47 protein-coding genes (1 of these 47 running past the window's edge) are annotated in these 57,671 nt (G+C 46.1%); 33 read left to right on the forward strand and 14 right to left on the reverse strand.

The features are described 5' to 3' along the window. From cobN to ACJJI7_RS15305, 5 genes are all read left to right on the forward strand, one after another. Positions 1 to 3,816 carry the 3' portion of a cobaltochelatase subunit CobN gene (cobN, locus tag ACJJI7_RS15285; RefSeq protein ID WP_475717082.1) on the forward strand. It extends 117 nt beyond the left edge of the window, so 3,816 of the gene's 3,933 nt are visible here — the last part of the coding sequence; the start codon falls outside the window, past its left edge; its stop codon occupies positions 3,814 to 3,816. A gap of 390 nt (positions 3,817 to 4,206) precedes the next feature. Further along, the gene (locus ACJJI7_RS15290) at positions 4,207 to 4,821 is read left to right on the forward strand and encodes a protease inhibitor BamI-like protein (protein WP_444901798.1); all 615 of its coding nucleotides are present in this window, start codon (positions 4,207 to 4,209) and stop codon (positions 4,819 to 4,821) included. A 246-nt stretch (positions 4,822 to 5,067) separates the two neighbouring features. After that, positions 5,068 to 5,889: a reprolysin-like metallopeptidase gene (locus ACJJI7_RS15295; protein ID WP_444901797.1), complete on the forward strand. Its 822-nt coding sequence runs from the start codon at positions 5,068 to 5,070 to the stop codon at positions 5,887 to 5,889. 1,265 nt (positions 5,890 to 7,154) lie between these two features. Continuing rightward, the gene (locus tag ACJJI7_RS15300) at positions 7,155 to 7,832 is read left to right on the forward strand and encodes a protease inhibitor BamI-like protein (protein ID WP_444901796.1); all 678 of its coding nucleotides are present in this window, start codon (positions 7,155 to 7,157) and stop codon (positions 7,830 to 7,832) included. A gap of 225 nt (positions 7,833 to 8,057) precedes the next feature. After that, positions 8,058 to 8,807, forward strand: a complete 750-nt coding sequence (locus ACJJI7_RS15305) for a M12 family metallo-peptidase (protein WP_444901795.1) — start codon at positions 8,058 to 8,060, stop codon at positions 8,805 to 8,807. A 280-nt stretch (positions 8,808 to 9,087) separates the two neighbouring features. On the opposite strand, the gene ACJJI7_RS15310 is transcribed toward ACJJI7_RS15305, so the two are convergent. Continuing rightward, positions 9,088 to 9,444 (reverse strand): hypothetical protein, encoded by a 357-nt coding sequence (locus tag ACJJI7_RS15310; RefSeq protein WP_083922811.1) that lies wholly within the window; start codon positions 9,442 to 9,444, stop codon positions 9,088 to 9,090. A gap of 400 nt (positions 9,445 to 9,844) precedes the next feature. Between ACJJI7_RS15310 and ACJJI7_RS15315 the strand changes: the two genes are divergently transcribed. From ACJJI7_RS15315 to ACJJI7_RS15330, 4 genes are all read left to right on the forward strand, one after another. Further along, complete coding sequence (locus ACJJI7_RS15315) at positions 9,845 to 12,127, forward strand: TonB-dependent receptor (protein WP_020414959.1); 2,283 nt, start codon at positions 9,845 to 9,847, stop codon at positions 12,125 to 12,127. 1,145 nt (positions 12,128 to 13,272) lie between these two features. Further along, positions 13,273 to 13,548: a DMT family transporter gene (locus tag ACJJI7_RS15320; RefSeq protein ID WP_475717083.1), complete on the forward strand. Its 276-nt coding sequence runs from the start codon at positions 13,273 to 13,275 to the stop codon at positions 13,546 to 13,548. Positions 13,549 to 13,674: 126 nt separating this feature from the next. Then, on the forward strand, positions 13,675 to 14,283 hold the full coding sequence (locus ACJJI7_RS15325) for a macro domain-containing protein (RefSeq protein WP_282950962.1): 609 nt from the start codon (positions 13,675 to 13,677) through the stop codon (positions 14,281 to 14,283). A gap of 82 nt (positions 14,284 to 14,365) precedes the next feature. Continuing rightward, positions 14,366 to 14,848 carry a GNAT family N-acetyltransferase gene (locus ACJJI7_RS15330; protein ID WP_282950961.1) on the forward strand — a complete coding sequence of 161 codons (483 nt, stop codon included), beginning with the start codon at positions 14,366 to 14,368 and terminating at the stop codon, positions 14,846 to 14,848. 133 nt (positions 14,849 to 14,981) lie between these two features. Here the strand turns inward: ACJJI7_RS15330 and ACJJI7_RS15335 are convergent, their stop codons facing one another. Then, on the reverse strand, positions 14,982 to 15,533 hold the full coding sequence (locus tag ACJJI7_RS15335) for a peroxiredoxin-like family protein (protein WP_282950960.1): 552 nt from the start codon (positions 15,531 to 15,533) through the stop codon (positions 14,982 to 14,984). A 334-nt stretch (positions 15,534 to 15,867) separates the two neighbouring features. Here ACJJI7_RS15335 and ACJJI7_RS15340 point away from each other — a divergent pair, with 334 nt between their 5' ends. From ACJJI7_RS15340 to ACJJI7_RS15365, 6 genes are all read left to right on the forward strand, one after another. Further along, a complete protein-coding gene (locus ACJJI7_RS15340; protein WP_282950959.1) occupies positions 15,868 to 16,398 on the forward strand; it encodes a P-loop NTPase family protein in 531 nt (176 codons plus the stop codon). Between the two features lie 282 nt (positions 16,399 to 16,680). After that, positions 16,681 to 17,454, forward strand: a complete 774-nt coding sequence (locus ACJJI7_RS15345; RefSeq protein ID WP_353375158.1) for a thiaminase II/PqqC family protein — start codon at positions 16,681 to 16,683, stop codon at positions 17,452 to 17,454. Between the two features lie 88 nt (positions 17,455 to 17,542). Continuing rightward, on the forward strand, positions 17,543 to 17,950 hold the full coding sequence (locus tag ACJJI7_RS15350) for a PaaI family thioesterase (RefSeq protein ID WP_020414967.1): 408 nt from the start codon (positions 17,543 to 17,545) through the stop codon (positions 17,948 to 17,950). A 281-nt stretch (positions 17,951 to 18,231) separates the two neighbouring features. After that, entirely contained in the window at positions 18,232 to 19,269 is a 1,038-nt protein-coding gene (locus tag ACJJI7_RS15355; protein WP_444901794.1) for a hypothetical protein, read from the forward strand. Further along, positions 19,259 to 19,717 (forward strand): cupin domain-containing protein, encoded by a 459-nt coding sequence (locus ACJJI7_RS15360; protein WP_020414970.1) that lies wholly within the window; start codon positions 19,259 to 19,261, stop codon positions 19,715 to 19,717. Before ACJJI7_RS15355 ends, ACJJI7_RS15360 begins: the two co-directional genes overlap by 11 nt. 42 nt (positions 19,718 to 19,759) lie before the next feature. Then, the gene (locus tag ACJJI7_RS15365) at positions 19,760 to 20,044 is read left to right on the forward strand and encodes a hypothetical protein (protein ID WP_282950956.1); all 285 of its coding nucleotides are present in this window, start codon (positions 19,760 to 19,762) and stop codon (positions 20,042 to 20,044) included. Between the two features lie 160 nt (positions 20,045 to 20,204). Here the strand turns inward: ACJJI7_RS15365 and pgmB are convergent, their stop codons facing one another. Next, the gene (gene pgmB / locus ACJJI7_RS15370; RefSeq protein ID WP_444902644.1) at positions 20,205 to 20,876 is read right to left on the reverse strand and encodes a beta-phosphoglucomutase; all 672 of its coding nucleotides are present in this window, start codon (positions 20,874 to 20,876) and stop codon (positions 20,205 to 20,207) included. After that, on the reverse strand, positions 20,876 to 23,227 hold the full coding sequence (locus ACJJI7_RS15375) for a glycoside hydrolase family 65 protein (RefSeq protein ID WP_444901793.1): 2,352 nt from the start codon (positions 23,225 to 23,227) through the stop codon (positions 20,876 to 20,878). Before ACJJI7_RS15375 ends, pgmB begins: the two co-directional genes overlap by 1 nt. 431 nt (positions 23,228 to 23,658) lie before the next feature. Between ACJJI7_RS15375 and ACJJI7_RS15380 the strand changes: the two genes are divergently transcribed. The 3 genes from ACJJI7_RS15380 to ACJJI7_RS15390 all read left to right on the forward strand — a co-directional run bounded on the left by ACJJI7_RS15380 (position 23,659) and on the right by ACJJI7_RS15390 (position 27,928). After that, positions 23,659 to 24,921: an MFS transporter gene (locus ACJJI7_RS15380; RefSeq protein ID WP_444901792.1), complete on the forward strand. Its 1,263-nt coding sequence runs from the start codon at positions 23,659 to 23,661 to the stop codon at positions 24,919 to 24,921. Between the two features lie 79 nt (positions 24,922 to 25,000). Further along, positions 25,001 to 26,074: a LacI family DNA-binding transcriptional regulator gene (locus ACJJI7_RS15385; RefSeq protein ID WP_444901791.1), complete on the forward strand. Its 1,074-nt coding sequence runs from the start codon at positions 25,001 to 25,003 to the stop codon at positions 26,072 to 26,074. A 450-nt stretch (positions 26,075 to 26,524) separates the two neighbouring features. Then, a complete protein-coding gene (locus ACJJI7_RS15390; protein ID WP_020414977.1) occupies positions 26,525 to 27,928 on the forward strand; it encodes an MFS transporter in 1,404 nt (467 codons plus the stop codon). Positions 27,929 to 28,134: 206 nt separating this feature from the next. Here the strand turns inward: ACJJI7_RS15390 and ACJJI7_RS15395 are convergent, their stop codons facing one another. The 4 genes from ACJJI7_RS15395 to ACJJI7_RS15410 form a co-directional block, all read right to left on the reverse strand. Further along, the gene (locus ACJJI7_RS15395) at positions 28,135 to 29,046 is read right to left on the reverse strand and encodes a hypothetical protein (protein ID WP_444901790.1); all 912 of its coding nucleotides are present in this window, start codon (positions 29,044 to 29,046) and stop codon (positions 28,135 to 28,137) included. Between the two features lie 627 nt (positions 29,047 to 29,673). Next, positions 29,674 to 30,438, reverse strand: a complete 765-nt coding sequence (locus ACJJI7_RS15400; protein WP_020414979.1) for an amidohydrolase family protein — start codon at positions 30,436 to 30,438, stop codon at positions 29,674 to 29,676. A 152-nt stretch (positions 30,439 to 30,590) separates the two neighbouring features. Then, positions 30,591 to 31,514: a right-handed parallel beta-helix repeat-containing protein gene (locus ACJJI7_RS15405; protein WP_282950947.1), complete on the reverse strand. Its 924-nt coding sequence runs from the start codon at positions 31,512 to 31,514 to the stop codon at positions 30,591 to 30,593. 914 nt (positions 31,515 to 32,428) lie between these two features. Beyond that, positions 32,429 to 33,379 (reverse strand): alpha/beta hydrolase, encoded by a 951-nt coding sequence (locus ACJJI7_RS15410; RefSeq protein ID WP_020414981.1) that lies wholly within the window; start codon positions 33,377 to 33,379, stop codon positions 32,429 to 32,431. A gap of 478 nt (positions 33,380 to 33,857) precedes the next feature. Here ACJJI7_RS15410 and ACJJI7_RS15415 point away from each other — a divergent pair, with 478 nt between their 5' ends. The 4 genes from ACJJI7_RS15415 (at position 33,858) to ACJJI7_RS15430 (ending at position 40,273) form a co-directional block, all read left to right on the forward strand. Beyond that, a complete protein-coding gene (locus ACJJI7_RS15415; protein WP_444901789.1) occupies positions 33,858 to 34,631 on the forward strand; it encodes a hypothetical protein in 774 nt (257 codons plus the stop codon). A gap of 277 nt (positions 34,632 to 34,908) precedes the next feature. Then, positions 34,909 to 35,373: a GNAT family N-acetyltransferase gene (locus tag ACJJI7_RS15420; protein ID WP_020414983.1), complete on the forward strand. Its 465-nt coding sequence runs from the start codon at positions 34,909 to 34,911 to the stop codon at positions 35,371 to 35,373. Between the two features lie 1,327 nt (positions 35,374 to 36,700). After that, positions 36,701 to 38,569: a carotenoid oxygenase family protein gene (locus tag ACJJI7_RS15425; RefSeq protein WP_020414984.1), complete on the forward strand. Its 1,869-nt coding sequence runs from the start codon at positions 36,701 to 36,703 to the stop codon at positions 38,567 to 38,569. Positions 38,570 to 38,611: 42 nt separating this feature from the next. After that, a complete protein-coding gene (locus ACJJI7_RS15430) occupies positions 38,612 to 40,273 on the forward strand; it encodes a D-arabinono-1,4-lactone oxidase (protein ID WP_444901788.1) in 1,662 nt (553 codons plus the stop codon). 83 nt (positions 40,274 to 40,356) lie between these two features. Here ACJJI7_RS15430 and ACJJI7_RS15435 read toward each other — a convergent pair whose 3' ends face one another. From ACJJI7_RS15435 to ACJJI7_RS15445, 3 genes are all read right to left on the reverse strand, one after another. Continuing rightward, positions 40,357 to 41,142, reverse strand: coding sequence for an alpha/beta fold hydrolase (locus tag ACJJI7_RS15435; RefSeq protein ID WP_444901787.1), 786 nt, complete (start codon positions 41,140 to 41,142; stop codon positions 40,357 to 40,359). Positions 41,143 to 41,231: 89 nt separating this feature from the next. Continuing rightward, positions 41,232 to 41,666: a hypothetical protein gene (locus ACJJI7_RS15440; RefSeq protein ID WP_444901786.1), complete on the reverse strand. Its 435-nt coding sequence runs from the start codon at positions 41,664 to 41,666 to the stop codon at positions 41,232 to 41,234. Positions 41,667 to 41,924: 258 nt separating this feature from the next. Beyond that, the gene (locus tag ACJJI7_RS15445) at positions 41,925 to 42,416 is read right to left on the reverse strand and encodes an Lrp/AsnC family transcriptional regulator (protein WP_020414988.1); all 492 of its coding nucleotides are present in this window, start codon (positions 42,414 to 42,416) and stop codon (positions 41,925 to 41,927) included. A gap of 631 nt (positions 42,417 to 43,047) precedes the next feature. On the opposite strand from ACJJI7_RS15445, the gene ACJJI7_RS15450 reads away from it, so the two are divergent. Continuing rightward, positions 43,048 to 46,554: an indolepyruvate ferredoxin oxidoreductase family protein gene (locus tag ACJJI7_RS15450; protein ID WP_444901785.1), complete on the forward strand. Its 3,507-nt coding sequence runs from the start codon at positions 43,048 to 43,050 to the stop codon at positions 46,552 to 46,554. Positions 46,555 to 46,579: 25 nt separating this feature from the next. Here ACJJI7_RS15450 and ACJJI7_RS15455 read toward each other — a convergent pair whose 3' ends face one another. Next, on the reverse strand, positions 46,580 to 47,266 hold the full coding sequence (locus ACJJI7_RS15455; protein WP_282950941.1) for a ChrR family anti-sigma-E factor: 687 nt from the start codon (positions 47,264 to 47,266) through the stop codon (positions 46,580 to 46,582). Positions 47,267 to 47,273: 7 nt separating this feature from the next. After that, complete coding sequence (locus tag ACJJI7_RS15460) at positions 47,274 to 47,891, reverse strand: sigma-70 family RNA polymerase sigma factor (protein WP_020414991.1); 618 nt, start codon at positions 47,889 to 47,891, stop codon at positions 47,274 to 47,276. A 157-nt stretch (positions 47,892 to 48,048) separates the two neighbouring features. Here ACJJI7_RS15460 and ACJJI7_RS15465 point away from each other — a divergent pair, with 157 nt between their 5' ends. The 8 genes from ACJJI7_RS15465 (at position 48,049) to ACJJI7_RS15500 (ending at position 54,905) form a co-directional block, all read left to right on the forward strand. Further along, the gene (locus tag ACJJI7_RS15465; RefSeq protein WP_040629362.1) at positions 48,049 to 48,480 is read left to right on the forward strand and encodes a nuclear transport factor 2 family protein; all 432 of its coding nucleotides are present in this window, start codon (positions 48,049 to 48,051) and stop codon (positions 48,478 to 48,480) included. Between the two features lie 3 nt (positions 48,481 to 48,483). After that, positions 48,484 to 49,260 carry an SDR family NAD(P)-dependent oxidoreductase gene (locus tag ACJJI7_RS15470; RefSeq protein ID WP_020414993.1) on the forward strand — a complete coding sequence of 259 codons (777 nt, stop codon included), beginning with the start codon at positions 48,484 to 48,486 and terminating at the stop codon, positions 49,258 to 49,260. Continuing rightward, on the forward strand, positions 49,260 to 50,510 hold the full coding sequence (locus ACJJI7_RS15475; RefSeq protein WP_282950939.1) for an NAD(P)/FAD-dependent oxidoreductase: 1,251 nt from the start codon (positions 49,260 to 49,262) through the stop codon (positions 50,508 to 50,510). The genes ACJJI7_RS15470 and ACJJI7_RS15475 overlap by 1 nt, the downstream gene beginning before the upstream one ends. Next, complete coding sequence (locus ACJJI7_RS15480) at positions 50,470 to 51,315, forward strand: DUF1365 domain-containing protein (protein WP_245556726.1); 846 nt, start codon at positions 50,470 to 50,472, stop codon at positions 51,313 to 51,315. The genes ACJJI7_RS15475 and ACJJI7_RS15480 overlap by 41 nt, the downstream gene beginning before the upstream one ends. Continuing rightward, positions 51,312 to 52,580, forward strand: coding sequence for an SAM-dependent methyltransferase (locus ACJJI7_RS15485; protein WP_282950938.1), 1,269 nt, complete (start codon positions 51,312 to 51,314; stop codon positions 52,578 to 52,580). The genes ACJJI7_RS15480 and ACJJI7_RS15485 overlap by 4 nt, the downstream gene beginning before the upstream one ends. A gap of 1 nt (position 52,581) precedes the next feature. Then, complete coding sequence (locus ACJJI7_RS15490; RefSeq protein ID WP_353375170.1) at positions 52,582 to 53,088, forward strand: DUF2878 domain-containing protein; 507 nt, start codon at positions 52,582 to 52,584, stop codon at positions 53,086 to 53,088. 56 nt (positions 53,089 to 53,144) lie between these two features. Beyond that, on the forward strand, positions 53,145 to 53,864 hold the full coding sequence (locus tag ACJJI7_RS15495; protein WP_020414998.1) for a hypothetical protein: 720 nt from the start codon (positions 53,145 to 53,147) through the stop codon (positions 53,862 to 53,864). A 111-nt stretch (positions 53,865 to 53,975) separates the two neighbouring features. Next, a complete protein-coding gene (locus ACJJI7_RS15500; RefSeq protein WP_282950936.1) occupies positions 53,976 to 54,905 on the forward strand; it encodes a LysR family transcriptional regulator in 930 nt (309 codons plus the stop codon). On the opposite strand, the gene ACJJI7_RS15505 is transcribed toward ACJJI7_RS15500, so the two are convergent. Further along, complete coding sequence (locus ACJJI7_RS15505) at positions 54,898 to 55,548, reverse strand: cytochrome P460 family protein (RefSeq protein ID WP_282950935.1); 651 nt, start codon at positions 55,546 to 55,548, stop codon at positions 54,898 to 54,900. The genes ACJJI7_RS15500 and ACJJI7_RS15505 overlap by 8 nt on opposite strands. A 393-nt stretch (positions 55,549 to 55,941) precedes the next feature. On the opposite strand from ACJJI7_RS15505, the gene ACJJI7_RS15510 reads away from it, so the two are divergent. Next, on the forward strand, positions 55,942 to 56,337 hold the full coding sequence (locus ACJJI7_RS15510) for a hypothetical protein (RefSeq protein WP_020415001.1): 396 nt from the start codon (positions 55,942 to 55,944) through the stop codon (positions 56,335 to 56,337). A gap of 165 nt (positions 56,338 to 56,502) precedes the next feature. Continuing rightward, positions 56,503 to 57,522, forward strand: coding sequence for an NADPH-dependent aldehyde reductase Ahr (gene ahr, locus ACJJI7_RS15515; RefSeq protein ID WP_020415002.1), 1,020 nt, complete (start codon positions 56,503 to 56,505; stop codon positions 57,520 to 57,522). The last annotated feature ends 149 nt before the right edge of the window (positions 57,523 to 57,671 follow it).

The following is a 57,671-nucleotide window of genomic DNA, read 5'->3' on the forward strand; positions in this document are numbered from 1 at the left end:
TTATCTGATTTGGCTGCAGATCAGCCGTTTACCCTGGAGATTTTTAATAGCAAAGGTAAGAGCGAAGAGCAAATAGCGCAGGCTTGGGGTTCCTCCAATTTGGTGATGCTGGATGGTATCAATCCGGCACTCTCCCAATTTATGTTTGGAAAATACCAACCTCTGCTAACCCAGTACCCCAAAGTGCCAGTGGTTTCCCTGGGGGATGCCGATAACGCCTCCATGAACCAGGGGCTGACCTCTGAACAGCACCAATCCATCGCTGCGTATTTCAATAATGCTGGGCGTCAGAACTACCGGCATTTGATGCAGTTCCTCTCCGCGGGAGTCTTTGGCCTTACCGAGCTGCCTGTAGCCGATCCTATTATTGTGCCCAAGGTGGGTTTTTATCATCCGCGCCTGCCAAACCTGGTGACTGACAGCGAAGGGGATTTCTTTAAGTGGCTGCAGGTATCAGGAGAGCAGCCGGTTATAGGCCTGGCTATCCATCGCTCAGTAGTGGATTACGAGCAGCAGCAGGTTGTAGATGCAATTTTGGCTGGCCTGGAAGAAAAAGGTGCTAAGGCTTTTGCCTTTTTCTTTGAAGGTGAGGACCTGCCGCTTTCCTACCCTGATTTATTACAGGACGAAGCAGGGCAAACACGTATTGATCTGATGATCAATTACCGCTCTCTCCATTATGTGAGTAAACGTCGCGCAGAGTTCGAAAAGCTGGGCGTTCCAGTTATTCACGCTCTGAACTATACCGAGGGTAGTGAAACGGATTACCTTGCTGATAATAGTGGGGTTTCCCCTTCATTAACCCCATTCTTCCTGGTAATGCCTGAAGATACCGGCAGTATCGACCCGGTAATTGTTGCGGCAAGCGAAGATGGCAATAAGGTTGTGATGGCAGATCAGCTCAATGCGCTGGTGGAACGCGCGTGGAGCCATGCTTCTCTTGGCTATAAAAAAAATAGCCAGAAAAAGGTGGCTACCTTTATCTGGAACTACCCTCCCGGTGAGAAGAATATTGGCGCGGCCTTCCTCGATGTACCTTCCTCCATCGAGTCTATCGCCAAATCTATGGCGGAGCGTGGCTATCAAATAGAGCAGCAGGACTCCAAGATCCTGATCGACTGGGCCGGCCAATTGCTACGCCCCTATTATCGTCGTGAAGACAGCACTGCGCTGATTGATAAAGGTTTGGCTGACTGGATGCCACTTTCCACCTACGTCGATTGGTTTGATAGCTTGCCGGCCTCTGTGCGTGACCCCATTGTGGAGCGATGGGGTAAGCCGGAAGATAATGCCATGTTGGCAGACCATAATGGTGAGCGGGCGTTTGTGATCCCACGTATGACATTGGGTAACCTGATTGTCCTGCCGCAGGGGGTGCGCGCGGATAATGCAAAAGACCATGCATCCCTGTATCACGATATGAAAACCCCGGTAAACCATGCCTACCTGGCGGTTTATCTCTACGCGCGTAAAACTTTCGGGGCCGATGCCTATATTCACTTGGGGACACATGGTTCCCAGGAATGGTTAACCGGTAAGGAGCGCGGGCTCTCTGTGTTCGACGCCCCAAATTTGGCTCTGGGAAATATCCCGGTATTTTATCCCTACATTATTGATAATGTAGGCGAGGCTATGCAGGCCAAGCGTCGCGGACGTGCGACTATGATCAGCCACCTGACACCGGGCTTCGCTAAAGCGGGTCTTTATGCCGAAGTGGCCGAACTCTCTGAGTTGATTGGTAATTACCTGATTCTGGAAGAAGGGCAAACCCGGCAGAATACCCAGGAGCGCATTATCGCCCTGGCGGACAAGCTGAATATGCTCAAGGATCTGGAAATCAGCGCTGAAACCCTGCGGGCTGATTTCGGTGGCCAGCTCAGTCGTCTTCAGGACCACTTGGCCCAACTGGCTGAAATGAGCCAGCCACTGGGTATCCATCGTTTTGGTCAGCTGCCCAAGTCAGGGCATCTCACCAGCACCATGCTGCAAATGCTGGGTGAAAACTTTATCTCCGCCGCCGGCCAATATGAGAGCGACCAGGGCCTGAGTTTGCCGCAGGATCAGGTGCTGGATGAACGCAATGTAGTCGCCTTGGAAGCACAGCCGGGTTATCAGCTGTTAAATGCCTACCTGGCTGGCCGCAAGTTGCCAGAACTTTCTGAAGAACTGCAAAATTACCTGCAGCAGGGCCGGGAGTATGCCGATAACTTTGCCGGTATTGCTGAGCTACAAAACCTGATGCTGGCGCTCGACGGTGAGTACATTCCGGTGAGCTATGGGGGTGACCCTATTCGCAACCCGCAGGCAGTGCCTACCGGTCGCAACCTGATTGGATTCAACCCTGCCAAAGTGCCGTCCAGGGAGGCTTATGAGGCCGGCGTTCAACTGATGGAACAAACCATTGCCGACTATCGGGAAAGACACGGCCGTTTCCCGGATAAGCTGGCATTCTCCCTTTGGTCCCTGGAGACGATGCGCCACCAAGGTGCGTTGGAAGCGCAAATACTGCATGCGCTGGGTCTCAAGCCCAAATGGAATCAGCAGGGCAATGTTACTGGAACTGAGGTGATTCCCTATTCAGAGTTAAAGCGCCCTCGTATCGATGTGGTGATCTCTGCTACGGGCCTTTACCGCGATGCTTTCCCTAATGTGATGCTGTGGCTGGCGGAAGCCATCGATAAAGTGGCGCAGATGAAGGAGGAGAACAACTTTGTTTATCGCCACAGTCAGGCCTTACTGCAACAGCTAAAGGAAGAGGGCAGCTCCGAGGAGGATGCCCGCTATCTTTCCTCCGTGCGTATTTTCTCCAATGAAAGTGGCAATTACGGTACCGGCCTGAATGGTGCCAGCCTGGCTTCCGACAGCTGGGAGACAGACGACAAGCTGGCCGATCTGTATATGCGCCGCATGGGGTTTGCCTATGGCAAGGATGAGTCCCGTTGGAGCGAGGACCAGCGTAATGTTGCACTTTATGGCAAGGTGCTTTCCGGTACTGATGGGGTCATTTTCTCACGTTCCACCAACCTCTACGCGATGATGACCAATGACGATCCTTTCCAGTACTTTGGTGGTATGGGGCTAGCGGTGCGCAATCTCGACGGTAAGACGCCAGAGATGTACGTATCCAATCTGCGCCGTAAGGACAACATTAAAACCCAGACCCTGGGAGAGTTTGTCAATCAGGAAATGCGCAGCCGTTACTTCCATCCCCGCTGGATTGAGGCGATGCAGGAATCCGGCTATGCCGGCGCAACGGCAATTCTGGATCGTGTGAACAACATGTGGGGCTGGGAGGTGATGACCCCGGAAACCATTCGCGACGACCAATGGCAGGAGATGTTTGAAGTCTACGTGGATGATAAATACCAAATGGATATGCGTGAGTTCTTTGAGGAGCACAATGCGGAAGCCTTGGCGCAAATGCTGGAGCGCATGCTGGAAGCTGTGCGAAAGGGTTACTGGCCTGCCGATGCAGAAACGCTAAGGAAAATGGTTGAGACTTACACCGAACTCGCCAACCAGCACGACGTAGCAACAGACAATGAAAAATTTACTGATTTTGTGAATCAGCAGGCCCTTGGATTTGGTCTTGCCACGCTTGTAAGTGGCCAGACGGTAGATAATGTCGCTAACAGCGCTCCCGCGTCTCAGCAAGTTAGTGGGCAGAAACTAGAAGAAGTAAAAGAGCCCGCAGCTCAGGATAAGCCCCAGGACTTCTTGTGGTTATTACTGTTGGCAATTGTTATCACCGGATTTATTAGCGTATTTTTTGAGCGCTTTTTTGAGGGGGGAGGGCAGCGAGTGACCCATGCCTAGGCATTGGGCATTAGCCTAGGCAATAAAAGCCAATCCTAAAGTCACTTTTTGATCAGTTAAGGCCAGCAATTCTTACCAGCGTTGCTGGCTTTTTTCTTTTTCGGTAAAAAAATTTTTGAGCCAATGTTGTTGTCATTTTTCAGGAACCTGTCGATATTTTTTCCTATCCAGCAGGTAAAGTCAGAGAACGCTCACAGGCTATCTATACGGGGATGACATTTTTGTGAAATATTTCTGAAAAATTAATTGCGTGGAAATTAGCATTAAGCGTCTCAGCATAGTGGTCCATGTTAAGAAAGGTTAAGTCTCGATTTTGGTGTAGCTCATTAAGTAATCAGCACTATTGGGATTTTCTCTGAACTAACATAAATATTTTGCAGTGAGAAGCTAATGAGAAAAATAATTCCACTGATTGCTCTCCTTTGTGCGGGAGGGTATTTCTTCTGGGCAAAGAGTCAAACAGATAGCCCACAATCGATTACTGAAAAACCAGTCTCACCTCCCTCCAAGAAAATTGTTCCAACTGAAACTAAATCCATTGAAGAAGTGGTAGAAATGCCTTCCGTCAATGAGCAAGAGGCGAACCCTGATAGTGCCTTGATGTGGGCAGAATCGGATGTCGCAAGGCAGGTTTTACATGAGTCAGGACGCTTGCCGATCGATTTAAATGGAGAGACATATCTTGAGATCGATGTAGAAGCTCTAAAGAAGTTATCTATTGGAGACTATGTCGATATAGAAATGCCCGGAGTGAAGGGAAGCTTCGATGCCCAGGTGGATAAAGTCCAGGAGCATGCCAGTGGTAATAAAAGTGTGCAAATGAACTTGCCCGGTTATGGCAGCGTGTATTTTGTAAATTTCACAATTGGCAAAAACTCGGTTTATGGCAATTTAACATTGCCTTCAGGCTCATACTCCCTAGAGGCGCAGGGAAATTATGCCTGGGTGGCCTCGAAAAAAGATCTAACCAGGAGTCACTTGGAGGAAGAGGTAAAATTAAAGTGAGAATTTATCTAATGTTGGGGCAGGAGTTTTCTGACCTGGCTAACAGCAAAGGGAGTGCTGTTTGAGGTACCTGTTACTGCCAGAAGCAATTGCTTTTACAGGTGGAGAAGAGAGCAGGGAGTAATCTGTTTTCCAGTTAGGGCAAGTAAATTTTGTGATTCGATCAGTTTAACTGAAGATGTAACCGGTTTCATTGGTTGGATTGCAAAGATTGGGGTAAATAATTTAATAATAAAAGGAACTGCTATGAAGCTAAGAAATAGTTTGGCTGCCGCAATAACGGCTCTCACCATCTCTGGGGCGGCAAGTGCGGAGACGATAAAAATTGCGGTTTGGTATACCGATCCTGCGGCTCAGTATACCGGGGATATTTCCGTAATGGTCGATAATCTGATCAGTACCTCTAACCGTATCTACGAAAATAATGGTCTGGATATTCAGCTGGAATTGGTAGACTCTAGAGAATATTCCAAAGAAGATCTCCTCATTAATGGGGACAACCTCAATGAATTTTCTGGCTTAGCTGAGTACTTTGCCCAGGATAGTACGCCGACCTACGATGAAATTGCGCAAGTTGCTCCCGGCCCAGTTGGGGTGCAGCGTCAACTTTTTGAGGCCGATATGGTTGCTCTGTTAGGTAAGGGAGAACCAGTTTGGGAAGATGGGAATTTTCTTGGTACTCGTTGTGGGGTAGCCTGGGGCGGAATAGGTAGTCGCGGTGTTATGGACCCTAGTGCCAAGCGCTTGGCCTATAGTTTGACCGCAGTTGATTGTGGGGGTACTGATCTTACATTTATTCATGAGTTGGGTCACAACATGGGACTGACTCATTCTCGCCAACAGGGTGATACCAGTGGTTATGTTTACCGCTGGGGGCTTGGCTACGGTGTAAATAACAGCTTCTCCACTATTATGGCGTATCCGTCAGCATTTGGAAGCGCTGAAAGACTGGATACATTTTCTGATCCAGACAAACTCTGCAACGGGTTACCGTGTGGCGAGAGAAATCGAGCTGATGCTCACAGAGCATTGGAGCCGATTATTGATGATGTAGCTGGCTATTATTAATCTACTTTTACTTTCTTGATCTGTTAAGAAGTTATTGACCGTTAACTCCATTGTTTTGGGGAGGGCTTTGCCCTCCCTTTTTTTGTTCTCTTGCTTTTTGCGTGGCTTGTTTTACAGGTGTTTTTTATCTTTTGGCGCAATTGATTGGCTTTCTTTTTTGGTTATAACTTTATAACCATTTAAAGTCGTTAAGTGGATGAACTTCTCAATATTTTTAAGGGCGATATTTGTTGGTTGCGATAAAGTTTGCAGTTTTTTTTAAGGTTTTGTGGCCGGCTCCAATTTTGCTTATTTTTCTTATCTGTGAAGTGTTTTCAAAAAAATATTTTGAGGTCTTGATACCATTCTTCGTCTGAAGCTGTTCGGGTGCGTTGAACGTTAGGTGCCTTGAACGTGGGTGGTGAATTACCTGGGGCGGAATGAGTGGTCGCGGTGTTGCGGATCCAGCGCTAAGTGCCTGGTCTATAGTTTGACCTGAATTGATTGTGGGGCTACCTATCTTGCGTTTATTTATGAGTTGGGCTACAACATGGGGCTGACTTATTCTTGTTATCCAAGTGATGCAATTGGTTATGTTTACAGCTGGAGGCTAAGCTGCGGTGTAAATAACAGCTTCTCCACCATTGTGGTGTATCCACAATATACGGAAGCGCTGAACAACTGGATGCATTTTTAAACCCGGATAAAATCTTCAAAGGGTTGCCGTGTAGCGAAAAAATCGAACTGACTCTTACAGAACATTGAAGTCAATTATTGATGATGTAGGCGGCTGTTGTTGATCTAATTTTACTCTCTTGATTTGTTAAGAAAGTACTGACTGTTAATTCTATTATTCCAAGGAGGGCTTTGCCCTCCTTTTTTTGTTCTATTTTTTTGCCTGGTTTATTTTGCAAGTACCTTTTCTGTCTTTTGGTGTAATTAATTCGCTCTTTTTTTGGTTATAAATATATAACCATTTAAGGTTGCTAAGTGGATGAACTTCTCATTATTTTTATGAGCCCATGTTTGCTGGTTGCGATGCGGTTTGCAGTTTTTTAAGCTTGGTTTTTATGATTTTACTTTGATCATTTTTATTTTTTTCTTATCTGTGAATTATTTTCAAAAAAATTTTTGAGGTCTTGATACCATTCGTCGTCTGAATCTGGTCGGGTGCGTTGGATGTTGGGTAGTGAAATTTCCTGGCTGAAAATTACGGGAATTTATTACTTCTGGAAGGTGGGGTTTCAGAAGTTTTATTTTAATAAGTGAATTTTGGGGTGTGAGCCGTGAAAAAGTTGATATTTCTTATTTTGGTGGTCTTGCTGGGAGCTGGATATTATTTTTGGCCTAAAGGGCAGTCTAATACTGAAAGACAGGTCGCAAAAGTTTCAGAGCCTAAGATATCTATTGATAGAGCTCCTGTAGAGGACTCCTTAGATGAAGTTGTTGAAGGTGAGGCGCCTGCAATGGATGAGCCTCTAGAAGAAGTTGAAAGTATTCTTTGGGAAGAGTCAGAATTGGCCAAGCAGGTTCTTCATGAGAATGGTCGCCTGCCAAAAGATCTTAAGGGTGAAACCTATCTTGAGCTTAACGTGGATATGTTGAGGAGTTTAGAGATAGGTGAGTATGTCGATATGGATCTTCCCGGTGTGGAGGGTGACTACGATGCACAGGTGGGCAATATCCAACAGCATGCAAGCGGAAACAAAAGTTTGGAATTAAACTTTCCGGGGCATGCAGGTCTGTTTGGGGCCACAATAACGCTAGGAAAGGATGTGGTTTATGCTCAGCTGAACCTGCCGTCGGGCTCTTACACTATGGAGGCGCAAGATGGTTTTGCATGGATTGCGCCTAATGGTGCGTTAATACAAGGTCATGTAGAAAAAGGTGACCTACGTAGAAAGCCATCCTCTCGAGGAAAAAAGTTGGAAGGCGGAGATCTTTTAGTAGAGGATGAGCTGTAAAGAATCTAAAGGTGAGGGACATATAGTTTCGAATCTTTAGGTCGACAAGGGATATGTCTAGATGTAGCCCATAATTACCAAGAGTTTATTTTCTCGGTAGGTTAGGAAAAAAAGGATAATTTCTTTTTGGGTTAGGGTGCAAAAGCACGTTTTTTGGGCTGTTAATATATTTCTCTAACTGCCAAAAAAAGCACGTGCATTAATAATATAAAAAGGAAGACTATAATGAGTCTCAAAAAAAGTTTAGCTGCTGCTGTTGCAGTTGCTTCAGTTTCCGCCTATGTGAATGCTGAAACTGTAGATGTTGGTATCGTATATACAGATCAAGCGGCAGCTTATACTGGCGATATTTCTGCAAAAATTGATCAGTATATTGCTTATGCCAATAACTCTTTTAAAAATAACCTTGTTGATATCCAGTTAAACTTGGTAGGCACAGCGAGAACTTCTACAGATCGACGCCCTACAGAAAGTGACATTGATACTATCACCGCGAGTAGCAGCTACCAGAACTGGCGTGCCTCAAAAAATGCGGATATGATAATTTTGCTGGGTATGGCCGAAACTGATGGTCGTTATACCACTTGTGGTATCGCCTGGGTTGGTCAAGGTAGCAATGGCACAATGTATGCTTCTACCCGTGATGAAGCTTATAGCATTACTGCCGTAGACTGTGGCTACAATACTTTTGTCCATGAGCTTGGTCACAATATGGGCTTGAGTCACTCTACTGCTCAGCAAGGTACTCCTGGTGTGTACTCCTATGGCTATGGCCACGGTGTACAAAATAGGTTTACTACGATTATGGCTTATCCGCATGTATTCGGTACTACAACCCAGTTTGATATTTTCTCAGATCCGGATTGGGTAGCCTGTGATGGTTTACCTTGTGGTGAAAGAAGAAATGGTGTTGATATCTCAAACGCATACCGTGCAATTGGCCCGATCGTAGACGATATTGCTGGTTATTACTAATCGGTTAATTTATCTCGCTGGATCATTTCATGTAAGCGCCTGTTAACACTCAGGTGTCTATATGCATTTAGTCTCACAGGCTAAAAGAAAACCAGGAGATCTTCTCCTGGTTTTCTGCTGTAAAAAAAGTTATTTAAAAATGAAATACTGATTGGGTAGCACGATACTATTTCTTCATTGGCTCCAATAAAAATAATATTAATTAACGCAAATACAAACAGTACTAAAAATCCTATCCCAACAGAAATCAAGATGGTACTAACAATAAAAATCCCCTGACTTATTTGTCGTGCACAACATCTACTGGCCCGTGATCATCGCAGTGATCCCCGTGGACATGGTGTAATCTCCCTTCCACGAGGTAATCAAAGTGGTCGCCATGGGGGATACGTTCGTGCCCACAGTCCTCCCCATGCACGTGGGTTGCGTGAGTGGCGGTCTTAACTGGATTACAGGCATCTGGGTTTCTCTTGCTTATTTCCAGTACATGTTCATCGTAGTGACCCTGATGAGGGTGATGCAGATGCCCGTCATGTACATAACATACGTGGTCGCCATGCTGGATGGCGGCATGGCCGCAGTGGGGGCCGTGTTTGTGGGAATGGTTGTGTGCCTGCTGGCAGTGGTTGTTGGCCATAACAGATCCTCGTATGAGATGGTGCTCAGGGCTCTTAGCATCTACTCACTAAATAGACAGCCGGATACCACCGGGTCACGTCCATTCATTAGGTGCTTAATAAGAACTGTAGGAATGCCGGCGATCTCTTTCAAAGGGATAGTTGCTGATTTACTTTTCTAAACTCGGCGCTGCCTGGGCATTCTGGCCAATTACGTGAGCCCTCTAGGAAGCGGTGTGACTATCTCTATAGATTTGACCTCAAATGCAGCTTGCAATCGATTGCATTGGCGGATTATAGTCATCATCGCGGTGTCGTCTCACAGGACAGGTTTGGCCGGGTTTTGCAATCGATTGCATTATTGTGCCGGCCACCAACACCAATAAATCAGATAAGAATGACGATGAGAGGGAAGTGTTGATGAATAAGAAACCTCTGGCGCGAGCAGTCTCCCTGGCGGCAGTATCACTTGGCTTCTGTAGTATCGCGATCGCCCAAGAAGCTGTTTCTCCAAGCAGTGATGAAAATCTAGTGATGGAAGAGGTGATTACTACGGGTACCCCAGGTGGTACCGGTATGCGCAAGCTGGATGCCAGCTTCTCAATCACCACTCTGAGTGACGACGAAATAGGTAAAGCCTCCCCATCAAGTACTGCGGATTTGCTGAAGTCCATCCCAGGCCTTTGGGTTGAAAGTTCTGGTGGTGTGTCTGGTGCGAACATTGATGTTCGAGGCTTTCCTGGTGGCAGCGATGCACCGTTTGTTACGGTTTCTATGAATGGTTTGCCGTTATATCCGGCTCCGACACTCTCTTTCATGGAAAACTCCTCCTTGTTCCGTGTGGATGAGACCATCCAGCGTGTAGAAGGCCTGCGCGGTGGACCCAATCCGGTATATTCCAATGGCCAGCCAGGTCTTACTACCAACTTTATTCTGAAAGAGGGTACTGAAGAGACCGAGGGCCGCTTTAAATACACCACCTCTGATTATGATCTTCAGAGGGCGGATGCCCTCCTGACGGGGAAGCTCAGTGAAGATGTGTACTTCATGATGGGCGGCTATGTGAGCTCTTCTCCCGGCATTCGCGATGCTGGCTTTGATGCCGAGGAAGGCCACCAGTTTACCTTGCACCTCACCAAGGAAATGGATAATGGCAAAGCCGGTTTCTATATACGCGATACCAAAGATACCGGCACCTGGTACCTGCCAAATGCCTCTTTTTTGGCAACTGATTACACTCAAGTTGGTCCCAGCAATCGCAAGGTTTCAGTACCTGTTTCCCAGGCCGACGGGAATGGTGGCTCAGAAACAAGCTGGGAAACCTTCGATATGGGTGAAGGGCGTGGCTGGGATGGCAGCGTAGCCGGTGCCTACCTTGAGCTGGACCTGGGTAATGGATGGAGTCTTACTGAAAGATTTGGACTTACCAGTGGCAATGCCGACACCCTGGGCTTTGTGCCCAATGGAGGTCCGGTCTCAATCGGTGATCTGCGATACACCGATGGTACAGCTGTAACTTCAGCTACTACAGTGTCTGGGGCAGAAGTCAGCGACGATACCCTGTTACAACAGTTTGGCGCCTGGGTAGTGCGGAAGGATATCGAGGCAACTACCAACGATATCAGCCTGTCCAAAGAATGGGACAGCTTCAAGGTTACAGCGGGCTATTACACCTCTAGCTGGGAAGTAGACGAGTGGTGGTCCCTTGGAAATCAGGATTACTATGTACTTGGTCACGATGGCGAGCAAATTGCGGAAGATATCTCCTGTGATGATGAGGAACTGGATCCCATCCTCTGCTGGAGCTACGACCTTGAAGCTGTGGGTGATGCCCGCGAAAACGCCTTTTATCTCGCCAGTGAATTCTACCTGGGTGATTTTACTTTCGACTTAGGGGTTCGTTCCGCCAACCGTGAGACCAATTACTCCGTTGACGATGGAGAGCGCAATGGGGTCTTTACCACTTACAAGGCGGATGAAGATGGATTCGCCTACACCGCTGCAGTGGATTGGGCCTTTGCGGAAAATATGGGAACTTTCTTCCGAATTAATTCCGGCTTTAAATTCGCGGACTTTGATAACTATCGCGAGTTTGGTGAGAGCTTCCTTGCCGGTTCCGATCTAATCATCGACATCGACCAATACGAGCTGGGCTACAAATTGCAGGACCAGGACTACTCGCTGTTTGCCACGCTCTTCTACAATGAAACCCAGGGTATGCCAGACTGCATTATTGGTAGTACCACTTGTACCCGCCTGGAAACAGAAGCCCTAGGCCTTGAGTTGGATGGTAAAGCCCATTGGGGTGATTTTACATTAGGCCTGAATGCAACCCTGCAAAAGCCGGAGATCACCAGTGGGGACTTTAAAGGTAATCAGGTGATGCGCCAGCCCGAATACCAGGTTCGCCTGAGCCAGAACTATGATTTTACCATTAACAACATTGATATGGCTGTTTTTGGAGGAATCAGTCGGGTAGGTGACCGCTTCAACGATAGCGAAAACTCAGTAACTCTACCCGGTTATACGAAAGTAGACTTGGGGGCCGTAGCCTATCTCAATGATATTACCGTACAACTGGCGGTGGATAATTTGACTGATGAGGATGGCATTACTGAAGGTGATCCCCGTGATCCCCTTGCTTCCAATGTTCGCTATATTTTGCCGCGTAATATCAAGCTAAGCGTGGCCTACGATTTTTAATCCCATACCTCTCCCAAAGGTATTTTAAGCTTTGCCGCACGAACTCCAGCGTGCGGCTTTTTTGTATCTCCCCATCGGGCACCCTTTCGACTTACCTTCCTGATAAGTAACAACTAGTGCCATCACGCTCTTTTTTGGATGCCTTTGCCTAAATTGGTTTCCCGCCTGTATAAAAGTAATATAAGTTTCACGCCCTTTTGGGATATGAAATAGATAGACAGGAATCTTATACTATCTGTGTTTGTTATTTACTGTAATTGAATCATCAAAAATAGAGTCCATTTTTGTGATGAAATATGAGGTTTTTCTGGGGTGAAAAGCTTGAATTGTGCCTCTTAGAGGGGGTTCTTCTTAAATGCACAAGTCAGATCAATTAGCAGAACCCTCACTAGGTTGTTGTTATGCTGGTTGCTATCCTTCAGATAGCTATTTAAATGTTATTCACCCATGGTGCTAAAACAATAAAAATAAAATTGTACGTTCCCACCGAGAATGGGAGTTATATTTATGAGCACGATGATATCAATGCGCCTGCAATTCATAGTGCGGTGAGAATCAACCCTGATAATGGAGAGATATTCATAGTACTTAGTAGTGGTGACGTTAACCTGGCATCGAAGCTGGGATATCACTGGACCCTCTGGCAAACAGGCTGCCCGGATTTTTCTCTGTCGAAAGAGCCCTTCATATTTCTTTGGGTCTATTCTCTATTGGATTACTATTAATTGTAATGTTTTTTCTTTTAAAGAATTTTATAGCTGCTAGGAGAAATAAAGGGTCTGAAGCTGCGTATAAAATTAATGGCGAAGCGCTGAAGTTAGTGTTCAAATTTTACGCCTTGCAGGGGATATTTTGCGTAGGTTTTTAATTGGTATAAGCACTTTCAAAGATTGCCTTCAAGACTTGAAATAGAAATATATTTTGTTGGAATTTTATTTTAAAATGCTGATACTGTTTTTAGTAGTGAAACAATGAATTTAAAGATTGGTGGATTTTCTATATGGGATAATTATAATTTATACTGTGGTAAGGCTTATATTTGATAAGCTAATAATTTATATAAAATTAAAGGTGGTTTTGAATATATGGGAGCGTGGATTAGCTTGTTCGTAGCGGGGCTCTTTGAGATTGTGTGGGCTGTGAGTATGAAATATTCGGAAGGTTTTACCAAGTTGTGGCCATCCGTAATTACTGTCATGGCTATGTGGATTAGTTTTGCCTTTCTGTCATATTCGCTTAAATATATACCAATAGGCACATCTTATGCTATATGGGTTGGTATAGGAGCAGTAGGTGTCGCAGTACTTGGTGTTGTATGGTTCAATGAGCCAATAACGCTTGCGCGTATTGCTTGTATATCTCTTATAGTGCTAGGTGTGGTAGGCCTCAAGTTGGTTGCATCTTCGGATGTGTCTGCTTAGGTCATTATCCACTAATGAGCAATTTGGGTATCGCTACGTTGCCCGAAACTTCCCAGGCTTAAAATTACCTGGCAGTAAGCTCAGGCCTTTTAGATGGCAAACTACTGATAAAACAACAGATGCAGGATGGAATTAATGTTACCTAATAAAATCTATCTAATAGATAGGTCAAAAGACCTGGTGGAAGCCTGGCGTCAGGTTTTTGAAGGAATTGATATTTTTGAAGTTGTAGAGGGAGATTATTTTTCGATATCCGCCGATGCCATGGTGAGTCCGGCCAATAGCTTTGGAATTATGGATGGAGGTTTGGATCTTCCAATCCGGAATACATTGGGTTTTGAAGTTGAGGAGAGGTTACAGGAAAGAATCAAGTCTGATTTCCATGGTGAGCTACCTGTAGGGGCGGCAATAATAGTTCCAACATCTAATGACAGTTGGCCGTACCTTATAGCTGCTCCAACAATGCGCGTGCCAGAAGATATATCCACTACGTTAAATGCTTATCATGCTTTCAGGGCTATTCTAAATTCCGTTCAGATGTTCAATCAGTCACCTAATGGCTGTCAGATAAATTCAATTGTATGTTCAGGATTGGGTACGGGAATAGGCAACTTATCAGTTAGGCGCTGTGCGGGACATATGAGGGCGGCCTATAGTTATCTGTCCAAGCCTTCCAGGATTCCAAGTTATAATGAGATTCATGAGTCCCATAAAAAGTTACAATTAACATACTAAGATTTTTTGATAAATTTTATTGAATTGATACTGGATTTTTGTAGTTCAATATTAATGGTCAGTATTTCCGGAGCAGCTAGTTATGAATACAGTCGAATTCAGGAGGCTCAACGCTATAAACCAGAAGGAATTATTAGCTGTTCTTAATGAAGATAAACTCAGAATGCATCTGATTGATCACGCATACTTTGATGACAATTCTCTGAAACACTGGGTCGAGGCCAAACTTATAGTTGACTCTCTTCCAGGTTGTCGAGTTAGAGCTGTCTGCATAGACGGTAAAATTGCCGGGTGGTGTGGGATCCAGCCAGATGATCATGGTTATGAGCTGGCAATTGTCTTATCCCAGAAATTTTGGGGGCTAGGGATAAGTTTGTTCAAGGTTTTGATGCGTTGGGCAAATGAACTCAAACATAAAGAAGTGCTATTTCATTTGTTGGATACCAGGCCAGATTATAAAGTATTGAGTAAAATTGCGAGTCGAGTGATTAAGACATATCAACTGGGGCGCAGCTTTAACACCTATTTTATTGATGTAAGGCGTAGCCTTATGGATAGTATTTAATAATCTGAGTGGTATCCCCTAGAAAGCCCGATTATAAGGACAGTTATAAATTGGGGGGGGATGGAACTAGATGGCCAATACTAGCAGTGGTGTCACTCAACGCCGAAGATAGATACTCATTATCTTCAAAGAATTAGACCGATCCAATGTACTCACCACGTGCTGGATAATCGTTTTCTTGGACAAATTCGAGTGCTCCGATCATTTCTTTGAAATGTGGACGCACGAAAGGCATGGTTTGCACTATGGCAAAATAGAGCGTGCTATCATTCCGAACCAGAAACACACCTGGTTCAGAGAAAAGGATAGGCTTTTCGATACCTACAGAAGTGGCTCCATGACCTGATGAAAGGTAAAGGCCCCACTCTTTTGCGACTTGCAGGGGCAAATTATAGCCAATACGTAAATCAGGGTAAGCAACCTTTTCAGCCATCTTTATGGCATTATTTTTGTCGTCTGAGGATACTGCTATTGTTTTAACTCCTTTCGCAAGGAATTCAGGCGTCAAACGGCCAAGTTCCTTCAAGTAAGAAACGCAGATAGGGCAGTGAAAGCCACGATAGAACACAACCAGAGTTGCGTAACCGGGGGCGTCTTTAGATAAGTCAAATGTACCGGATGATAAGGTTTCCACGACCAGATTAGGTACAGGATGTTGGGGGGATTCGCATTGTTTTCTTCTCATTATCATTCTGTAGAATGTGTTGCAGCTGTTTGAACAAGTAGATTTTAAACTGTAAAAGTTTGGTTTAGAATCTAGACAGGCACTGTGATTTCATTGATTGTGAAGTTTTGTATAACCATAAATACATCAAGTTACCTATTTTCTGGTGAAGCGCAATTAATACTGTCGACATAGCTGTCAATATAGCTGAAATTCGGTCAGCCAGAGTAAGTGTATTTGGTTTGGTAGAAAGAAAATTGGCGCTTTTTTGGATGTTTTTTTTAATCAGTAACGCGAGATAGTATTAATATCCGTTATCGATTTTGAATTAAGGGTAAGCAGAAGTCATCATAAAATGAAGAAAGTAGCGATATTTGGAAAGCCTGGGGGAGGAAAGTCTACTCTTGCCATGAATCTGGCTGCTGTTACGGGTCTTAAATATTTCCCACTGGATACGGTAGAGTATAATAAAAATGGTGAGCGTATTTCTCCTGAAGATTTTTTGGGCGAACACTCTGAACTAATTGAATCTGATAACTGGATAATTGATGGCTTGGGTACGATGGAGTCGTTTTGGGCACGTATTGATGCAGCCGATACGCTCATTATTGTTGACTTGCCATATTATATTCATTACTGGTGGATTACTAAAAGGTTGTTAAAAAGTTGTTTTGTGAGGCCCGTAGGTTGGCCTGAGGGCAGTTCCGTTCTAAAAGGTACATTCGCAAGCTGGCAATACTTGCGATTATCACCCAGATTCTGGAGTGATGAATTATTTGATAAAATACAATCTCTAGGCGAAAACAAAAAGATATACAGGATTGAGAAGGTAGATGAGATTAATAGTTTTGCGCATCGATTTTCGAGAACTGATACTAATATTTAGCCGGTAAACTTATCAAATAAATAGGCGTATTTATGTCTAAAATACATGGTTTTGCCTATATTCAATTTTGCTTCGATTGCTTGATTGTAAAATTTTATAAGTTGTCATTCTTTGCTGCATACAAATTGATATCCCGGGTGTTGGGCAATGTCTAAGTGTTTGAGCCGGTGTTGTTTTATAACTGCAGGCCTTTCTTAGGCATTAAACTCTTCCTTTGTCTACCTCAATCAATTTCTCTTAACGGTGCTATGCTTAGTGTTTTTATTATCGGAGCATTGCCAGGTGACTCGAGACATCTTTCTAAAAGTTGGGCTTATTGTGGTACTTGCCCTAAATACTACGGCTCAATCAATTGCTTTTACGACTAAGGAAGATCGGCATAAAGCGGAGAGTTTGATCCAACAGCTTGAAAAAAAATACCTTAGTAATGAGGTGCCCATTATTATTAAAAAACTTGAGGACAATGTATTGCCAGATTCAATATTGCAAGCATTTGCGTTGGAACAGCATTTGATCATTCAGTCAGATCTTCGTAGCAATGCACTATCTTTACATCGATTTGGAGGTTCCTCAAGTCAAATAGTTCGACAGTTCTTTACTCGGCTGGTCACCGGTGAGGTTATGGCCAGTGAGCAGTTGCCAGCTCTTATCAAGGCCCTAGAGATCTCTGATAAACAAATTAACGAGTACCAACCATTAGCCGGAGCACAAGCATACCCAGCTTATACTACGTGGTTGGCAAATTATGCTATGCCTGCGGAAATTGCTGCTGCATTGTTGATCAATTTTCAGAGTTTTGGTAAAAATGTTGGACGCATGGCTAAGGCGCTTAAACAGAATAAGAAAATGTCAGACAGCCAGCTCGCATTCTTAATCAGTTTTAGAGAATTGCCCCCTGGATTTCGAGAGCAAGTAATAGATATAGTTGCCAAGGGTTTGGCTTCAGGAATAAGTGAGTTAAATATCGAAACACGTGTTAGGCTTATTCAGTCCTATGAAAAGGAATTCTGGCGAGCACTGGAAAATTCTGGTGATACCAAACGGAATTCCAATTAACCAGTTTATTGGTTCTTTATGGTAGAGAGTATCGGGAATAGATGAATTGACTAATATAATAAACTTGATATAAACAATATATTGGCTTATGAAAGACATAAAGTATTTCAATGATATGTGTGCTGGGAGGTTGCCTGAACTACTTGGTATAAAAATTATTAATTTGGATGAGTTAAAAATATGCGCAGAAATGGATATTACAGCGTCGCATTTAGCTCCAAATGGATACCTGCATGCCGGTAGTGTTGTTTCATTGGCAGATACTGCTTGTGGTATTGGCTGTATTGCAAATTTACCAAAGACTGCAACGGGTTTTACTACTATAGAACTGAAATCGAATCACTTAAGTACTGTACGGGAGGGAAGAGTAGAGTGCATCGCGAGCCCTATACATAAAGGGCGCACTACTCAGGTTTGGGATGCTGTAGTGCTTTGCCTAAAAACTGGTAAAAAAATTTCTCTCTTTCGCTGTACGCAAATGCTGTTGTACCCATAGTCCCATCTGTAGGATATTGTAGAGAAGTACCTTAATGGAGAAGTATTGATTATGTCATGGGCATATTGAGAAAAAATACTTTTTTAAAATCCCATGGCTATTAGCCGGCTTAACTGTGGCTCATAGGTAGCTTTATTCTATGTACCAATATGATTCTGGTGTGAGATTTGGTACCGCTGTGAATTTTTCTAATATAGTCATATTTTATAAAACTTTGTATGGGTTCCCAAGTCATACCACCAGTGAAGTTAATATCAAGTATATAGCCCTGGCGTTCTTTCATGATTAAAATTCTATTGTTGGTACTCACTCTCTTATTGATTTCTTTATCAACTGTTGCTAACGACCCGAAGCGAAATCAAATTGGTAGCTGGGGAGGTGTCATATTCAAAAGTGATCCTTTATTGAATTTACATCTTTTCCTGTATGAGTTGGCAAGAGATAGGGATGCTCTGGAGGAGTTCAAGAGTAATGGTGCCATCACTTCTAGTAAGATTTCCATCTTTGAGAAGGCGATTAAAGATTATCGTAAACTTGGGGCGGAAAATAATATTCATATTGTTAGGTCTGAATCTGAAATAGCAAATTTAACTGAAGCTCTGATGACCGGTAAGGGTATTGACAATAGTGAGGCAGAGAATACGTTGGGTCACCATATAAATGAGATTGCTCCATTATATAATGCAACCCTGTGGGGGAAGCACTTAGAGAAGAATCTGGAGTGGCACCAGGAGTTGCAATTTAAGCTAAAGAGGTATGGCAATAAAATATCTGCAGATCTTGAGAGATTGTTTGCTGAAGATTTAATAGTTAATACTCATACGATCAATATTACTTACAAGCCGGGCTTGCGCCAGGGGGCGACAACTTCTGCAAGACGCCACCAAACTATCATCAATAGCACCTATCCAGATTATAGTGGCTGGTTGGCTTTGGAAATGTTCTTTCATGAACTGTCTCACGTTAGTAGTGTTGGAAGAAAAAGTACACTCCGAAGACTGATTGATAAAGAATTTGACAAGTTTGGTGTGGCTGACAAAAAGGGGATATGGCATCCGATTCAGTTTTATACAGTTGGCGAGACTGTGAGAAGGGCTGTTTCAAGGGTTGAGCCTAATTATACGGCCTATGCGAAAGCAAATGGGTTATATAGAGGACACTGGGACTATAAGGTACTTCTTGATAAATATTGGATGCCGTATCTTGATGGCTTGGTCTCCATGGATGAAGCTATAACCAATATTGCTAAAGCCCTTTCAAAAGAGAAGAGTAAAGAATTGACTAAATTTAAAATGTGGGGAAATAAAAGTGCAACCTAAAAACCTGTCTGAACATCCTGAGGGTGGAAGATATCTTGAGGTATTCAGGTCTAATACTGTAGTTACCAATCAAGATGGGCAGAAAAGGTCTGCCCTTACACATATTTATTTTTCATTGAATAATGGGGAGGTTAGTCGTTTTCATAGGGTGCAATCAGATGAAGTATGGAACCTGTATCAAGGCGCTGGATTGTATCTCTATACCTGGGATGGGTTAGGTAAGGAAGTTAAGCGAACTGAGCTTTCTACACAATGTAATACTTTCTGTGATGTTATTCCTGCTGGGGTCTGGCAGGCAGCTGAACCTATCGGAGAATCGGTTCTGGTGGGTTGTTCTGTCGGCCCCGGCTTTGATTTCTCTGATTTTGAGATAATTGATCCACGGTCAGGTACGGCCAATAAGCTACGAAGTATAGACTCCGGTTTTCAAAAGTTTATAGAGCCATAGCAATACATATGAACTGACTGGATATAGAGGGAGTGGATAGATATGTTTGAGCTGGGAGTAAATATTTCCTTAACTTTACTTTTTGGCTGGTCTTTAGTTTGGGTTTTCCTTGCCTGGGGATTGGGAGTTGCCAACTTTGCGCAGGCACATGACAAGTTTGTAAGCTGGTTGGGCTATTGTGTTTGGGGCTTGTTAATTTTGCTGCATTTTTATGCAATATATGCTTTGTGGATGAATCTATTCCCGGCCTATTGGATGGTTATTATTCTGTTCATATCACATTTGCTCTTTGGATTTGTTTTTGGTCGAAACCTCAGTGCTCGTTAAGAGCTCAAGTGAGATTTACCGAAGTGTACTTGCCCCTAACATAGATCTTTTCCCTCTCTACACAGAAGTGACTACCAAATATGACTATGCTCCGGTAAAGCTGAGTAGCCAGTTTCCAAACCTGCTACTCAGCTTGTATAGCGATATCTAGGGACCTTGATTAACTGACAGCAGCTGCTCTAATTGCCGAGAGAAAGAAGTCTTTTGGATCGAACATCTCTAGGCTGCCGACAATATAGTCGGCACTTCCAAGCGTACTCTCACTTCCTACACCGACAGCAGTCATTCCCTGTGCGGCCTTGATAGCGGTAACACCGGCTGCGGCATCTTCAAAGGCAATGCAGAATTCAGCTTCAACCTGCAGGCCTTGTGCGGCTGCGAGAAAAATTTCCGGAGACGGTTTGGGAGCTGATTGCTCCGGGTCCGCAATGTATGAGAAGAAATCTGATATCCCCAAAGCTTGCAAAACGGCCGGAGCATTTTTACTTGCGGAGGCCAGAGCGATGGGAATTTTTCTCTCGTATAGCCAAGCCAGGAGTTTACCTGCACCTGGCAGAAGATCTTCTGGGGAGAGGCTGCGAATCAATTCCTGATAGCGACTATTTTTACGGGAGGCCAGGGCGAGCTTTGTTTCCTCACTGAAATTACCGCTCTCCCCCCCGAGAATGACTTCTAGAGAGGCCATTCTTTCAAGTCCCTTTAGTTTTTCCTCTGTGTCGTCAGCCCAGGGGCGTTGCAGGGCCTCAGCGAGTTGACGCCAGGCTTGCAAATGTAATCGGGCTGTATCTGCTATTACGCCATCCAGGTCAAAAATTGCCGCACGATAGATCATCAAGATACCTCCTCCATCGCTGCCATTTGGAAAGTTTGCTTTTGTCCGGCTGTGCTCAGCATTACTACCTCTTCGCCGTGATACAGGGTGATTGCCTCTCCGCTTACCAGGGTATAGCTGGCTTGAAGGCGATCGATTTCCAGGGCAAGCGTACGACCGCGGAATTGAAGGCGGAAACGATAGCCGTCCATCCCCTCGGGCACGTAGGGATTAAAGTTCAGTTCGTTGCTGTGCAGGCGCATTCCAGCAAAACCTTGCACCATGCACATCCAGGTACCGCCCATGCATGCGGTATGAATACCATGCTGGGTATTATTGTGATGGTTATCCAGGTCCATACGCGCTACCTGCTGAAAATAGCTGAGAGCTTTTTCCGGATAACCGACTTCGCTGGCAATAATGCTGTGTATACATGCAGACAAGGTGGAGTCGTGGGTGGTGAGAGGCTCGTAAAAATCGAAATCGCGGCGCTTTTGCTCTACTGAAAATTCGGGACTTTGTAATAAAAGCCCAAGCACAACATCTGCCTGCTTACAAACTTGATGCCGATAGATAACCAGCGGGTGATAGTTCAGTAATAAGGGATACTTTTCTTCAGGTGTCTCGGCAAAATTCCATACCGGCTTGTTCAGGAAGCCATCGTCCTGGGGATGGATACCTTCAGATTTGTCATAGGGAAGGTACATGGCCTCGGCTGCGCGGGCCCAGTTTGCAGGTTCTTCCGACTCCAGCTGGATTTTTTTAACCAAAGTTTGGCAGGCTTCCGGGTCGAAAGATTGTAGCCATTGGAAGACCTCTTCCGCATATTCCAGATGCGCACGAGCCATCAGGTTGGTGTAGAAATTGTTATCTACTAACGCGGTGTATTCGTCTGGTCCGGTGACTTCATTGATGCAGAATTGGTTGTTACGACGCGGATTGAAGTGGCCGATCTCCATCCACATCCGCGCGCCTTCAATGACTACTTCCGCACCTTTATCTCGTAGGAAATCAGTATCGCCAGTTACCCGGCAGTAGTTACGTACCGCATAGGCGATATCTGCATTGATATGGTATTGGGCGGTACCGGCGGGATAGTAGGCTGAACACTCTTCACCACCAATTGTTCGCCATGGGAAGAGGGCACCTTTTTGAATGGCCATCTGCCGCGCGCGGGAACGTGCAGACTCCAGAATTGAGTGCCGGTATTCCAAAAGTCCTTTTGCCAATTGTGGCTGGGTATAAAGGAAAAATGGCAACACATAGATTTCTGTATCCCAGAAATAGTGGCCGTCGTAGCCGTCACCGGATAGGCCTTTCGCAGCAATATTAGTGCGCCCATCCCTACCCAGTGATTGGAATAAGTGAAACAGGTTAAAGCGAATCCCCTGTTGCAAGGCATCGTTGCCGCTGACCTGGATATCCGATTCCCGCCAAAAATTCTTCATTTCCAAGTGTTGAGCTTGAGCATGTTCTGTAAAACTATTACGCGCACAACGTTGAAGGTAGTTTTGTACCTGTGAGGCGGTTAAAGGTGCTTTGTTCTGTTCGGCAAAGTAGGCAACATATTTTGTGAGGCGAATTGGGGTATTCCGGTACGCGCTAAAGCGGTAATCCACCGAGACGCAATCTTCACTGCGGAGATTGCTGGAGGTGAAATCATTATTACTTTCACAGTGGTGTAGTGCCCCACTACAGATAGAGAAGCCGCTGCTTTTAACGAATAATGGCAAAGCGAGATAGTCGCCATCGGCAGTACTTTCAAGCCACTCAATATCTCCACTATCTATAGGTGAGGCTAAGCGGGGATCATCACTGCGATCCGCCTGGGCCAAGTCTCCGTCCAAGCGAGATTGCAAGCGTATTTCGCCATCAAAATCGAGGGGAGTTATTTCCAGGCTGACGATAAGCAGGTGCTTTTCACTCAGGGAGACCAGTCGCTGGGCGGTAAGCTCAATGGTCTTGCCGTGGGGTGAACGCCAAGTCAGCGTTCGTTTGGATATGGCGGTGGAGATATCCAGGTGGCGCTCATAATTGATCAGCTCGCCTTCTGACAAGCTGAAGCGCTCACCGTCAATCCAAATGTGAATCGATTTGCCATCCGGAACTGTCAGCATGCGCTGGTTGTTGCGAGCATAGCCGTAAGCGGATTCGCCGTAGCTGATCGGTTCACTGGCATAGACACCGTTGAGGTAGCAACCATCGGTGAATGGTTCCGGTTCATAGCCCTCTTCAAATGCGCCACGCAGACCGATATACCCGTTACCGAGAGAGAAGAGGGTGGCGTTGAGGCAATAATCCTCGGGTTGGAAGCTATTTTCTACCAGGCTCCAGGGATGAATCTCGTGTTTGACTTGTTGTTCTTGCTTCATACCACATCACAGAATCAGTTATTTAGGTTCCACCCCAAGCGGTTGCTTTTCTTGGGCAGGCAGGTTTCAGTCTATCTCCAATTGATATTATTATGCAATCGATTGCAACTGTGAGCATGTAAAGATTATAACCATGAATATCGACTGGATCTCATAAACAGATATATCCATAAGTGATTGATATTTAAAAATAAAATAGTTTATTAGAGTGATGAACTGATTGGTTTTGTGACTGGATTGAAAGAAAGGTATCCACTTAATATTCCACATTAAATGCAATCGTTTGCATTAAGTGAGTACTTTAAGCAATACTGAGGCCTCAGGCGATGATCACGCAGGTTTCATTAGCCTCACAAAATTAGATCAAAAAATGTACAATAACAGGCTGGTACGGCTTAGCGCCTGAGCCATAGACCGATGAAGAATTTGTTATGAATAATCAGCGCATACTGCTTTCCCTATTCGCCATTTATTTTGTGTTTGCCATTCTGCTAAACAGCGTGGGCACAGTAATCATGCAGGTAATCAATACTTATGGTGTGAGTAAATCTGCCGCCAGTGTATTGGAGGGTTTTAAGGATATCCCTATCGGTGTGGTTTCATTCCTGGTGGCTTCTCAGCTGCCACGCTTGGGATTCAAGAAAGCGATGTTGATAGGTCTGGCGATTGTTGCTGTGGCTTGTACCGCTATGCCGATACTGCCGGGGTTCTGGACAGCCAAACTGCTGTTTCTGTCTGTTGGTGTCGCCTTCGCTTTGGTCAAAGTCGCTGTTTATTCAACCGTTGGTTTGCTTGCGAGAGATCGCAAAGAACATGCGAGCCTGCTAAATACCCTCGAGGGGGTTTTTATGGTGGGTGTGTTGGGGGGCTATTGGCTTTTTAGTGCGTTCATTGATTCCGCCAACCCTGGCTCAACTACCTGGTTAAGCGTCTACTGGGTATTGGCAGCTATTTGTGCTGTCGCCTTCGTCCTGCTGTGGACTACTGAAATGAATGAATCGGGGACTCGTATTGAGGGGGCCAGCCCTCGTCAGGAGTTCCTGGCAATGATCAAGCTAATGGCCAAACCGCTGGTATATATCTATGTGATTTCTGTGTTTATCTATGTGCTGATTGAGCAGGGAATCGGCAGTTGGCTGCCTACATTTAACAATGAGCTTCTTAAGCTGCCGGCTGCTATGAGTGTCCAGGCGGCCAGTATTTTCGCAGCAGGCTTGGCGATAGGGCGGCTCGGTGCGGGGGCTATCATGCGGCGTCTGCACTGGTACCCGGTTCTCAATATCTGCCTGTTGGCAATGGCGCTGTTGGTAGTATTAACCTTGCCATTGTCGAGTAATGTCCAGCCAGATCCAGATATCAGCTGGCTCAATGCGCCGATAGCCGCATTTGTCCTCCCATTGATAGGCTTGTTTATGGCCCCCGTATACCCGGCGATCAACTCAGTGATGCTGAGCTCACTGCCCACACACCAACACTCCGCAATGACCGGGTTACTGGTGATTTTCTCTGCATTGGGGGGGACAACGGGCTCACTAATAACAGGAACCGTTTTTGAGGTATTCGATGGCCAGGTGGCTTTTTATCTGTCGCTGGTTCCTATTTCAGTGATTCTTATTAGCTTATTCTTCTTCCGTCGTGCAGTGGAGCGGCAGGTACCTGGTGAGCAGGCGCTACCGGCCAGCCCGGTGACCTGATCGAAATTTGTCCCTGTTTTACAAATATTTACCACACCCCTAAGATGGCGTATTTCCCGTGAACAAGGTGAAGTACGTCATGCCGAAGGATTCCTCCTCTCCCGTATCCATGTCAGATATTGCACGGTTGGCGGGAGTCTCAGAATCCACGGTTTCCCGCGCTCTGAACAATAATCCGCTGATCAACGAAAAGACCCGTGAGCGTATTCAGCAGATTGCGCGGAGCATGAATTACAAGATTAATGAGAGCGCGCGCAACCTGCGTTTGAAGCGTAGCCATACCATTTCAGTGGTGATCAATACCGGTTGCGCGGGTGGCCAGACGTTTTCCGATCCCTTTATGCTGGACATGATTGGTGCCATTGCCGATAAATTGGCACAGTACAAGTACGATTTGCTGTTCTCTAATAGTATTGCCAGCAATGACGATTGGCACTCCTACCTGATGGGTTCTCGTCGTGCCGATGGGGTCATAGTGATTGGCCAGGGCGTGGATGACAACCCGCTGCGGGAGTTACAGAAACTGGGAGATCCCCTGGTGGTTTGGGGGGGCACCACCAAGCCGGGCTCGGAATACTGCATTGTAAGCAGTGACAACCAGATGGGGGGGCACCAGGCAACTAAGCACCTGCTTAGCCTGGGGCGCAGAAAAGTTATCTTCTTGGGCGACACCGCTCACCCGGAAATCAATGGTCGCTACGAGGGGTACCGCACGGCACTGACTGATACTGGGCTGGGTAAAACTGAACGACAGATTCCGGTGTCTTTCTCTAGTGAGAGTGGTTACCAGACAATTATCGATTTGATTGGTCGGGAGGGGCTGACTTTCGATGGGGTATTCGCAGCCAGTGACAGCATCGCCATGGGTGCAATCAAGGGCTTGCAGGCATTGGGCCATAGGGTGCCAGAAGATGTAGCGGTGGTGGGCTTTGATGATATTCCCATCGCGCCTTTCTATACCCCACCTCTCACTACTGTGCGCCAGAATATTCACCGCGCTGGCGAGTTGATGGTTGAGAAGGTTATGCGGCTTGTAGGGGGGCAAAGTGCTGAGCCAGAAGTTTTGCCCACTGAGCTGGTGGTGCGGGCTTCCTGTGGTGCAAACCCCGAATACCAGCCGGTTCAGGAGTTCTTCCAAGAGGGGCATGGTTAAAGTAACCTCTATTCCCTTATCTTTGCCAGTTATTCCCCTCTCCTCAGAGGTTTCTCTACTTGGTCCCGCAATTGAGGCTCCGCAGAAACGGTGGAGTCCATTTATCACCTCTTAGGTGGATTCCTATCGTATTTTGGTGCCGTTGGTGTCCGATGCCTACAAGCTGGGCGTGATTACCAGCATCGCTGCTATGGCAGACATTGTACCCTCATAAATATGTTGGGTACTTAACAGCATTCGTTATATTTTCGGCTTATCTATACAAATTGCGGTTGATAAAAACACCTTATAAAAATCCTCAGCAGCATGTAACTCAATGTTTCAATTTCTAGGAAGGACATAGATTCAATTGCAACCAGGATTAGATAAGTAATATGAATGCGGGAATCATCTCCTTGAGCCACACTTTCGAGATAACTTTCCTATCAAGTTGATACTTTGGTAATTAATATGGCGGAAGAAAGAACGCCTCTCACAAAGACCCAATTCTTGGGCCTGACAGCGTTAAGCCTGGCTGTATTTCTAATTGCGAATGATTTCACTGCGTTCTCTGTGGCAATACCCGCCATGGAAAAAGAGTTTAATTCTGATATCACTACGGTCCAGTGGGTAATCAATGGTTATACCCTGGTTTTTGGTGTTCTAATTATTTCCGGTGGTCGTTTGGCAGACATGTTTGGGCGCCGACGAATATTCTTTATAGGTACCGCTATTTTTGTATTTTTCTCCCTTCTGGGCGGACTGGCTGTAGATGTTTGGATGCTATTGATTTCGCGAGCATTAATGGGTATCGGCGGAGCAATGATGTGGCCGGCGATACTGGGAATGATTTATGGTTTGATGCCCGAGGATCGCTCGGGTCTTGCTGGTGGCTTGATCATGGCGGTGTGCGGAGCATCAAATGCGATTGGCCCCATGCTGGGGGGGACACTGACAGATTTACTGAGTTGGCGTTGGATCTTCTTTATTAATGTACCTATAGCAATCTTGGCGTGCTTTGTCTGTTGGCGGGTTGTAGCTGATGACAGTCCTGAAGAGGTGCGTGAGCGTATAGATTATGCCGGAGTAACTGCTCTTACAGTTTCCTTATTTGGACTGCTGGTTGCCCTGGATCTCGCTGTGGATTTTGGTTTTAAGAGTCCGTTAATAGTAGCGCTGTTTTCGATATTTTTATTGTTTATAGGCTTATTTGTGATCATTGAGCGCAACGCTGGTAAGGATGCACTGATTCCTCAGGATGTAGCGAGTAACAGCAAATTCTTTGCTGCCGGTATTGCTACTCTACTACTTTCAGTGGTTTTCTTTGCCGCACTTTTGTATGTACCGCAATTTCTAACCAAGGTTCGCGGCTACTCGGCAATGGCGTCAGGTATGGGCTTATTGCCGATGATGATCGTATTTGGCCTGGTATCTTACGTTTCAGGAAGTTTGTATGAACGGTTAGGGGCCAAGGTAATCGTTTCTGCCGGAACGGTGTGTATGTGTGCCGGAATGTTTATGTTGTCACACCTACATGAAGACACCCAATATTCCAGTATGATTCCCGGACTAATGATACTGGGAGCCGGTATAGGGCTCTTTTATTCAACCATTACCACAGCTGCAATTACTGTTGTTGATCCATCCAGGTCAAGCCTGGCCGGGGCGATTCTCTATATGTTCCAAATTGCTGGTGGTGCTCTCGGATTGGGAATGAATACCACTATTGTAGTTATGGCACCGGATTTACCAACAGGTATAGACCGTGCATTTACAGTCAATGCTTACTTGGCTCTGGCGGGATTGATAGTTTGTATTCTGTTTGTGAGTGGTAAAACTATAGAAGTGGAGATAGAGGAGGAAGGCATCCTTTAGCAATAGTAGAATTCCTTCCAAAGCCAACTATTAATTTACTTTTCTTTCGGCAGTGTCTAATTGAAAGTCGCTAATAATCGACGTGTATTGAAGTAAAATAACGTGATAGTTTGAATCCTGCCAAAACTATTAATTACCCCTTTGTGAGTGGTATGCGGCCACCCGCTGTAAGGGTGGCCTTCACGATGATTTATTGTTAGTAAAATCTAGTCACTATTGAGATATGTGTAAAGCAGATAATCATGGTACTCCTCATCTGATAATTCGGCATCTTCCTTCAGCTTCTTAATCAGTGCAATTTGTGCTGGATTATCAAAAGTTAAAGGTGCTTTTTTCAGACTTTTGGGTCTTGGCTTGATTCTTCCATCGGACCCCGAAAAATAGTACCAATCATGGGGGATTGCCACTTTTCGGTTATCATTCCCTTCGACTACTCTGGATGTTAAACCTTCGTGGTAGGTAATCATTCTCCCATCCCTCCCCCAGGTGGTCTTCCATGGTGAGAGAGATGGAATGGCTATCAGCCTTTCATCAAAACCGGAGTCTGTTAGCCAGCCTGCGGGATAAGCTATCAATCTTGAATCGCGTCCTTGATCGGATTCCCAGCCGGGGGGTACTACAATCTTGCGGTAATCACTGCCTGCTCTGACATTTTTTCCCCACAGTCTGTTACCGTGTTCATCTACATCCCAATCCCTTGGAATTGCCACGCCGCGACCATCTCTTCCTTCAAAATACCCCCATTCACTATAGGGGTAGGAAATTATCCTTCCATCATCTCCTTCTTGTGTGTAAAAACCGCGGGGATAGGCAACAATTCGGCCATCCGAACCCTCGCGGTGATCCCACTCATGGGGAAAAGTGATCCAACGACCATCGCTGCCTTTCGCAATTCGCCAATCGGCAGGGTAATGGAGTACGCGTCCATCCCAGTCATCTTGATGGTCATAATTCAATGTTTTCCAAAACGGAACATCTTCAGTATTGACATTTACACCCAGATGAACCGGCCCTGGCACTACAGCCTCAAAACCAGACTGAGCATTAACTGTGGAGGTAAAACAAAGGGAAATAAGTATGAGTAAAAGAGCTTTTCCATACAGGGCTTTAATTTTCATAAAATTGTATTTCTAACCGTAAATTTTTTATTTGTTCTTAATAGTGTGAAAATTTAGTCGATAGATAGGGTAGAGAAAGATCACATAAACCTATCATGTGGCTTTTTGGATAAAAATTCTCCTTGCTAGAGTTCATAAGGTAAAAAATCCACCCTAATATTGCATGCATAAATGCAGCAGGCAATAAGGAGTCGAACAATCGTACTTGATTTGTGGATAGGAATAGAAGAAACACGCTTAAGAATTAATATTCATAATTTTGTCTTTTGTCACGAAAGCCACATTTGTTCTTCTTTGGCAATTTCCCTCTCTAATGTCTCAACATCTTGATATTTAGGTGTGGGAAGGAGGGTAAATATTTAGGAGGTTAACTCTGCTTTGTATCTTTTAGAATGTTAGGGTTTAGAGGTTTTTTGAAGGTCTTTCTGATAAATGATTTTTAGAAATTTCTGTTGTTGGTCTTTTGGATGCTGTAACTAGGGAAAATTTCTATTTGCCGTTTAATTTTTCCTTGGATGAGGGAGTAAGGTATGGTCGTTACGGATTGAAGAAAGGTTGCAGTCCACAACGTCGCATAGTTTTAAATTATTGGGTGGGCAAAACTAATACTTACAGGGCTTTACTTAGCTACTCTTGCCCCAGATAGAATGCTTTGGCATTCTTCCAAAGTACTTTGCTGGATGCAGCTTCTCCCAATGTATCCTGAATTAATGTAATGTCTCCATACTTGAAGGGTCTTGGAGCCCTGGTGGAGGGAAGGTCAGATCCGAACATCAGGCATTCTGGGTTTGCTTTATATAAATCAGCAATAGCCGAGGCCGGTTGAAAATCCAGGCGTCCAAACCCTGTCGCTTTTACTCTTACTCCTTGCTCAGCAAGCTGTAATACTGATTTGAAACCTGCTTTTCGTAGCCCTAAATGATCGATTGAAACCTTGGGCAGGGCCAGCAAGGTTTGAATGAGTGCATCTAATTGCTGTGAATCTATATATAGCTCGACATGCCACCCAGCAACCTCATAAATTCTTTGGGCAAAGGGTGTAATTTTGGAAATATCCTCTGAACCTCCACGCCTTAGGTTAAAGCGTACCGCACGAATACCGGCCTTATTTAAGCGAAGAATAGTATTATTGTCTGTACTTGATAATAATTGAGTTACTCCAACGTAGTTTTTTCCCAATCGTGCCAGGGCATCCAAAAGGTAGGTTTGATCCTGTTTCTGGAATGATCCAGAAACAACTGCACCACCAGCCAGTTCATAATTATCGAGCTTGCTTAGGTAATCAGCAGTAGTGAATGGCTCAGGGGTGAATCCCTGGTTTGAATAAAGAGGGAATCCTGGTGCGATAATATGTAGATGACTATCGAAAATTGTAATTCTACCTTGCTTCATGTTCCCATCTAATATCTTAGTATTTAGGTGATTTTTATAAGTTTAGTCTGCCTACATTTGTAGGCCTTGTCTATATGTAAGTTTGGCCCCCATTTAAAACTCTGAGGGAGCAAGACTAAACACTTCAATAGCTTTGATATTGCTTAGCATTGTTAATCTAGGCAATCTGGATTTGATGTTTTAAAAATATTGCCTGTCCATAGATTAATGCCTGTACAGTTTGTGTCGGAAAGATCCTGTAAATCAAAGGCATTATTATCTAGTGAGGTGTTTCCAGATATTTGATTGTTGGTGCTATTGAATCCAGATATATTTATTCCAGCACGATCTGAGAAACCACTAGTTCCATTCTTGGTGACGAAATTTTGACTAACAATATTGTTTGATGCACCATCGGTTATTTCAATTCCATTGCTGTAGTTGTTGGTAACAAAATTTTGAGATACTGTTGTATGGTCTGCATTGACTTGGATTCCACTGGCACCATCAATGGCTCCCACAATGTGGTTGAGATTGACTAGGGTGAATTCTCCATTAATTGTTATTCCCTGATCACCAGCTGACTCTATATAATTTTGCAGTATTTTGTTTTTGTCGCCTCTTATATCAATTCCGTCGTCATTGCCAGTATCAATAATATGATTTCTTACAATGGTATTGCTGTCGCTATCAATAACGATGCCTTCCCTAGGGGAACTTAATATTTTGATACCTTCTATTATGTGAAATCCATCACCCTCCAGATTTAAGCCGTCAGGGCAGTTAGTAATTGTCCCCCCGGAGACAAGCCCCGAGAATCCATTAACCAGAATGCCTGCGATACCATGCTGGCTGGCTGTATCACATATAATTTCTCCATCTCCAACCATTTGTAAGTTTCCATTTGGGCCAAAAACAGTTAGTGCGTAGGGCGAATCTTGTGTCAATTCACAAGTAAGCGGCTCAGATAGCACAGTAGTGGAGTTTATAACGTCGCCACATTCCACAGCAAAGACAAATGGCGATATGGCAAATACAGCAGCTAAAATAGATGATGTCTTACAAGTATCGATTAATGTTGAATGTTTGAATTTCACCTTGATGTCCCTCTCAGAGATGTAAATGGAAAGAAGTACTTGAGTGTCAATTTTGTCTTACATCATAGTTGAGCTGCTATTTTTCTTTAAATATCTATTCGATATAGTTTGAGTTTTATATATTCCCATACAGTTATCGTCTAAATATTTTTTCTGGGGGAGTGGTCGTTTGGCACTGTAAATTGGATCTATGATTGAGATGGTAGCGGTAGAGTCATATTTGCAAGTGAGCCCTTATGTATCGCTGTCGGGAAATACCTTTATAGTGAAATTCTTTATGAAAATTATTTTTTAAGATAATGATGAAATTGTGGTGTTTGAACGACTGATACTAATTTTTATTAAAAGCACATATTGAATTTAAGGGACCATTGCTTTGCCTCCGCAGTTTCTATAGATGATTCTTAAGTTGGCCAAAAAACTGGTACTTTAGGGTGTCATGTTGTTCGGTCTAGGCCACTTGAGATGGTATTTATTTATGTTGTTGGTCCGAATGGATAAACAATTATTGTTTTAGGTTTCAACTAAGAATTACCCTGGTCCAAAGGCTATTTTGATCGCGTGGGTATCTTTTTCTGGTTAGCTCTCCGTTTTATCCTATAAATATAATTTTGAGTCCTCGTGGTTATACTGTTGTTTTTAGTCAGGTTGTATTGTTTCGATTCTCAAAAATGTAAAAATTGAAAGGCTGGATTTTTACCTAGTCTGAATCAAGTTAAGAGCGCAAAGGAAGTAATATGGGCTTGCTTAAAATTATACTGCCGTTTACAGCTACATTCTGGGTGGCGTGAATTGTGATCGCTTTACCTGCGATAGATGTAGATAATTGGTAGGAAATGGATGTACTCGTTGAGCAAAATACTAATTGCCCCCCTGATCGGAAGGTCCAGCCAATCAGGGAATATGGCTAGTCTTTATATCGATTGAATCGCTCGTATTCGGTCTTTGTGAGCGCGTATTGATACAGAGATTTCAGGGGCAAAAATTTCCCATGAATGAATTACGCCAGGGTGAACATGTAATTCTGTGCTGACCCCTGCATTACCTAGAAGTCCAGCATACTGAATATCTTCATCTCGAAAAATATCCAGCTCTCCAACATCGATATAGGCTGGCGGTAAGTTGGTGGCATCCTTTAAGCGTGCAGCTGCAGCATAAGGACTCACTTTGTTGGAACCAATGTCTTTGCCAAGGTAGGCTTGCCAGGCAGTAAGGTTGTCGTCAAAGGTCCAAAGCACAAAGGGAGCCAGACTGGGGTTTGATGTTGTGGTTCGATCATCTAGCATGGGGTAGATAAGGATTTGTTTCGAGATGGCAGGTCCACCGCGATCTCTACTCATAATGGCTAGTGCTGCTGCCAACCCACCACCCGCACTATCTCCCATCACCGCGATTCTAGTGGAATCGACCCCCATTGATTCAGCGTGCTTAACCAACCAGCTGAGCGCGGTGTAACAGTCTTCAATAGGTGTGGGGTAGGGGTGCTCGGGTGCTTTGCGGTAGTCGACGGAGAGGAATGGCACTCCACTATCAGAAACATACTTGGCAACGGCTTTATCGTATATTTCCACATCATTGTAAATTAAGCCGCCCCCATGGATATAGAGGATTGCAGGGCCTGGAGTGGAATCTCTTTTGTGATACCAGCGTAGCAGGAGGCTTGATTCATTTGAGGCCTTGACTAGAAAATCATCTTTTAACACGTCATTGGGCATTGGATAGGTATTAAATACCATTCTTAAAACCCCTTCACCGATTTCCCGCCTTGTAATGACATCTCCTGGAGGAATCGGCTCAATTGAGTCTATCAGATCTTGGTATTTTGCAGTCGCCTGAACGAATTCCGGATCAAATGTAAAAGCCATGATCGTTATCCTTATATTTAATCTGATGAAGTATAGATAACTCTAAGCAATTGATGAGCTTTAAGCCGAGCTTGGTATGCAAGTGGTAACCACATAAGATTGACTTGATTACGATCAAGGATTTAGCGGGTTTTGGATTGCCGATCGGGATAAGTATTTCGGCTTTGTTTATATAGAGAAAGAGATCGCGCAGGCACTTAGGTGTTCGGGTTCATTGGCTTATTGAGGTGTAAGAGATTGAGAGTTGCTTCAAGAATCTGGAAAGTATTATAGCCATAGCTGGAAGGTGGTGATGCTGTTGCTTATTCGACTGTGAATATCAACATTATTGGAGTGGAAGATCTTTTACCCGAAATAACACTTGCTTACTGTAAGCAATCGCCACTGTCATCACATTACAAAAATGTTTCATTTGCGTATGTCTCTTTGCTAGAATCCGCGCCGACTTAAGATACAGCGATTTCATGGAGGATTTTGAATGAAAACCGTCGCTACATTTTGTGCAGCAATTCTGGCTGTTGCTACCGTAATTCCTACCCAGGCAAGTGCCACCTTTGAGCTTCCAAATTTTAGCCAATGCGCAAAGGTTGCAACTCAAAGTAATACTAACGATCGTGAGGTATACCGGTTTTTTTCTGATTTCTATTATGAAATAGAAGATAAAAGAGAGTATGCGATTACTGCCGTGAGGGAGTGGGCGGAGACTTATGCTCCTGGCTGCCTGGGATCAGCTACTCCGGTTGCCCTTGAGGAAATCCAGTGTGACAACTTTGTTGGCGGCGCACCGGTGTGTCGTATAGAGAGTGACACAGGAGACTATGTGATATCGAAAGATTATGTAGACTCCACTAATGTAGTGCTCTCCAAACATGACGAGCAAAATTGGCCGCAAATCCATGCTTCCAAGGATATGGATATGCTATGGATAGCAAAGCCAGAGCTGTGTTATTCAGAGCTTTTAGAATCTGGAGGTGATTCACAAGCCTATTATCTGGATGCATATAATTACCGTTACTTTGGTGATTACCGCTATGTCTTAGCCCGAACAACTCGCGATTTGGTTCAAAACATAGCAGCTCAGCCTGGCCAGTGTATGTACGACACTGTGGGTGTTGAAGCCTATAAGATGGAGTGTTCAGAGACTTCCAAAGGCACCAAAGTGTGTGCTTCAAGGCATACCAACGGCGGTTTCTTTGTCTTTGTAAGTGATGACAACCATGGAATGCATGTTATTTTCAATCGCTGGGACTAGCATCAGGCTATGACTTTAAAAGGCTTCCCTTGCCAGGGGAGCCTTAATTTTATATCTGCCAACCTCTTTTCTTATCTCCTGTTTACCGCGCGCTTCATATCCCTTAGGTAACTAGAATGGTGTTAGTCTCGCCTTGATTGCGTTAAGCGAAGGGACTTGCTTCTTTTCCAATCTGCTGATAATTTAAAAATGTGATCACATTTTTAATACACCCAAAAAATGTGACTAGAGTCATGTTTATGGGGAGGAATAGTAAGAAGGCAAAGGAATACGACTGATGCTCGATGGGATTATAAAAGCCTCTGCGGAACATAGTGTTAAGGTTGCCAGCCTGGTGGCTAAGCTGTTGCAGGCTCTTGTAGGTCATAAGCGGGAGATTGACTTAGAGCAGTTAACGGCTGTTTCCAAGAGCCTCCTGTCTGAAGGTAGTGGCTTCCATGTTTTCCTATATCTGGTTGAAGGTATTGAGGTTGGGGTAATTACTGTGTCACAGTCTGCAGCTATTTATGCTGGTGGGCACTATGGTGTGATTGAAGAGCTTTATGTTGAACCTGAATACCGCTCTAGATTGATCGGCAAGGCTTTGCTCAACAGGGTTGTGAGCTTTGCCAGGGAGCAGGAGTGGCCGCGACTGGAGGTAAGTACACCAGAGAAAGAGCACTGGCAGAGGACGATAGATTTTTACCGAAGAGAAGGGTTCGTCGATAATTCCATCGGGGAAAGACTGAAACTAAATTTGTGAAGTAAGAAAAACTCAGGGCCTGTGCTGGATAATCATCTGTTTATCTTCTTTCTGTTTATTGCTATTAAGTGTTGGCCTACAAAGTGAGGTCCTCTATTGCTATATTGAAGATCTTGCCGTTGTAATTTGACTTTTTGACGTAGAGGTTCGCATTGGTAGTTTTCTTTGGGGGAGCCTGAAATATGGTTTTGGAGCTATAGTATTCAAAAAAGAAGAGGTCAATAGAGTAAAATTTCAGGCTATAGCTAGAGTCAGGCTTTCTACTTGATTCATGCTGCCTTGCCCAATCAACTGAAAATGAATTTCTATCTGTTGTCAGCTTTGCGATCCGTGGAATAGTTACCGCAAAATTTATATATAACTACCTGTAAATTGTAAGTGGTATAAAGGAAGGAAACTGCCAGCATAACTTTTAGACGGCGAGTCGTTTTTGTTGTCGTTCTAAAATATATTTTTCCTGGATGAATGGCTGAGTGAAGCTGAATAGTGCAGATGGAGCTAATGTCTATGATAGAGGTATAGCGGGCCGTTGAGCTTTCGAGTTAGCAATAAGCTAATCGGCAAATAGGGTATCAGGTACATTGCCTGAAATTTCTGTCAATAAAAATTAACACATAAATTTCCACTTTTTCCAAGCCTCTTTTTAGATTCTCGGCACATCTATTACTCACAAAGTTTGTGGTGAATAAAATTTCTCTTGATGGTTGTATCTTTGTTTGAAGTTGCTTTGTAGAAATGAAGGCTTGATAAGGTTTTAAAATCATCAGGGGCTCTATTCAAGGATCATGCTATTTTTGTAATGACACAGAAATCAACGTCGAGATTCCTGTTTGAGCTTCCTGGTGCTTCAAATTTATTTCTTTTTGGGTGGCGGATAATTCCTTTAATAGCTTGTTTGTGTAAGTCTTGCGGGTGAGTTGCTTTTCTTCAAATTTACGAAAGTTATGATGTTATAAGCAATGGTTGCTCTTTAAAATCTTTAGATAAATGGTATTTTATTGGATATCTATTGAGGACCGATCTCTTTAATGGAGTTGTTTTCAATATTCATTTGCATGACTGTATAGTTCATTTTTAATTAATTTTTAACTTTCTCTTTTGGTGGTTTCTGTCACAGTTCCAGTCTTGATTTTTCCAGTTTAATATATTTAACTGCTTCGCTATTGTGTTTGGCAGAATAATATTTTTGTAAATATTTCTTGATTGAGTAATAAGAAATATAAAATTATCTCTCGCTGTCTGAGATCTAATTTTTTCGTTAACTGGTTCAAATAGTCCATTAAACATTGGGTCAGAAAGGCAGTCGGCCGTTTATTCAGGGAAAGTAATGAAACGTCGCGATCTTTTGAAAGCTGCAGGGGCTATCTCTGCATTACCACTTGCTGGTATGTCCTCAATGACAGCTCAGGCACGTAGCAAGATAACTGATACCGATTTTCCAGAATCCATTATGTATGGCAGCCTGGAGGATTCATCTGGACATTTATCGGTAATCCAGGGGAATTTGCCAGATGATGTTACGGGTCATTTATTGATGGCTGAGGGAATCCCCATCGCTCCTAATCACCTGACACCAAACGGAAAAGGAGCGCTTACACGACTGGATTTTAGCGGCCGAAGTAACAACTCCAATGTTGCTTATACCCGAAAAATGATTCGAACTGCTTCTGCCATTATGCAAGAGCAGGATCTTAGTGGCTTTGACAAATTTAACCTCTTGGGTGGAACTATTTATTCCAGTCCAAATCTGGGCTTCATGAATTATTGCAATACGGCTCCCAATTATATGGGGGATAATCGCTTTGCGATGAGTTATGAGGGCGGTATGCCGTACGAGTTTGACGCAACCACTCTGGAGATGATCACGCCTATTGGTGAAGTGGATGAGTGGGAATCCAGCCTGCCTCCACTACTTGAGAATCTCACACCTAAAAAGTGGCTGTTTCCCCAGATTCGCACGACAGGGCACCCTTTCTTCGACTTGGAAACCGGAGAGTGCATCACTATTAATTATGGTGGCAATATGGGTGACTCAGGTCGCTCTGGGTTTATCCGGCTGATTTCCTGGGATCAGCAGGGAGCTTTCAAAAGCTGGAATATTCGTGATCGCCAAGGGAATAATGCCTATATTGCTGCCAGCTCACACTCCCTGGGGGTAACACGCAATCACGTCGTGATTTTTGAGACAGCCGCAAGGGTTGAGTCCACACGAATACTTGGCACACGAATTGTACTGCCGCAAGAGCATCGCACGCGCTGCTGGGTGTTGCGCAAAGCGGATATGATAACTGGCCGTGAGGATATAGTTGCCGACTACTTGGAATTAGGTTTCGATACTTCCGATATTGTTTGTAACTACGATGATAGCGCTGGTGAAATTACCCTCTATGGCCAGTACATGGGGGCTATGGATAAGTCAGAGCAACTGTTCCGCTACGAGATTTTGCAGGAGGGTGGTTTGGTACCCTCTTGGCTATCTGGTTATCCTGCCGCACCGGTAGATGTTGGTGGGCTTGTCCGTGCTCGTATTCAGGTGACTTCCGGTTCTGCGAGGGAAATTAAAGAAGACTATCAGGTTATACGTGATGAGCGTCTTCTGTGGGATATGAATGACCCTGCTTACAGAGGCCACTTCCAGTTCCCCGAGACTTTTGAACACCTGTATTGGGCGGCAGTTGGCTATCGTCCCAATCTGGTTTCTATGCGTGTGTCCTGGGCCTACCGGAACTATCCAGAGCGCCACTTTGGTTACTGGGATATGCCAGAGGAAAGTCGGCCTTCAGCACTGGTTCATATGGATTGTAAGCAAATGCGTATTGCTGATGCTTATCAGTTCCCGGATGACTGTGTGATGCGCACGCCTCAATTTATGGCCAGACCCGGCTCCACGGCACAGAATGACGGTTACCTGATTGCTGCTGTGGTCAGGAAAAATCCCACCACCTCAGCTTCCAATGGCAAGGAATTCTGGATTTTTGATGCGGCTGCTTTAAGCCGTGGGCCACTTTGTATTCTCGCCAGTACTTCACTGGAGTTTGCCACCACCAACCATGCCCTGTGGGTACCCTCAATAGGGAGACGTCCCATTGCAGCTTACCGCTCAGGTTATGGAGACTTCCTTCGCGGTAAAGCTCCAGATCATAGCGGTAATGTACAAGACATTATTAACCGGGAGCTGCTGCCCCGATTCGGTTAATTCACTCATCCAATTGAAATGCAATCACAAGGAAACAAAGGCATGTACCATTTACTTTCTTCCGGGCGATGTCGTTTGTTGCGCGGGGCCACCAACTTACTTTGTGCGGCAGGTCTGTTTATTGCTGCAGGGGCTTCAGCAGCACAATTGCCACCACCCATTGAGGTTCCCGAGGTAATTAAGAATTACCAGGGTACCCAGGACTGTTTTCCAGGTGCTATCTATGATCCCTCATCGGTAGCAGAGGTTCAGGATATTGTACGCAATGCCGCTGCGCAGGGGCGTAAGGTAATGGCGGGTACTCGCCGATTTAACAGCCAGATTGATGCTGCCTGTGCAGGAAATGGTGAAGTTCAGGTCACCTTAAAAAATATGGATCAGGTGATTAGCCTGGATAAAGAAAACCGCCTGGTGACCGTTCAGGCAGGAATGCGCTTTAACGACCTGACGGCCTACCTGCGAGAGCATGAGCTTAGCGTTCCTATGGTGACAGAACTAGCCATATTTACAATTGGCGGCATGCTCGGTAGCGGCACTCACGGTTCAACTTTTACACAAAAAAGCAACATGATCTCAGACTATGTCACTGAGCTAAAAATTGTCGATGGCAAGGGAGATCTGCGTGTATTGAGTGGGGAGATGCTCAACGCCGCCCGAGTAAACCTGGGAGTCCTCGGCATAGTGGTGGAAGTCACTATTGAGGCTGAACCCGGTTATAAAGTTCAGGCCAAGGTGAAAGGGCACCGGGATGATGAAGACCTTGAGAGTGTAATACTGGATCTGGCCCGGGATAATCACTCAGCCAATGTTGCCTGGTTCCCCGGACTCGGTCGTTATACGGTAACCACCTACAATAAAGTTCCCCTGGATACCAAAGGCAATGCCTATAATGCCCAGGCGGATGTCTCTGATTTCTCTGAATACCTTTTCGGTCTTATTTTTGACAGCTTACATGAAGCTGACAGCTCTGCCTTGCAGTGCTTTGCAGCGTCCTTGCGTTATACCGCACGCTCCAGTTCTTATTTCAGGGATGTAGATAGCGGCTTTAAGAAGTTTATTAAGCCGACTGGTCATGCGGATCTGATGCAGCACTTTGTTTGTAAGGAGCCTAACAACTGCGTATGGGATAAGCTACCGATTGCCCTGCAGGAAGTTGCCATTCCCTTTGAAGAGCTGCCTAACTGGATTGCGGATGTACGTCAGATTATTGCACACAGTGAGCGAACCTGCTTCCCGTTGAATGGTATCTATTTCCGTTTTGGCAAGGCTTCTGATAGCTACCTGGGCATGAGCGCCGGCCGCGATACTGCGTTTGTGGGTATTGAATATACCTTGCGCCAGCGTGGCGAAGCAGTGCCCAAGAACTACTTCGTAAACCTGGAAATTGAGCAGATGTCTCTGCGCAAGTATGGAGCCAGACCCCATTGGGGTAAGAACTCGGTGGCGATCTTCGAAAATATGCCGTCGCGTTTCCCCAAGTGGTCTCAGTTCCTGGATGCCAAGGCTGAACTGGATCCAAACAACGTATTTACTAATCCCTTCTGGGAGAGGGTGAGTGGGCAAGATCCTTTGGAAAATTACCTGACCCCGGAATGTAATGCGGAAGGCCAATGTTATTGCACGAATGACTCTCATTGTGAGTCAGGCGCAACCTGCCAGGCGGGCAACTGGTATTCTGATGCCCGTATCTGTAAGGCCGAGTAGCCGCTGATACTAAGGCTGTATTAATTGCTAAGGGGGAGCATTTAATGCTCCCCCTTTCTTTAATCATCCAAATCGACTAACGATTATTCTTCCCTGGCTATATGTTCTTTTATGAGCTGGCTAAATTGCTCCGGATTTTCCAGCGGTAGCATATGATTTTCTGAAAGAGCTTCAATTAGCTTGGCGCTGGAGATGTGGATGGCTGCAGATTTAGATACTATTCGAAAAAGAGACCTGGTATCGCTGCCAAAGGCAATAGTGGTTGGAATCTGGATTCTCGAAAGGTGGGTTTTATCCAGAGAGGGCTGTTCAGATTGATTCAATTGTAGGGGTAGGGTATGGGTATTTTCCAGTTGTTGGCTGCGGTGATTTTGCGACTGGGAAGAAAAATACCCGACCTTATTACCGGACCCGTCAATTAGGGACTCTACTGCCACTTCGAGATTCCCATCAGAAACGGCCTGGAACACCTTGCCAAACATGGCCTCGGCATCCTGCATATACTTAGCCATCTCTTCATTATCCAGGTGTCCCGGATATCCTGGTTCATAGAGAAATAGGCTTTTAAACAGGGTAGGAGACTTAATTGCAGCATTCAAGGCCACATCGGCTCCATAAGACCAGGCTGCAAGATGCACGGGCTTACTGGTCTTCTCCTTAATAAATGAATTAAGATCCTCGGCATGGGTATCAATTCCAAAGTTGCCATTTGAATCTTGTCCATTTATACCAAAATGTCTCTGGGTAAAATTAACCACAGTGAATTCTTTGGATAGGAGCTGGATGTGCGGTTCCCACATCCTCTCATCTGCAAGGGCGCCATGAAGGAGTATCAAGGTGTCTTTAGGTTTTTTCTGGGATTGATCCATTTTTTGAGTATTGTTATTGTTTTCTGAATTGTTTGTCATGACATTTAGGGCATCGATAGACCTTGGGGCTTCTTATATTTCGAGGCAACTTATTTTTTGTAAAGCTTGATTAGCACTAGGAACCCGATAGCTGCTAAGTTTACCCCAATACCCCAAGGCCTATCACTGAAAATAGCCATGGAATAATTGGCTCCCAGGCTGAAAAAGTAATTACCTCCGTGTGAGGAGTACATGAAAGCAAGGGATATTCCTGTTCCAATTTTATACATCAAGATTGGTGAGGAAAGCCATGGAACCTGGAGGAGAAAAGCGCGTGAAAGCTGTTTGGTATTTGAAGCGGATTTAGAAAATTGCAGTCCGGCATAGAGTGTATATATAAAGACAGTAAGGGCCAGGCCATTCACAATAGCCCCACCTATAGTCCAGCTACTGAAAGCAAAGAAATAATTCAGGGCTGAGACACAGCCCATAAAACCACCTCCGATAGAGGCAATGAGTAACGTCGATCTAATAAAAGTTTGCACTTGTCTTATCCTGCGGGTTTTATAAAAGGTGTAGTTTTCTAGTCGTAGGTATTTTTGCTATTTAAATTTTCATATGTTTATATCCCGCTGGGTTTGGGCAGTAAGTGAATGAGCGGATTTTTAGGTCGCTACAAATGGTGGGTGCCGGGGTATGATTCGACTTAGGTGTTTACTTGAGGGGAGCGCCTGGTTATTCCTCAGGCGCTTAAAGCGAAGTAAGATATGAACTTGCCAGCTTCGCAGGAGAGCAATTCTCTCTTACTGTCCCTTCTTTTCCAGTAACTGATCCAATGGTAGTTCTGTTCGGTAGCGTACCTGTTTGAGGGAGAAGCTACTCTTAATATGATCAATGCCCGGTAGCTCGGTGAGCTTCTTGTCCAAGAACTCCTGGTAGGCCTGTAGATTGGGGACCACGACTCGGAGCAAGTAGTCGAAGTCTCCCGTCATTAAGTAGCATTCCATCACTTCCGGCCATTGGCCTATTACGGATTCAAAATCCTGTAATTCTTTTTTGACCTGGTGGTTGAGGGTAACCTGGATAAAGACGCTCACCGGCAGTCCTACTTTTTCCGGCTCCAGTAAGGTCACGGCACGCTTGATAAAGCCTTGTTCATTCAGGTTCTTGACTCGGCGCGAGCATGGGGAAGGGGAGAGGCAGACTTTTTCTGCCAGTTCAATATTGGGAATAGTGGCGTCCTGTTGAAGAATTTCCAGGATCTTTTTATCGATGGCATCCAGTAAATAGGCCATGGTTTTTTCCGTATCTCATCTTTCTGAACGTATACCGGGTTTCCGGCAGTCTCACTTTCAACCTGGCAAACCGGGTAACCTTCCCGTCTATTCATGTCTCCAGTAAACGGTTGGTTTTTATGAACCGATAATGTGAATTACCTGCTAGCTTCAGTCTTCGAGCTAAGCGTGGTAAAGCCTTTGCCGTAGCGTTGCTGTGAAACGGTTTTGTCTTTGTTATAAATACTCACTCTTACCTACATCCCATGTAGCGACCAACTTAGCTACTTTCGTCACACACCCGGTTGCTGTAGCTCTCGGGAGGTATCGGTGGACAGTAGCCCGGGTATTCAGCGCTCAAATGTGGTGGCACATCTGGGCCCTCCCTCTTCGATAGATCCTCCAAAATGTGGCATTTTGAGTGATTTGTTGCCATCAGTTGGCGATCTTTAGCGAGTTGTGTCCGTATTATGCCCTAGTCAGGCCTATTTTGGTATGACCTGCCCAGGCGGCCGATGTTAATTTTAGCGGCTAATCAAAAGCTCTGGTTTGCCTTCAAACTGCTTTACGTCCGCTGAGTTGAAAAAAGTGGCCTGCAGATCCTAAGCACCCAGTAGCGAGAAAAGCAATAAAGAATACACAGGTGGTACCCATGGCAATGGTCGAAGGCGATCAGGAGCTTGGCTTTGATACGGAGTATTCCCTTAAAGCCGCATTTACTCGTGAATCTGGCCGGGTCTTTCTGACTGGTATTGACGCACTGGTGCGCCTGCCCTTGATGCAGAAGCGCATGGATGAATTGGCCGGCCTCAATACCGCTGGCTTTATCTCCGGCTATCGCGGTTCTCCCCTCGGCGGCTACGATCAGGCCCTGTGGCGCCACAAGAAGCTGCTGGCAGGGCACGATATCCATTTTGAGCCTGGTATCAATGAAGATCTGGGGGCTACTAATATCTGGGGCACCCAGCTGGTCGATCATTACCGCAAACAGGCAACACGCGATGGGGTCTTTTCGATCTGGTATGGCAAGGGCCACGGCGTAGATCGCACTGCAGACGTATTCCGTCAGGCAAATATTCAGGGTGCGGCCAAACTCGGTGGTGTATTGGCCCTGTGTGGCGATGATCACACGGCTGAATCTTCCATGTTCTCTCACAATACCGACCAGATTTTTGAGTCGGTGATGATGCCGCTAATCTTTCCGGCCTCAATCGATGAATATTTGACACTCGGGCTTGCCGGTATCGCCTTATCCCGCTTTTCCGGTTTGTGGGTGGGCTTCAAGACAATTACTGAAACCGTAGAAGCTGGGGCCTCCCTGGTTGTGCCCGGTTTGCCTCAGTTTGTAACTCCCGCAGACTTTCCTGTTCCAGCGCATGGCCTGAATTATGACCCGCACCTCAACTGGCCGGCGGAGCGCTTGGAGTATGAACGTCGTATGTTGCAGGAGCGTCTGCCGGCGGCCCAGGCCTTTGCCTATGCAAATCGCCTGGACAAAACCACCCATAAAGCTGAACACAAACGCTTCGGAATTGTCACTGTCGGTAAGGCCCACGGTGATTTGCTGGAAGCTCTGCAACTGCTCAATTTGAGCGAAGAAGATTTGAACAGAGCGGGCATTTCCATCTTTAAGGTCGCAATGTCCTGGCCTTTGGAGCCCAAGGGCATTGGTGAGTTTGCCGATGGCATGGAACGCCTTTTGGTCGTCGAAGAGAAGCGTCCATTGGTGGAAGACCAGCTTAAAAACCTGCTTTACGGCTGGGAGGATGGACGCCGGCCGAAAGTGATCGGTAAGAAAGACCTGAATGGCGATGATCTGCTGCCCGCTATTTGGGGATTTGGGCCAGATCAGGTAGCCAAGGCGATTGCCCGTTGGCTGTCAGATACTGATCTGGCAGAGACACTGATTCCTCTGGCTGAGAAGCTGGGTGGGAATGTACCAACTAAAGCCTGCGGTTTGCTTGCGCGGGAACCGATATTTTGTGCTGGCTGCCCGCATAATACTTCCACTAAGTTGCCAGAGGGCAGCCTGGGTAGTGCCGGTATCGGTTGCCACATTATGGCGCTGGGTAAAGGCCTGCGCACCGATACTTATTCCCATATGGGGGGTGAGGGTGCCCATTGGGTGGGCCTGCACCGTTTCTCCAGTGCTGAGCATATTTTCCAGAATATGGGTGATGGCACCTACAATCACTCCGGCTTGCTTGCTATTCGTCAAGCTGTGGCCAGCAAAGTCAATATTACCTACAAAATCCTGCTCAACGATGCGGTAGCCATGACCGGCGGCCAGCCCGCTGATGGTGAGGTGAACGCGCCAAGCCTGGCTGCCCAGCTGTTGGCAGAGGGCGTCGGGGAAGTGGTTTTATTGAGCGAAAACCCGGACCACTGGCACGAGCATCGCAACTTATTACCGGCCCGGATAGAAGTACTGGATCGCTCAGAGCTGGATGCAGTTCAACGTCGCCTTCGTGAGACTCCCGGTGTCACTGCGATTATTTATGAGCAGGTGTGTGCAGCGGAAAAACGCCGTCGCCGCAAGAAAAAGCAGATGGTTGATCCTGCCCAAAGGCTGCTGATTAACCAGCGGGTGTGTGAGGGCTGTGGGGATTGCAGTGTGCAATCCAGCTGTATTGCAGTGGAGCCACTGGAGACACCTTTTGGGCGCAAGCGCCAGATTAACCAGTCCAGCTGTAACAAGGATATGCGCTGTGCCGATGGTTTCTGTCCGAGCTTTGTGACTGTAGAGGGCGGTGAATTGAAAAAGCCACCGGTACAGTCGCTGGCCGAATCCCTGGATTCTGCCATCGCCGAATTACCGGCGGCCCCAGCTGCAGATTTACAGCAGCCACTTAGTATTCTGGTTGCAGGAATTGGTGGCAGTGGTGTACTCACCGTGGCGGCCTTACTGGGAATGGCAGCGCACCTTGAAGATAAAGGCAGCACCACCCTGTATTTCACTGGATTGTCACAGAAAAACGGTGCGGTGGTAGCCCATGTAAAAGTGGGCGCTCGCCCTGAGTCAATTACCACTGCACGAATTCGCGATGGCGCAGCTGAATTATTACTCGGCTGCGATATGGTGACGGCCGCAGGCCAGCGCCCGAAATTTGCCACCGGAAAGATACGAGCGCTAGTTAATACTGCAGAAGTGCCGGTAGCAGCTTTCGTCCGCAATAATGCGCTGGCATTTCCAGCGGATGCGACCCAAGAGAGTATTGAGTCCCTGTGCGCTGAGTATTTTGCCTTCGATGCAAATAAATACGCTCAGGCCCTTTTTGGGGATACTGTTGCCAGTAATCTAATGATTATGGGGTTTGCCTGCCAGAAGGGCCTGCTGCCTATCGGTGAAGCAGCTTTGGAGCGGGCCATCCAGTTAAACGGCGTCGCGGTGGAAAATAACCTGCGGGCGTTCCGTGCAGGGCGCCTGCTGGCGACTGACCCAAGGGCAATTGAAAAACTGGCGGTTCCAGCGCAGCCAGTAAAAATGATTGAGCCCCAAGAGAGTGTTCAGCAGCTGATCGCCCGTTTGGCAGGTGAATTGAGTGAGTACCAAAATGCAGCTTATGCCCATCAATTCACCCGCCGTATTAAGCAGTTACATCAGGCGGAGCTGTCTCTGCAGGGCACATCCGGAGAGTTGACCCGGGCTGCGGCTAATAGTCTTTACAAGGCCATGGCCTATAAAGATGAATACGAGGTGGCGCGCCTCTACAGTGGCGACGATTTCCAGCGGCAGCTGCGCGAGACTTTCACCGGTGATTACACCCTGAAGTTCCATATGGCGCCGCCATTACTGGCCAGGCCGGATGCCAGTGGCACAGTGCGAAAAATGCAGTTTGGTCCCTGGATGGGTAAGTTGATGCCATTATTGGCACGGGGCAAGGTACTGCGCGGTACCTTTATGGATATATTTGGCTACTCTGGGGAACGTCGCGCAGAGCGCGACTGGGCACACCAGGTGGCCCTGGCCGTAGAGGGAGTAGCAGCTCAACTCAGAGCAGACAATATTGCCACTGCGCAGGAGCTGCTGGAGATCCCGCTCAAGGTGCGTGGTTATGGCCATGTGCGTGAGCAGAAGTTTGCCTTGGTAAAAGAGCGTTGGCAGGAGCTGTTTGGGCTGTTTGTGGATGGAGATCAGGTTTCGATGGTGGCATCCTGATAGCCCGGATCTTTCTCTGGCTATATTAACCTGGGCGGAAGGGGATCAATCGGTTGAGTAATAAACCGCTGATCCCCGTGATGGCTACCGGGGCAGCCACTGCAGAAAAGCACAGGCAGTCCTGGTCCTGGGTGGCAATTGGGCGGTGTATCTGGCCAGGTTCGCGATATACAAAATCTCCCGGCCCATAAATCCCATTGTGGTCAGAGAAGCTGCCGTTTAGAACCACTGCAAACTCTGGCCCCCTGTGGTCGTGTTCTGGCAGCTTGGCTCCCCTGCGTAGACGGTGAAAGGCGACTTCATACTCTCTTTGCCCGGTCCTCACCCGACACACTTCTAAATTGCGAGAAGCTTTTCTCCACTTGCTGCTGGGGTTTTTTTCCAGCAACTTGTTCAATACTTTTGGTAAATGTTCCATTGCCGGGACCTGCTTGATTGATAAGTCCGGTTGTCTAGCAGGTTTTTCCAGATCGGTAATCTTTTCCTGGGTCTGGTCGATACGTGCAATTAAGTATTCGAAAGCCTTGGACTTCAGGGGTTGAGCGGGGCTTTGGTTTAGCAGGGAGCCACCCAGGCAATTGAGGCTGTGGTAGTGTGAGCGACAGTCCGCGCACATCTGGATGTGCGCGGCGACTACCAGGCTAGGTCCGCGTGCCAGGCTGCCGGCGGCGTATTCCAACAGTAAGTTATTATCGGGGTGGTGGCGAATCATACGGCGATCACCTGACAAATCGAGCTTGTAATTTCTTCATTGCCAGGCGCACGCGGGATTTCACCGTGCCCAGCGGTAGGCGCAGCTCTTGTGATATTTCACTGTGGGATTTTCCCTCCATGTAGGCCTTTTCCAGGATATGGCTTTGTTCTGCCGGCAGTGCACTTAAACCGTCGGCAATATCCCGCTCATTGCGTTTATGTTGCAAGAAAAGCAGGGGCTGATTTTCCAGAGCCTCATCCCAGATGTCAGCGACATCTATATCGCCTTCCCGGTGCCGATGGCGCTGGTTGCGGCGCAGCATATCGATACGGCAATTGCGCATAATCGTATAGATCCAGGTGCTGGCAGAGGCCTTACTCTGGTCAAAGCTGGGTGCCTTGTGCCATACCTTGAGCATTACCTCTTGCACCAATTCATCAGCTGCTTCGGTATTGAGTGCCTGGGTGCTACGGCTGTGGTGGAAGCCCTTAATCAGTGGAGCGAAGTGCCGAAAAACACGTTCAAATGCCTGCCTGTCACGCTGGGTACCGACCCGCGTGAGTAATGTACTCCAGTCATCTGCACAGTCCTGGGTGGCTCTCACTGCAATTCCATTGCTATTGAGTTTTTGTATCTGCGCCATCTTAGCGCTCTTTGCTGTATTGTCGATACTTACTACGCTCACTGGAAAGGTATGGATGTGGTTTTTTGAAATTTATTTTGTATCTTGCTTGTGATCCATCCTCAGTGGTTGGGCGTAGATTTAAGGGACAGAAGTGCGGGATATTGTGGAAGAGGCTATGAGCAGTCAAACGCTGGTAAAAGAACTTCAGACTTACTACCAAGATTTTTTGATGCGAGATCCAGCGGATTTATCTGCGATATATAGCGATGACGTTGTTTTTCGCGACCCACTATACCGAATTGAGGGGCTATCAGCGTTAAAAGCGCACTTTGGTGAAATGAGCCGGGGACTTACCCAGTGTCGCTTCCGCTTTGAAGAGGCATCCATTACCCATGAAAGTGCCTGCTTACCCTGGTATATGAACTACTCCCACCAATCCTTGAAAGGGGGGCGGCCGTTGCGATTGCGGGGCTGCAGCTTGGTGCGATTTTCGGATAAGGTATTTTATCACGAGGATTTTTACGACATGGGTGCAATGGTCTATGAGCAGGTGCCTCTGCTGGGTTCCCTGATTCGAAAAATCAAGTCGCGGCTGGGCCAGGGCTGACTGGTGGGTGAAATTCGTGATAAGACTGTATGGGTAACCGGCGCCAGCTCTGGTATTGGCCGTGCGCTGGCCCTGCGCCTTGCTCGGCACAATAACTTTGTAATTGCCTCCGCTCGCCGGCGTGAGACATTGGTAGAGCTGCAAAAATGCGCGCCCAGCCGCATCCAGATACTCGACTGTGATGTTGCTGATGATAATGCCATGGCGGCAGTTCCCGCCCGCCTTAATGAGTTTATTGACCACTTGGATATGGTGATTGCCTGTGCGGGTACCTGCGAATATGACAATGATTTACAGCTTGAAAGTGCTATGTATCGACGGGTGTTTGATGCCAATTTCTTCGGTGTCATAAATACCTTGCGCATCGCTCTGCCACTGCTGAGTGTAAGCCCTGCCCCGATATTTGCCGCCCTCGGCAGTCTTTCATCGGTTGTCCCTTTTCCGCGTGCGGAGGCCTATGGTAGTTCAAAGGCTGCGCTCGATTATTTTCTGGCATCGGTGCGTGCCGATTCCTGCCATACAAACCTCAAAGTTGTATGTATTCGTCCTGGGTTTGTAGACACTCCACTGACGGCGCGTAACGATTTCGATATGCCTTTTCTAATCAGCCCGGAGCGGGCTGCAATATATATAGAGAGCGGCCTTTCAAAAGGAAAATCAGTAATCGATTTCCCCCGACGTTTGAGTTGGCCTTTACGATTTTTTGGCTTTTTTCGTTTTATTTGGTTTCGTTTTTGCACACCCAGGATAAGTAGGATTCGCACTTTAAGGAAGAATTGATGCGTATTGCCATTATTGGCAGCGGTATCGCCGGACTCACATCAGCTTACTTACTAAGCCGCAGATATGACATAACCCTCTTTGAGGAACAGGAACGCCTGGGCGGGCATACCGCTACTATCGACATACAGGAGGGTGAGCGCCAACTGGCAATTGATACAGGCTTTATTGTATTCAATGACTGGACTTACCCGAACTTTATTCGCTTGTTGGATGAACTCGGAGTTGAATCCCAACCAACTTCAATGGGATTCAGTGTGCGCTGTGATCGGGAGGGCTTTGAGTACGCTGGTAATAACCTGAATACGCTGTTTTCCCAGCGCTCCAACATACTCAGTGCCGGCCACTGGCGAATGCTTTGGGATATTGTGCGATTTAACCGCGGCGCGTTACGTGATTGGCGAGAAGGGCGCTTGCACGATGGCCTGACCCTGGGCGAATACCTTCCTGCAAATGGTTATTCATCAGAGTTTGCCAATCGTTACCTGGTTCCTATGGGCTCTGCAATCTGGTCGGCTAGCGTGTCGCAGATGCTGGAATTTTCAGTCAGCTTTTTTGTACGCTTCTTTTTTAACCATGGCTTGCTCAATATAGTGCGCAGGCCTCAATGGCGGGTGATCAAGGGTGGGTCACGCTCCTATATAGATCCCCTGGCAGCACCTTATATCGACAGAATACGGCTCTCCACTAAGGTTTGTTCTGTGCGGCGTACAGAGCAAGGTGTGAAGTTATTAACTTCTGCCGGTGAACAACATTCTTTTGATGGGGTGATATTTGCCTGTCATTCTGACCAGGCTTTGCGATGCCTGGATGATGCTTCGGTTCGTGAGCAACAAGTCCTCTCAGCAATTCCCTATGCCTGTAACAAGGTAGTTTTGCATACAGATACCGCTCTGCTGCCGAAGCACAAGCTCAGCTGGTCTAGCTGGAATTACCGCTTACGCGCGGAGCAGGATCAGCTGCCAGTTCTCACCTACAACATGAATATCCTGCAAGGACTACAAACAGAAAAAACCTACTGCGTTACGCTGAATGCGGAAGAGCGAATTCAACAGGAGAAAATCCTGGCACTCTTCGAGTATGCCCATCCGCAATTCTCTGTTGCTGGCTCGCGGGCACAGCAGCAGTGGGCCAGTATCAATGGCGTAAACCGTACTTGGTTTTGCGGCGCCTATTGGGCCAATGGTTTTCATGAAGATGGTGTAAATAGTGCTTTGCGAGTGGCCGAAAGCCTGGGGGTTTGCTGGTGAAGGGGAAATTGTAGTGGAGAGTGCCATCTATACGGGCTGGGTACAGCATCGCCGTTTTTCACCTAGGCAGAATCAGTTTCGTTATAAAGTGTTTATGGTGTATCTGGACCTGGCGGAATTGGATAGCTTTTGTTCTCTTTCGCGGTGGTGGTCAACGCGGGGTTGGGCACCGGCGCGTTTTTGCAGGAAGGACTTCTTTGGTGATCCGGTTTTAAGTCTGGATGAGGCCGTGCGTCGTAGAGTGGAAGATGTTTGTGGAGAGCGTCCGCAGGGCCCTGTGCGTGTATTGGCTAATTGGCGTTATTTTGGCTACAACATGAATCCAATCACCATCTATTACTGTTTTGACGGAGAGGGCAATAAGGTACGCTGGCTTTTACTGGATGTGCACAATACGCCCTGGAATGAACGCCATAGTTATGTGTTGGATTGCCGCTCTGGTGCCCGGGTACAGAAAGTGGCATTTGCCAAAGCTTTCCACGTTTCCCCTTTTATGCCGATTACCCAGGGATACCGGTGGCGCAGTATCACTCCAGGAGATCGACTGACGGCTTATCTGCAGAATTTTGACACGAGTACCGGGGGAGAGAGTGAGCGCCCTCTATTTGATGCTGTACTGAGCTTGCGTCGCCGTGAAGTGAGTAGCGCGGTGCTCAATAGTATCCTGATCCAGTACCCATTCATGACCGCAAAGGTAATAGCCACAATTTATTGGCAGGCGCTGAAATTATGGATTAAGCGCACCCCCGTTTTTTCCCATCCGGGTAGTAAGCGTGGGACTCAGGGAGGAGAAGAGCAACTATGAAAGTCATACAACAGGACCAAAGGGAAGAGAGTACTTCTTTAGCGGGGCTATCAGAGTCATGGATGGTTCGCCTGGCCCGCAGGCTAGTGTTGAGTAAGATGCGGGTAATTGATAGGGGGCATTTGCTTATCGAGGAGGGAGTTAATAAATATCGATTTGGCCAACCTATAGATCAAGCCTGTGTTCGTGCACATATAAAGGTACTGGATGGCAGTGCATACGTACAGGTGTTACTCAATGGCACTATTGGTTCTGGTGAAGCCTACATGCAAGGGGACTGGACTTCACCGTGTCTTCTGAGTGTAATTCGTTTGATGGTCGATAACATGGATCTGATTGAGGATATGGACGGGCGTTGGAGTCAGTTACCACGAATGTTCCTGCGAGGTCTGCATCGATTAAACTCGAATAATCCTAACGGTTCGCGTAGGAATATTGCTGCACACTATGATCTGGGTAACGAATTTTTTCAGCTTTTCCTCGATAAGACCATGCTCTATTCATCGGCAATATTCCCCTCAGAGAAAACGCCGCTATTTGATGCCTCAGTACACAAAATGGGGCATATTTGCCAAAAATTACAGCTAGAGGCCAATGACCATCTACTTGAGATAGGAACCGGCTGGGGCGCAATGGCCATCTTTGCCGCAAAACACTATGGGTGCCGGGTAACTACTGCCACTATTTCTGAAGAGCAGTATGACTATGCCCGAAAGTGGGTACAAAAAGAGGGGCTGCAAGATAAAGTTTCTGTGCTCTTACAAGACTACCGTGATTTGCAGGGAAGTTTCGATAAATTGGTTTCTATTGAAATGGTGGAAGCGGTAGGGCATGAATACCATCGTAAGTTTTTTTCTACTTGCAGCCATTTGCTTAAAGATAATGGTTTGATGGTGATGCAGGCCATTACCATTCAGGATCAACGTTATCAGCAATATCGTAAAGAAGTGGATTTTATCCAGCGCTATATCTTCCCTGGTGGCTGCTTGCCATCAAACCAGGTGGTTGCTCACCATGTGGCGACAGCCACGGATATGCAGATGGTCGATCTGGAAGATATTACCATACACTATGCACATACTATTCGCCACTGGCGCGAGGCTTTTTTGAAGCAGGTGGATGCAATGCAAGCCCTTGGTTTTGATGAACGCTTTATTCGTATGTGGGAATTTTACCTGTGCTATTGCGAGGGTGGATTTATGCAGAGAGTGATCAGTGCCGCACAGTTTATTTTTGCCAAGCCGCGGTTTCTCGGTAGCTTTTGAAATGTGGCGATTTTTCGCCAATGCCATACTGTTTGATATAGCATGGCCTCTCTGTGTGATTGTTGCCCGCCCCTGGATTGTAGTGCCTTTTACTCTGGTTAATTTGAGTATTCACCTGCTTTTCATAGCAAATCTGCGCAGGGAGCCCCTTTGGTTAGCGGGCATCTTTCTTTTCGGTGTGGGGGTGGACTCTGTGCTTTTCCATATTGGTGTGTTGCGCAATCTCAGTGGTAGCTCCTGGCCGCCGGTCTGGCTGATTTGTCTATGGTTGAACTTTGCTATGACACTGCGTTATAGCCTGGCAGTGCTGCAGCGTAATTTATGGCTGCCTGTCTTACTAGGTGGGATTTTTGGACCTTTCAGTTATTATACCGGCGCTTTACTAAACGGTACCGTGGAACTACACCGGCCCTTATGGCAGTCAGTTATGGTGCTGTCAGTACTATGGGCTGTGATGTTGCCGGTTTTTGTTCGGTTGGCACGTGCTCTGAATACGGCATCCAAATAGTTACTCTGTTGCCTCACTGATGGCCGGGCTAATCAAATATTTCTATGGGGTGAACTATGTTAGAGCTGCTGGCTGCCCTGGCGATATCAATGGCAGGCTGTGGCTATCAAGGCCAGACCTCTGCAACGGGCCTGGCATTCGATCCAGAAAGCCACAGCCTTGAATACTGTGAATATTATCTACCCGCTGAAAATGGCCAGGTACAGGTGCTGTATTTTTCAGCTCAAGGGCAATTGTTTGCTAAAAAGACATTACTGGATCATACCGGTAACCCTCATGGTGGCACGACTATGCCGGAAGTTATACAAACCGACCTTCGCCACGGGGAAGTACGTGAAGTGCGAAGGGAGCAGGGGCAATGGTTGATGCGCTACCGTAAGTCCGGCCAGACAGGTTGGAAGAGTGTAATGCGAGAGCGGGAAAGTATCGATGTGGTAGATGCTGGCTTTGATGTATATGTGCGTGAACACTGGCAGGCATTAGTGCGTGGTGACGTCCTCAAATTCAATTTTGCCTCTCCAATGCATGGGCGGGCAATCAAGCTGAGGGCGCGCAAAGTAGCCTGTAATCAAAACCAGCTGGAGAATACCTGTATCCGTGTGGACGTAGCCCAGCCATTGTTGCGACTGTTTGCCGGCGATCTCGACTTAGTTTATGACAAAGTCAGTCGTAAATTGCTTAGGTTTGAGGGGGTAGTTAATATTCTCGATTCAAGGGCACAGAGCCAACGCTTGAAAATCTTTTACCAGTACCAATCATTAGGCGGATCATTCTAAGTAAAAAGCAGCCGGGTTAATCATCTGTAATGATATATATAACTTAATCCTTGGAGTAGACCCTGCTCTAAGGTGTCACTATTTATTGGTTTAAGGGAGTGTGGCTAGAGAATGGATTTCAAGCAGGTTAGCTATTTTCTTGCGCTGGCAGATACGCTGAACTTTACTCGTGCCGCTGAGCAGTGCCATGTGTCGCAGCCAGCTTTAACCCAAGGTATTAAAAAGTTAGAAGAGGAACTCGGTGGGAATTTAGTACACCGTGAAGGCCGATATATTGAGTTGACAGAGCTAGGCCGTAGTTTACGGAGCAATTTTGAACAAATTGATCATACTCGGCAATTGGTCAACTTAACAGCCCGCGCAATTACAGCTGGGGAATCTGGTGAGCTAAATATTGGGATCATGTGTACCATTGGGCCGCAAGCTCTGGTGGGGATGTTGGGTCAATTTCGATTAAATAATCCTCAGATATCCGTGGTGATTCATGATGTCGCACCACCAGCTCTGGGAGAGCTATTGTTGACAGGTAATCTTGATGCAGTGTTTTGTCTGCCGCAAAGTGTGGCGCATTCACGAATACGCTTCCTGAAATTATTTCAGGAACCGCTGGTTTTGGCTTGTCCTCCAAACCATAATTTTTTAAGCCGAAAGTCTATCTCTATTTCTGATCTTGCCAATCAACCCTATGTTGAGCGTTTACATTGTGAATTCCGTCAGAAAGGCCAAGTGTTCAATAGAGAGCAGGATCTGGAGTTGGATATTGTATTTCGTAGCGAGCGAGAGGACTGGATTCAATGCTTGATTAGAGAGGGAGCAGGAGTCAGTGTGATTCCTCTTTACTCATTAATTAAGCCGGAGCTTGACTACCTCCCAATGACAGACCCACCATTATCTAGAACAGTAGGTCTTGCTACTACCAATAATTCTGTTTTGTCCCCAGCTCTTGAAAAATTTATTGCTGCTACATCTGGGTATGATTGGAGCTCTTTGGAAGCTAAGTGGTCAGATGATATTGTGAAGCTTTCTGCTGAGACTACTTAGCTTCTGGCAGCTTGAGTGGGGAAATCAGTGGCCGATAGAGATCCATAAAGACCATATCTTCTGTGGCATTGGCCATATGGCAGCCTGCGCAGGAAGAGATATCCATTGCTTCTGTACTGGCAGCATATGGGGGAGCATGGTGACCAAAGTTAAAATATCCCCATCCCCTGGACTCTGGAAATCTTGTTGAATCTTTTACAGACACGTCCATGCCGTTAACTTTTCCGGGAAAATAACCGCGACCGGAGGATTCGTAACGCGAACCATCGGCTTCTGTTGCTTTTCCTCCGGTAAGTTGCAGCTCTTTTAACATGATCGTTCCTTCGGGCCATTTACCATGATCCCGATAGTATTGAAAGGCTTCTGGTTGGACATAAACATTATGGTATTCTGGAAAGCTGGCATTGCCCCCGTTTAGTCCATTTGGGGTTATTGGCGAACCAATAAATACCCAGCGGCGAAACTCTTTTGGTTGAATTAACTCCAGTTTATTATCATCTGCCCACTCTGGTTCAATAATAATGTGCTCATAACTATTGGCAAATATTGCAGGGGAGTTTTTATAGTCCTCGCTTGCCGAAGTTATTGAAGAGTAAATAATCGCAGCCACAAAGACTACCTTTTTCAATATGCCGTATTCCATTCTTAGTATCCTTCAACCATTTTCAGGTGTATCACCAATGGATTTTGTGAATCCATCAATTAACTGTGAATATATGGGAGAGTTTAAAAAATGCCCAATAAGCATATGAAAAGTATTAATAAGTGATGCTTATAGTTTGAGAGACTTTTCCTGAGTGTATTTTCTTATGTAGCCAATACGAAAGTGGACGGTCTACCGCGTATGATAAGTTCTACCCTCCGAATGCTTGCTCCTGGAATTAAGGTGAGGTCCGGGTTTTCCTGTCTGCAGGGTCACACTTTTCTCCTCTTTTAGTGCTTCCTCGCTGGCGCCAACTTCAACTGAGAGCTAAACCTAAAGTAGAAATACGTGACAGCACCTCTGTCTCTAAGCACTAGCTGGAAGGGGTATCCGATGAATACTGGTATTACCGCCACTGCTGGACTCTGTATAACACTTCTTATTGGCTGTGCCGCCCAGCCGGAGCAGGTGCCTGGTGCTGGAGGAATTGTGATCGACACCTGGGGTGTCAACATGAATCAATACCAAATGGATCTTTCCGAGTGTAAGGGGATTGCCTACTCCACCTATAGCGATCAGGGCCGACGAGGCTTGGCCGGAGCCGCTGGAGGCGCAGTAGTAGGTGGGGCGCTTGGAGCTATTGTGGGTGATAGTAGCCGAGCCGCAGCAGCAGGAGCTGGTGCCGGAGCACTGGTTGGCGGTCTCTCCGGTGCGGGGAGTGCTGGGGCTGAGGCTGACCAGATCATCAAGAATTGTCTGCGCGGCCGAGGTTACCGCGTACTGAACTAAGTTCTATCACAGGAATTAGCCAGGTTTTCTCGTAGGTCCTCTGAAATTCAGCAACCTCACAGGACTTGGCTTGGGCCGGGAATATCCCGGCTCTTTTTTGTTTGGATGAGCACTGGTTTTCTGTGGTGGGAACCTGAATCAGGTTAACAGTAACGGGAGTACCTTATGCCAGAGAACAGTACCATCAATGCTTATGCAGTAATGGAAGCCGGCGGTCCCTTTCAGCCCTATCAGATAGAGTTGGGTGAGTTGGGCGCGACGGAAGTTGAGCTGGACGTACTCTATTGTGGCGTTTGCCACAGTGACCTCAGTATGATTGATGATGAATGGGGAGTATCCAAATACCCTATGGTTGCGGGCCATGAAGTCATTGGTCGAGTCGTAGCGGCGGGGAGGCAAGCTAGCCATTTTAAGCCTGGCATGGTAGTGGGATTGGGTTGGAATTCTGGTTATTGTGAGACCTGCCACTCATGCCGTTTGGGTAACCACAACCTTTGTGCTGAAGCGCGCTTTACCATTCTGACTAATGGCGGCTTTGCAGATAAGGTCAGGGCTGACATGTGCAGTCTTGTGATTATTCCTGAGGACATCGACTATGTCTCTGCGGGCCCTTTATTGTGTGGTGGAATTACAGTATTCAACCCATTAGTGCAGTTCAACATCAAGCCTACTGATAAAGTTGCAGTAATTGGCATTGGTGGACTAGGGCATTTGGCGCTCATGTTCCTTAATGCCTGGGGTTGTGAAGTAACCGCTTTTACCTCCAGTGAGCATAAAAGAAAAGAAGCACTATCATTGGGGGCCCATAAAACCCTCAACTCCCGTGATCCTGATGAGATCAAGTCTGCTTCAATGAGCTTTGACTTCATTATCTCTACGGTAAATGTCAATCTGGAGTGGGATCTTTATTTGCAAGCGCTAAAGCCTAAGGGGCGTTTACACTTTGTCGGTGCCATTGTAAATCCAATACAGTTTACACTCTTCCCAATGATATTTGGCCAGCGCTCCATCTCCGCATCTCCGGTAGGTAGCCCAGCTACCATGGAAACCATGCTCGACTTTGTCGCTCATCATCAAATCAGGCCCCAGGTGGAAATATTTCCCATGAGCCAGATTGAAGAAGCGTTCAAGCACCTGAAATCTGGCAAGTCTAAGTATCGGATTGTGTTGTCTGGAGAAGGATAGAGTACAGCTGGATAGCTGTAATCAAGTGACTTTCGCTGTGTGGGTCGATATATTGACCATTAAATATGGGGTTTTTTACTGATGCTTTTCATCGATGGAGGTGTGCAGCCCCTAGTAAACTAGTTTCTGTTTAAACCGCGTGTCCAAAT

Source organism: Microbulbifer variabilis, assembly GCF_056232115.1.

What these genes read in the sequence shown, in the direction of transcription:
- ACJJI7_RS15335 (WP_282950960.1), bottom strand. Translation starts at nt 15,533, where the DNA reads ATGAGAAGAAAACAATGCGAATCCCCCCAACATCCTGTACCTAATCTG.
- ACJJI7_RS15320 (WP_475717083.1), top strand. Translation starts at nt 13,273, where the DNA reads ATGAAATATTCGGAAGGTTTTACCAAGTTGTGGCCATCCGTAATTACT.
- ACJJI7_RS15315 (WP_020414959.1), top strand. Translation starts at nt 9,845, where the DNA reads ATGAATAAGAAACCTCTGGCGCGAGCAGTCTCCCTGGCGGCAGTATCA.
- ACJJI7_RS15400 (WP_020414979.1), bottom strand. Translation starts at nt 30,438, where the DNA reads ATGAAGCAAGGTAGAATTACAATTTTCGATAGTCATCTACATATTATC.
- ACJJI7_RS15420 (WP_020414983.1), top strand. Translation starts at nt 34,909, where the DNA reads ATGCTCGATGGGATTATAAAAGCCTCTGCGGAACATAGTGTTAAGGTT.
- ACJJI7_RS15355 (WP_444901794.1), top strand. Translation starts at nt 18,232, where the DNA reads ATGATTAAAATTCTATTGTTGGTACTCACTCTCTTATTGATTTCTTTA.
- ACJJI7_RS15490 (WP_353375170.1), top strand. Translation starts at nt 52,582, where the DNA reads ATGTGGCGATTTTTCGCCAATGCCATACTGTTTGATATAGCATGGCCT.
- ACJJI7_RS15430 (WP_444901788.1), top strand. Translation starts at nt 38,612, where the DNA reads ATGTACCATTTACTTTCTTCCGGGCGATGTCGTTTGTTGCGCGGGGCC.
- ACJJI7_RS15425 (WP_020414984.1), top strand. Translation starts at nt 36,701, where the DNA reads ATGAAACGTCGCGATCTTTTGAAAGCTGCAGGGGCTATCTCTGCATTA.
- ACJJI7_RS15365 (WP_282950956.1), top strand. Translation starts at nt 19,760, where the DNA reads ATGTTTGAGCTGGGAGTAAATATTTCCTTAACTTTACTTTTTGGCTGG.
- ACJJI7_RS15310 (WP_083922811.1), bottom strand. Translation starts at nt 9,444, where the DNA reads ATGGCCAACAACCACTGCCAGCAGGCACACAACCATTCCCACAAACAC.
- ACJJI7_RS15460 (WP_020414991.1), bottom strand. Translation starts at nt 47,891, where the DNA reads ATGGCGCAGATACAAAAACTCAATAGCAATGGAATTGCAGTGAGAGCC.
- ACJJI7_RS15385 (WP_444901791.1), top strand. Translation starts at nt 25,001, where the DNA reads ATGCCGAAGGATTCCTCCTCTCCCGTATCCATGTCAGATATTGCACGG.
- ACJJI7_RS15325 (WP_282950962.1), top strand. Translation starts at nt 13,675, where the DNA reads ATGGAATTAATGTTACCTAATAAAATCTATCTAATAGATAGGTCAAAA.
- ACJJI7_RS15415 (WP_444901789.1), top strand. Translation starts at nt 33,858, where the DNA reads ATGAAAACCGTCGCTACATTTTGTGCAGCAATTCTGGCTGTTGCTACC.
- ACJJI7_RS15475 (WP_282950939.1), top strand. Translation starts at nt 49,260, where the DNA reads ATGCGTATTGCCATTATTGGCAGCGGTATCGCCGGACTCACATCAGCT.
- ACJJI7_RS15495 (WP_020414998.1), top strand. Translation starts at nt 53,145, where the DNA reads ATGTTAGAGCTGCTGGCTGCCCTGGCGATATCAATGGCAGGCTGTGGC.
- ACJJI7_RS15305 (WP_444901795.1), top strand. Translation starts at nt 8,058, where the DNA reads ATGAGTCTCAAAAAAAGTTTAGCTGCTGCTGTTGCAGTTGCTTCAGTT.
- ACJJI7_RS15375 (WP_444901793.1), bottom strand. Translation starts at nt 23,227, where the DNA reads ATGAAGCAAGAACAACAAGTCAAACACGAGATTCATCCCTGGAGCCTG.
- ACJJI7_RS15445 (WP_020414988.1), bottom strand. Translation starts at nt 42,416, where the DNA reads ATGGCCTATTTACTGGATGCCATCGATAAAAAGATCCTGGAAATTCTT.
- ACJJI7_RS15410 (WP_020414981.1), bottom strand. Translation starts at nt 33,379, where the DNA reads ATGGCTTTTACATTTGATCCGGAATTCGTTCAGGCGACTGCAAAATAC.
- ACJJI7_RS15485 (WP_282950938.1), top strand. Translation starts at nt 51,312, where the DNA reads ATGAAAGTCATACAACAGGACCAAAGGGAAGAGAGTACTTCTTTAGCG.
- ACJJI7_RS15435 (WP_444901787.1), bottom strand. Translation starts at nt 41,142, where the DNA reads ATGGATCAATCCCAGAAAAAACCTAAAGACACCTTGATACTCCTTCAT.
- ACJJI7_RS15390 (WP_020414977.1), top strand. Translation starts at nt 26,525, where the DNA reads ATGGCGGAAGAAAGAACGCCTCTCACAAAGACCCAATTCTTGGGCCTG.
- ACJJI7_RS15450 (WP_444901785.1), top strand. Translation starts at nt 43,048, where the DNA reads ATGGCAATGGTCGAAGGCGATCAGGAGCTTGGCTTTGATACGGAGTAT.
- ACJJI7_RS15510 (WP_020415001.1), top strand. Translation starts at nt 55,942, where the DNA reads ATGAATACTGGTATTACCGCCACTGCTGGACTCTGTATAACACTTCTT.
- ACJJI7_RS15290 (WP_444901798.1), top strand. Translation starts at nt 4,207, where the DNA reads ATGAGAAAAATAATTCCACTGATTGCTCTCCTTTGTGCGGGAGGGTAT.
- ACJJI7_RS15380 (WP_444901792.1), top strand. Translation starts at nt 23,659, where the DNA reads ATGAATAATCAGCGCATACTGCTTTCCCTATTCGCCATTTATTTTGTG.
- ACJJI7_RS15465 (WP_040629362.1), top strand. Translation starts at nt 48,049, where the DNA reads ATGAGCAGTCAAACGCTGGTAAAAGAACTTCAGACTTACTACCAAGAT.
- ACJJI7_RS15505 (WP_282950935.1), bottom strand. Translation starts at nt 55,548, where the DNA reads ATGGAATACGGCATATTGAAAAAGGTAGTCTTTGTGGCTGCGATTATT.
- ahr (WP_020415002.1), top strand. Translation starts at nt 56,503, where the DNA reads ATGCCAGAGAACAGTACCATCAATGCTTATGCAGTAATGGAAGCCGGC.
- ACJJI7_RS15395 (WP_444901790.1), bottom strand. Translation starts at nt 29,046, where the DNA reads ATGAAAATTAAAGCCCTGTATGGAAAAGCTCTTTTACTCATACTTATT.
- ACJJI7_RS15330 (WP_282950961.1), top strand. Translation starts at nt 14,366, where the DNA reads ATGAATACAGTCGAATTCAGGAGGCTCAACGCTATAAACCAGAAGGAA.
- pgmB (WP_444902644.1), bottom strand. Translation starts at nt 20,876, where the DNA reads ATGATCTATCGTGCGGCAATTTTTGACCTGGATGGCGTAATAGCAGAT.
- ACJJI7_RS15500 (WP_282950936.1), top strand. Translation starts at nt 53,976, where the DNA reads ATGGATTTCAAGCAGGTTAGCTATTTTCTTGCGCTGGCAGATACGCTG.
- ACJJI7_RS15350 (WP_020414967.1), top strand. Translation starts at nt 17,543, where the DNA reads ATGAAAGACATAAAGTATTTCAATGATATGTGTGCTGGGAGGTTGCCT.
- ACJJI7_RS15340 (WP_282950959.1), top strand. Translation starts at nt 15,868, where the DNA reads ATGAAGAAAGTAGCGATATTTGGAAAGCCTGGGGGAGGAAAGTCTACT.
- ACJJI7_RS15295 (WP_444901797.1), top strand. Translation starts at nt 5,068, where the DNA reads ATGAAGCTAAGAAATAGTTTGGCTGCCGCAATAACGGCTCTCACCATC.
- ACJJI7_RS15455 (WP_282950941.1), bottom strand. Translation starts at nt 47,266, where the DNA reads ATGATTCGCCACCACCCCGATAATAACTTACTGTTGGAATACGCCGCC.